The sequence below is a fragment of the Lagierella sp. genome (genome assembly GCF_029983815.1).
Taxonomy (GTDB): Bacteria; Bacillota; Clostridia; order Tissierellales; family Peptoniphilaceae; genus Mediannikoviicoccus.
This window is the reverse complement of sequence record NZ_JASBYU010000002.1, coordinates 1-57,671: the sequence shown is the minus strand read 5'-3', so window position 1 is coordinate 57,671 and position 57,671 is coordinate 1. Positions and strand designations below refer to the sequence as shown.

The following is a 57,671-nucleotide window of genomic DNA, read 5'->3' as shown; positions in this document are numbered from 1 at the left end:
ATAGTAGAATTTCCTTTCCAATACAATTCCCAAGATCGACGATATGCTCTTCCAAGGACTTTTCTTTTAATTGCCCATCAACCTCTTTAAGAGCAGAAGCAATTTTTTGTTCATATTTATCATTTGAAACACAATTGTAATTTCGTATCTTCATAACCACAACTCTTCTCATAATTATTTCTATCACTTCTATTTTATTAGCTAGGTTAATATTTGTCCAATTAAAGGGTACATTTGGTGTTTGAGCATGAATGAACAAAGTTTTTAGTTAAAAATACCCCTTCACCATTTTGGGCAAAGGGACATTGTCACTAGTCGACTATTATTTTAAAATTTTCTACCTTGTAAATATAATCCTCATTGAAATAGTCTCCATGTTTTACTACTTTATAAGTCAAAGTTGTATCAATTTCTCTCTTATTGTTATTAAATTTTTCATCTGTTTTAAATACAAGTTTATCCGTTTCAGGATTATATTGTGCAATTAGTCCTTCAATTTCCGTTTCAACTGTAATACTTTCACCCTTTGCCAATGTGTCTAGACCTTTAAAAGGACTGTCCACTATTGTTTCTAAACCATCAATTTTTACTTCGTAACCCGATATAACTTGATTGTTTCCTTCAATTGCATACATTTCTTTTCCTTTAAGTGGATTTAAATCTGATACCTGGTTAGCATTAAAATAAAATCTATCCAAATTCATTTTTTCAATTACGCTAATATCCTTAACTTTATTTTCTGAGATGTTCAGTGCATAAATTTTAGTTAAATCCTTTAGCATAGATATATCCTCTATCTTGTTGTTAGAGATATCCAAAAACTCTAACTTTGTCAATGGACTTATAAACGATATATCATCAAGTCCTGTATTTTTTAATTGTAACGAAGTTAAATTAATTAATTTTTCACCACCAGTAAGTTTTAATTCTGGATTGTCATTAATATTTAGATCCTGTAGGTTTACCAGCTTTGATACATCAAAATCTTTTCCATTGTTTTTTCTTAAATCCAAAGTTTCTAATTTCTCAAGTCCTTCTAAGTCTTTAAAAGACTGAATATCATTTTGATAAAGATTTAGATAAGTTAAGTCAGTTAAATTTCTCAAAGGAGATAAATCTACAATTTTATTTTCAGCCATTGCCAATCTCTCTAATTTAACAAGATCTTTTACTGGAGAGATATCTTTAATATTGTTTCTAATTCCATCTAGTTCCTCTAAGTTTTTCAATACTTTCACAGGGGAGATATCTTCAATCTTATTTACAGAAATATCCAAGACTTTCAGCTTAGGAAGTTTGGTAACTGTTGAGATATCCTCTATTTGATTGTGTGAAATATATAATTTTTCAAGATTATCAAGTTCTCCTAATGGACTCATGTCTACAATGGCGTTGTGGGCAAGTCTTAGATTTTTAAGCTTCTTCAAATTCTTCAAATCACTTATGTCTGAAACCGCATTTGAAGAATCAACTGCATTAGATGAAATAGTTAAGTTTTCTAAATTGGTGGCAGTTTCAATTCCCTTAATACTTTTAATATCCATCCAATTAAAATCCTCATCATAGATTATAAGTCGTAAATCAGTAATGAGTTTCATTTCACTTTCATATATTTCCTTGGAGTTTGAGTCTTTTCTAAAGGATTTGTCAGAAAGTTTAAACCCATATTCATTCATGTCATATTCAAAAACATCATTTCCGTCATAGGATTTAAAGTAGTCTAATAAAAACTCTTTAACATTTTCATCTCCAAATTCTACAGCCTTATCAAGTTTATTCAATGCATCTTTGAGTTTTTCTATGTTTTTAGATAAATTATTTAAAGAATTTTTATCTCTGTCAGCTTCTACTTCTTTAAGAACCATTTCTAAGTTTTCTAAAGATGAAGGCGAATATTTTTCTTTCAATGCATTCTTAGCTTTTGAAATAAGTTCATTTAATTCCTTTTTTAAGCTATCTTTTTCAGAATTTACAGGAATTTTGTTTGAAGAATCTTCTTCCATAAGCCTTTGAAGTTTTTCCTCAAGACTGCTAGAAACAGAATCCCTTCCACCAAATATTATTATTGTTTCAACTGAAGAATCAGAAATTAGATTTTCAAGATTACTATTGTCCCCGTCCCTAGTAAGTACAATGGGAGCATTTCTTTTAATGCTTACAGGGCCCGCTACTAGAGGATCGGCAAAATTATCTCCATTAGCAACTAAAATTTCCTTAAGGTTACTTCCATAGACTTCTTCTAAAACTTTTATTGACCCTTCATATCTATCCTTGCCAGCTATTCTTTTAACATTTCCAAGTTTCTTTAATGACTCTTCTATAGAATCAGGCAAATATCTACTTCCTCCAATTAAAGTAAAATTCTTAACCTTTAAATTTCCTATAAGTCCCTTTGCCTTTTCAATATCATCCTTGACAAGTAGTATAGGTGAAGAAACCTTATTAGCATAACTTATTCCATAGAGAGCGTCAGCATGAACCAGTCCAGTAGCAACAACCAACTCATCAAGACTAGTATACTTTTCTTCAATGGCCTTTAAGTTCGTTTCATACCTGTCTTTACCGGCAATTCTTCTTACCTTATTATTCTTTAGGCTCTTTTCCAATTCCACCGAAACCGAGTCTTTACCTCCAAGAATAATGACCTCATCAAAATCCTCAAGTCTATCTCTAGTTTTAGAATCTAATGATTTTGCACTAGAAAACAAGATGGGCATCTGTCCCTGACTTACGATACTAGCACTTAGAGCATCTGGAAAAGCTCTAGAGTTTACCAGTATAGCCGATTTTGCAGCGCTAAATTCTTCCTTGGATACCTTTACTGCAACTTCTTCTCTGTTCTTACCTGAATATCTAATCACATTTCCCTTAGCAAGAGAAACACTAGATAAACATATGGTAAAAACAAGAAACACAGTTAATTTTTTTAATATTTTCATAAATACTCCTCCGCCTTTCTATTTGTTTTTCCTATAAGTTTCTAGAAAACAGTATATCGCAAAAGCAAGAAAATTTCACTTGTTATTCACAACTTATTAGTAATTCCAAAGAAAAAGAGCCGATACAATGTACCGACTCCATTTAAAAATATTTACTTAAACATAGATACATCTTCTGGCGCTATTCTCACTGACTTATGAGGCTCATAATCAGCTTTACCTATAGCCACTATCAACACTGGAACATATCTTTCTGGATCCAGGTCAAGGGCTTCTCCTATTAAATCCTCTTCAAAGCCTCCAATGGCATTGGTTTCATAACCATGGGCCCTTGCCACTAACATAAATTGCATCGCCATAAGACTACAGTCAATTTTTACAATATCGTTCATCTTATCTCTAGATGCACCCATATAGGCAGGCATAAAGAAGTCCATAAGTTCCTTTTTAACATCTTCTGGCATAACGCCTTCTCTAACGGCAGAACCATAAATCTCCTCTGCTCTTTCATAGCATTTCATGTCTCCAAATATTACCACCATTGCGGAAGATGTATCATTTTGTCTAGTGTTAAATCTAATTAGAGGTCGCAACTTTTCTTTTCCTTCCTCTGATTCCACAATTACAAACCTCCATGGCTGCATATTTACAGAAGAAGGAGCCGTTGTCGCTTCCTTTATCATCTCTAACATTTCATCCCTTGGAATTTTAAAATCCTTGTCAAAAACCTTTACTGAATGTCTGTTAAATATTATGTCTTTGAAATCGTTATTCATGTACTTCATCCCCTTTCCTTTTCTCTTAATCCTTTACCTTAAATCTTATTAACCAATACTAAATTCTACTACTGATTTACTTTATAAAAGGCATCAGGTTTACTATTTTATACCCAACGCCCTTATAATTACCCTATTTTCTACAATCCAATCCCTTTTTCTAACCTTTCCCTTTCCTTTATGTACTCAGGATATATAAATTCATCAGCAATCTTTTCTTCCCCTATCTCTTTTAACATTAGATAGACCCGTTCAAGTTCAGTGCCATTCTCCTCGTCAACAACTATGGCGTCACTTTCCAAAGATGCAAACAAGTCCCTTACTTCATGTTCATTCTTTGGATTATCCAGATGTTCCAGAGCCTTTGCCAACTTACTTTCCCAATACATGTTAATCCTCCTGTGCTATTTTTCTCCGTATTGGTATGATACCCCAAAACAAAAATTATTATTGATAGCCTCACATCAGGTTAGAATTTATTGAGGATATGACTTCACAAGGAGACTTCACCAAGATGTCCGCAGATTTTGTTAGCATGTCCTTTGTTCCAACTCCCGACAAAACTCCAATGGCCAATCCTGCCTTTTTGCCAAGCAACATATCTATTTCAGAATCTCCCACAATTGCAACTTCCCTTCTATTTAGAGAAAACTTTTCACAAAAGGCATCTAAGGACTGAGTATTAGGTTTATTTAAATATCTATCCCCCGTAGCCAAAAAACCTATATGGTTTTCAATTCCTAAAATCTCCAGACAAAGCTTCGCTTGAACATAGTCATCTGCAGTTATTACTCCAATTTTAATTCCAAGTTCCTTTAACTTTTCAAAGAGAATTCTTAAATCACAAGTTTCCTTTATCATGTCTGGATGTCTTTTCATATAGCTTAAATAATGGTCACTAATTTTTTTATAAAGTTTTCCCTTGTCCAATGATACGTATTGACTAATTACAGAAACCAAATCATCCATGGTTCCTGAAGCTAGGATGCTATTTTCTTCAATTGTGCAATCACTTTTTATACCGACTTTTCTTCTTATCTCTCTCTTTAAATCATCCTGTATGAAATTTTTCTCAAAAAACTCCTCCAAACCACTGCGCCACAAGTCAGAAAATTCTATAAGAGTGCCATCTTTGTCAAATATTACGCCCCTAATCTTCATTTCCCAATTTCTCCATTAGCTGACCCCAGGTTTTAATAGAAGGATTTTCCATATATTTATTAAAATAGATGGGATTTGTAAATCCATAAAGATTATCTTCTTCATCTACAATGTCAAGCCGTACCCAGTGAAAGTTAGAGTCCATATCTATACTAAAGCTCGACTTTATACCTTCTTCTTTCTTTAAGGTCTCGCCATCTAAAACCCAGTTAAAATGTAAAGCTTTTTCTCTATATTCCCTTTCTTTCAATGTGGCAACTAGTTCTATTTCTCCAGTAAAGTTCTCATTGTGCCTTGAAATTCCATTTAATTGAAGGTCTATAAAATCCTTTCTTGACACAATTACATCTCCACTTTTTAAAGCGTTTCTCAAGTCGTAAAAATCATTTCTCTTAGAATATAAGAAGGTTTTTGGATCTCCTAAAATAGAAGGATACATAGAATTTTCATATCTCTCATCAAGCCCTAAGTGGGAGTCACTCCCTCCAACGCCAACCACTTGATAGCCCTCATTTAATAAGATATTCCATGCTTTTAATGCTCTTTCTGTTGCTTCTTTTGATGTCTTATAGGTTGGATCGTTAATTATTTCCATTATCCTAACTTTATCCAGCGGAAAATTTCTCGAATTAAAATCCCAAGGTGGCATAAATGGATGATTTATGGAAACTAGTGAATAGTCCAGGGCCTTGTCAATTATTTTAACTAGGGTGTTTTCATCTTCTATTTCCATTATTGAATGGGTTTCAAATGGATTTTTTTCACAAAACAGTAGATTTATATGTCCAAGACTGGAAGTTATTTCAGTTCCTGGATAGACTTTAAGATTCTTTGTCTTAGGCCAAGTATAGTGATAAATATTGTGGTCCGTAGGAACAAAGAAGTTTAGACCTTGTTCTTTTGCAATTTCATTATTCTCTTCCCTAGTCATCTTCCCATCAGAATAGATTGTATGGGTATGAAAATCCCCTGCAAACCAAGATTTCTCTGTATCTTCATTGTTATGGGAATTGTTGGTCAAACAAATAAAATTATCCTCTGAGAGACTCCCCTCTTCTTTAGGACAATATTCTTCAATATTTAATTGTATTATTAGATTCTTGTTTTCACCTATTGCCACATATTCTAATGTCCAGTCTCCTATAAAATCTTCGACCCTTTCCAAACTTTTGCAACATGGAGAAGTGTATTTTTCATAAATAGAAATAGTTCTATAGCCTTCTTTTGCAACAGTAACCAATTGTCCATATAGCTTTTTATCTGGTCCAAATAGATATGCAATAAAAAATTGGTGGTTATCATTCCAAGTTAACTTTAGAGAGTCAATGTCCTTATCAACTTTGAATTCAATTTTTCCATGGGTTTTCTTCAATTTAACTTGTAAAAAACTTTTTGTTTTATTTTCCTCTATCATATTTATCCTTTAATCCCTTCAATCAGTAAAGCACTCAATTATTTGAGTGCTTACTTTTATAAAACCTTCTTGAAATATTTGTAGTATAGTCTTATTTCTTCAAAGCTTCGTCTAGAGCCTTTTGTGCAACCTTTTGAGCTTCATCTAATGCTTCCTTTGCAGATACATTTTGTAATTCTACCTTATCCGCCGCAATGTTTAAAGCATCTGTAATCTGTCCTTCAGTAGGATCCACAAAAACTGGTGTCGCTGTTAGAGCCTGTTCATATGGAACAGATGCATATGGATTTTCCTTTATAAAAGCTTTGTATTCATCAATGTCCATAGCACTTTTCCTAACTGGAATATATCCTATTTTCATAGACCATTTTGCAGACACTTCAGGGCTTGTGAAATATGCAATCCACTCATATGCCGCTTCCTGTTGTTCCTTTGATGCCGCTGCTGGAACAAGTAGACTATGTCCTCCAGCCTGTGGCTTTCCAGGTTTACCATTTAGTCCAGGTTGAGGTGCAGAGTCAATTATTTTAAAATCCAAATCCCCCTTATCACCTGAAGAACCAGTATAACCCATGGCTTGTCCATTCATTACATTGTCAATAGTCCTGTACCAATATTCCCAACCTTGTCCACCTGATTCTATTTTAGCTGTCTTTTCCTCAAATATTTGTTTTCTAATAAAGTCCCAAGACTCTACCCATTCTGGAGAGTTAATAGTAACAGTCTTTCCATCTTCACTAAGAATTGTTCCGCCATTACTTAAAGCTATATCAATCAAGTTATCTGGTCCCCACATTGGAAGGTGTCCATATTCTGTTATACCTTGTTCTTTCATCTTCTTGGAAGCTTCCGCTACCTTTTCCCAAGAAGAGTAAGCTTCCTCTGGATTAATGCCAGCTTTTTCCATCAAATCCTTTCTATAGTACATAACTTGAGTGGTACCATAGGCAGGAAAAGCGTATACCTTTCCGTCTATTTGAGCAGGTTTCATAAATACTTCAAGATAGTCCTCTACTGGAGTTCTATCGTCCATATAGGGAGTTAAATCCGCTAAAATGCCAGCTTCTGCCATTTCTGAAATCTTACTTCCTATAAATACAGCCGGTGGTTGATTAGCCGCAATTGCAGCTTGAACCTTTTGATAGGTTTCGCTATAGTCCGCCTGTTGTACCCCAGTCACCTTTACCTTGTCTTGGGATTTGTTGAAATCAGAAATTATTCCTTCCATGGTTTCCCCTGCAACAGATCCTAGTCCATACCAAAACTGAATTTCCACAGGTTTGTTTCCACCTTCATCTCCTGAAGCCGATTGTGAGCTTTCACTACTTTCATTTTGTGCTTGTTTTGCCGATTCTGAGCAACCAGTTAGCATCAAAATCCCACATAGTATAATGATGATTGCTCTTTTTAATTTTTTCATCTTGTCCTCCTAGTTTTATTATTATTGCTCTTTATTAAAATTATCCTTTTACACCACTATCGCTTATACCTTCGATAAACCACCTTTGAAGTACTAAAAACAGAATTAAAAGAGGTAGTACCGAAATTGCATTAGCGGCCATCAGCATAGGCAAATTTTGTGCAAAATTTCCTCTTGAATTAAAGAAGATATTTAATCCTACGCTGATAAGGTAATTCTTTTTACTATTAGTTATAAGCGACGGCCACATATAGTTGTTGTACATTGCAACAAATTGTATCAACGCCGTTGTCAAAATTGTGGACTTGGATAATGGAACCATTACCTTCCACAGGATCTGCCAGTTGTTGGCCCCGTCCATCTCCGCCGCTTCAATCATCTCCTTTGGTACCGAAGAAAAAGTCTGATACACCATGTAGATTGTAAAAACGCTGGCGGCGTTGGATATGATTATCCCTGGCAAAGTGTCAATAAGATTCATCTTTGCAAGGATTACATAACTTGGTACATATGTTGCGGCAGATGGAAGCATGTATGTTAAAAGTATTGCTCCAAATAAGAACTTTTTACCTTTAAACTTGAATCTACTAAGGCCATAGCCCATCAATATTCCTATTAAAAGCTGTAAAACTACTATTGCCACTGCTGTTACAACGCTATTTATAATATATAGATCAAAGGGAGCTTGCTTTAATGCCCCTATGAAATTTCTAAAATCTGTAAATTCAGGAAGAAGGTTCAAAGGTTGTCTAATTATTTTTTTCGCAGTTTTAAAGGAGTTTGAAAACATCCATAATAAAGGAAAAAATGTCAATATACTTACAAATATTAGAATTACAATATTAAAAAACTTCCTTGTCTTAGCCATTTCTCCTCCTATCTACTAAGTCTCTTTTGTACATAGAACATTCCACTTGCCAAAATGCCCGTGATAATAACCATAATCATTGCAACAGTAGTCGCCTTACCCATGTTAAATTGTTCAAAGGCCATTTGGTAAAATAGATATAGCAATGTTCTTGTGGATCCAGCTGGACCCCCTCCAGTCAATACCGAGATTTGGTCATAGGCCTGAATGGAGTTGATTAAACTTATTATCCCGAGGAATAAAGTTGTCTTCATCGTCATAGGCAAGTAAATATATCTTATTCTTTGGAAAAATGTAGCACCTTCCAAATCCCCAACCTCAAACAAATCCTTAGGTATTTTACTTATTGCATCGGCATAGTAAAGCATTGCCCATCCAGCTGTTTTCCACACGGTGACTATCATCACAGCTATTAGAGCCGTTTTAGAGTCCATCAACCAGTTCGGTCCTTCAATCCCTAAAAAGCTTAAACAGTAGTTTATCAACCCAACCTCCGGCCTAAACATCCAGCTCCAAACAATACTCATTGCAACCATTGGAGTTATCCAAGGCGCAAATAATAATCCTTGAAATATTTCCTTTCCTCGTCTAATTTTTTCAATCAGCAAAGCCATTAAAAAGCCTATGATTAAAGTCGGAAGCACTGTCCCAAGTCCAAATAAAATCGTGTTTTTAAAGGCTTGCCAAAATGCACCACTTTGCAAAATATCCGTATAATTGCTTATCCCAACCACATTAAATTTTGGACTTATATAGTCCCAATCTGTAAAACTCAGTAGAAGTGAAACAATCATTGGAATAAACCAAAAGATTAATAGGGGCAGAAGTGGAAGTAAAATATATATCAAAAAACTTGGCAAATTAAGGTCTTTCGCCCCGTATAATCTTTTTGACTTATCTTTTTGCTTAAATTTTTTTAATTCCTCAGTTCTATCCATCTAAGCCTCCCAGAAAATTCTTTTCTCAGTTTCTGGCTCGAACAATAAAATACTTTCCTTTTCAAAAGTTATATAAAGCTCCGACATTTCCTTTATGGAAGGATCTGCTTTTGTTCTAACTGTAATCTTATCTTTATCCAAATTACCATGGATATGGTAGTCAGCTCCAAGTAGCTCTACCAACTTTACATCCATCTTTAAAGCATTCTCCTCATTGGATAACTTAATTCCCTCTGGTCTAATACCAAGCACAGCTCTTCTATTGCTAATCCTTGGAATGTCATGGATAAATTTACCAGAATTGTTATAGAACTTACCTTTGTCGATCTTTCCTTCAATAAAATTCATAGGTGGCGACCCTAAAAATCCACCAACAAACATATTGCTAGGGTTTGAATACAGCTCCTCCGGAGTTCCCACCTGTTGAATCACACCATCTTTCAGGCAGACAATCCTTGTTGCCATTGTCATTGCTTCAGTTTGATCATGGGTTACATAGATCACAGTTGACCCTAAGTCTCTTTGAAGCTGAACCAGTTCTTCTCTCATATGAATTCTAAGCTTGGCATCCAGATTAGAAAGGGGTTCATCCATTAAAAATATTTCCGCCTCCCTAACAATTGCCCTTCCTAAAGCAACCCTTTGACGTTGACCACCAGATAATTCCACAGGCTTTCTTTTAAGATAAGGCGTTAAACTTAGCATATCAGCTGTCTTTTTAATGCTTTTATCCCTCTTGTCCTTATCCACACCACGAATTTTTAACCCAAATCCAATATTGTCATAGACATTTAGATGTGGATATAAAGCGTAGTTTTGAAAAACCATAGCTGTGCCCCTGTCCTTTGGCGCAACATCGTTCATCTTCTTTCCGTCGATCAATAGTTCCCCTTCAGAGATGTCCTCCAGGCCAGCAATCATACGTAGAGTTGTCGATTTTCCACAACCACTCGGCCCTACAAATACGATAAATTCCTTATCCTCAATCTCTAAATTAAAGTCAGTTACAGCACTAACGGGGCTATTGTCATACCTTTTATAGATATTTCTTAAAGAAATCTTACTCATATAGCCTCCTGTCGATTTCAGTTGTTAATTTTTGTTTATGTTGTTTTATTTTTGTTTTTCTTTGCTTTCACCCTAATCATACTCAGCTACTGTTAAGTAGTAATTATATTGTCGTAAAAAATAAGTAAAGAATTTCAAAGCCAAACAAAGATAGTCCAACATTGTTTATCTGTGTTATAATTGAAAAAAGAGGTGAACCAATGGCTAAAACAATGTTAAAAGATGAGCGACTAAAAGAAATCATGCTTTCAATAAATAAAAACGGGAGCATAACAGTACAAAATCTATCTAGAAAACTGAACGTTACCCCTGAAACCATAAGAAGAGATCTTGAAACTCTGGAAAACCAAAACAAATTAAAAAGAGTCTATGGAGGAGCCATTTCCATCTTTGAAAATATACAAGAGTTTGATGCCCATACAAGGCAGACAATAAATATTAATGAAAAAATAAATCTGGCATCCATAGCAGCAGACTTTGTAAAAGAAGGAGCCCTAGTGGCACTAGACGACAGTACAACCAATATAGAAATTGCAAAGACCTTAGCAAAACAATTTACAGACCTAACTTGTATCACCAATTCCCTAGCTATTGCACAGATTTTTGCAACAAATCCTAAATTAAAAATTCTACTAGCATCTGGCAGGCTCGACAATAAGGACTTGTACACCTATGGGCAAGCCGCCATTGATTTTATAAAAATGTATCATCCTGACATCTTCTTTATGAGCGCCAGCGGAATAAGCATAGAAAACGGTATAATGGACTACGGTTTTGATCAATTTGACATAAAGATGGCCATGAAGGAGTCATCCTCAAGAGTTTTTTGTGTAGCAGACAACACCAAGTTTGGCAAAACCGCAACGATTAGAGTATGTAACTTTGATGAAGTCGATGGAATAATAACAGATAAGGACTTAGATAAATCCTGGATGGAGAATCTAACAGAACTGGGAGTAAATTTGTTTTTTCCCTAAAATGTAATTATATTTACAAAAACACAAAACCCCTTATAAAGCCCTGATTTTAGGCTTTTATAAGGGGTTGTTATATTTAAATTATTAGCACAATATTCAATATTTTATAAGGATATCTAGTCTTTTTACTAATTCTCATTTTCCTGAAATATTCCCTTTGTCCTAAATAGTACTATTAAAAGTCCTATAAGGCTCACAATTGCCGCTATTAAATATACGGAATTAGATCCTGCTAAAATGTTTCTTATATCATTTGGGTTTGTCCTGGTTTTTAAGTCATAGGCTATTCCAAAAATACTTGCAGAAACTAGACTTGCAGAAGTATTTATAAAGTTTACCAGGGATGTTCCTATTCCTAAATCCTTTGGTTCAAGACAAGTTTGAGCCACAGTTGTAATTGAAACGGCTCTAAAACTTTCTGCAATACCTGTAATTCCAAGCATTATCATGTATAAGATGATATTTGTATCTTTAGAAGTAAAAGACATTATAAACATAGGAACTGCAACTAAAGCCGTTGCAAGTATCATAGCAATTTTATGATTACTTTTCTTTTTAGCAACCCATGCCCCAGCCAACACTGGTAAAATTACGGTAATAATAGTCCTTGGTAGTTGTAACAGCCCTGCCACAGATTTCGGTTTGCCTAACACATTAATAGTTACTAGAGGAGCATATATGTTCATAGCATTCAGATAAAAATAACATATAAACCCTATACAAAGCAAGATGACATAGTTTCTGTTCTTCAAAAGCCTTAAAGGTACAAGAGGTTCTTCCACTTTCTTTTCAACTTTTACAAATAGGATGGCTATTATTATTCCAATAATCAAACCTCCTAGGATTTTTATATCTTTAAATCCATATTTAGGCGCATAATTTAAAGCAATTAAAATTAGACTTAAGGAGATTGTCATCAGTGCTATTCCTGCTATATCCAACTTTACTTTCTTATTTGCCTTATTATTAGGTAAATTAAAAGTTATTAAGATAACCCCTATAATAAGAGGAATCACAGGAAAAGTTACAGCAAGTCTCAAAAATCCAAAATCCATTAAAGCTCCTGCAATAACGCTGCCTAGAAGTCCACCTACAGCCATACCACTTGAAAGTAAACCCATCATTTTTGGCACATCATCAGGTTCATGTATTTCTCTCGCCAAAATATAGGGAGCAGAAACGAAGGCCCCAATGGCAGTTCCCAATAAAAATCTAAATAGTATGAATGGAACTAAAGTATTGGCAAATCCAATTCCTATACCACATACTATACTTGTAACTCCGGAAAAGAGCACAAGGTTTCTTCGTCCTATCAAATCCCCCAATTTCCCCCCTATAGGCGTCATAATGGTCAATCCTAAGAGGGATACAAGAGATACTAAGGAAAAGTAACTCATTGCATCGATTTGTTCTAACATAGGTCCTTGCAATGTATTAAGGCTTAGACCAAACATCGCAAGGGAAAAGATTAGAAAGATGCTTCCTATGGAAACACTAACTTTTTGTCTTTTGGTAAGTGCAATCACCGGTTGTGAATTCATAATTTCCTCCTATTTATTATTTTCAAGCCACTTAGTTGCCAATTGTGCAAAATAAGCTGATGAATATATAAGTGATTCTTCATTGAATTGTACCTTTGGGTTATGAGCTGAATATTGTCCTCTATCATCAGTAAATCCTGCTGAAACGTATATGAAAGTACTTGGTACAAGGTCGCAGATTACAGCAAAATCTTCAGATGCACTTGCTGATAGCCCCTCATACATAGTAACTTCTGGATTTAATTCTTTGATATACCCTACCATTTCTTCGGTTAACTCTTTGTTGTTAATCAACGGTGGTACATCTGCTAAAATTTCAACAGAAGCTTGCCCATTATAAACATCCGCCATTTTTTCTACAACTTCCTTCAATCTTTTTACCAATATTTCTCTGGACTCCTTGGTGTTACAACGAATAGTTCCTTCTAATGTTGCAGATTCTGGTATTACATTTAAAGCAGTTCCCGCCTGGAATTTACCAATCGTTAGAACGTTTTCATGAGAAGGGTCCACTTCTCTTGCAATTAGTTCTTGAAGTCCTTGATATATACTTACCCCTATGTTGATAGGATCTATAGCAAGATGAGGATATGCTCCATGGGAACCCTTGCCTTTAATGTTTATTCTAAAATTGTCACTGGAATACATCATAGTTCCAGTATTGTTATATGCTATTAAGTTAATTGGAAGTTGCCCAGGTGCCACATGAAACCCTAGAGCAGCATCAACTTTTGGATTTTCTAAAATCCCATTTTCCACCATATTCTTACTTCCCAAGAAAATTTCTTCTGCAGGCTGAAACATAAATTTAACTGTTCCCTGTAATTCATCTTCATTTTCCTTTAACATCTTTGCCGCCATTAAAAGTGATGCCGTATGCAGATCATGTCCACAAGCGTGAGCAACGCCTTTGTTGTTAGAAGCAAATTCTAAACCACTTTCTTCCTCCATGGGCAGTGCATCCATATCTGCTCTCAATAAAATTACTTTGCCACCACTTCCTACTGTCGTAGTAAGACCTTCTCCACATTCTTTAACATCATAACCGAAGCTTTCAAGTTTTGATCTTACAAACTCCTTCGTCTTAGGTAATTCTAACCCAGCTTCTGGATTTGAATGAAGTTGCCTTCTAATCTCAACAGTTTCGTCAAATAGTTCTTTTGACCTTTCTAAATAATTCATTCTTTCCTCCTTGATTTTTTATTTATGGTATATTAAAATACGATTTCCTTTATTTAAGGAACATTAATGGTATTCTATGTAAATGAGAATACTACTTTATTCTAACTTTGTCAATACTTTTTTCTTGATTTTTGAACTCTATTACATTAAAATTTGATTAGGTGGTTATTATGAAAACAAAGATTATGATAATATCAAGCGAATATTTAAAGAAGTATTTGGAAAATTTTTTCAAGGAATTTAATAGCTCCTTAGAATTCAACATCCAAGTCTACGAAAATTTCAGTCATATCTCTCAAATTTACAACGAAAACGCAAAATACTATGACGGATTTTTAGTTACTGGAAAAATAGCAAAGCAAGCAATTTTAAAAAATCAAATAAAAGTACTTAAACCTATTGAGACTTTCCAGCTGAGTCTTTCCGATGTCTACAGAACAATCATAGATTTATTAATGGAAAATAGAAATATAGATTTAAAGAGAGTCTTCTTCGACTTTCTAATTCCTATAAGCGAAGATATTTCTGTGGAAAGTTTCCTTAAAAAAGATAAATATCAAAAATTAAACGAAAAGATGAATAATTGGTTTGAAAACTTGGATTTGGATCACACCATTATAATCGAAGAAAACCTTAAGAGGGAAATTCTTCATCTATGGAAGCTTAAAACCGTGGATATGATTATCTGTCAATTTAGTAGCATCATTCCAACTTTAAAAGAGTACGGAATACCATTTGTCTATCCCTTACCTTCTAAAGAACATTTGATGGATACTTTGGACAACCTCATATATGAAATAAAATTAGATAAAATGAAGAACAACTACCCTGCTGTAATTAGAATTGAAACAAAGTCTGCTCTAGAAAATAAGAAGGTTGAAAATATTGTAAAAAAATATTTGGCTAATTTGGTAATTGATTTTAATTATGATAACGAAAAAGAATTTGTTGACTTTATTGTCACCCATAAAAACTTGGAAAAGATTACGGATCATTTTAAATCCTCAATCATATCCTCTGTACTTGAAAGAGAATTAGGCCATAGCATCCCTATAGCTTATGGTATAGGCACAGATTTTTCAAACGCTGTAATAAACTCGGAAATAGCAAGAAAGGAAGCAATTCATAGAAAAGAGAGTTTTATTGTAGATGAGAATAAAAATCTCATTGGACCTTTAGACTCCAAATATCGAATTGTCGTGGAAAATGCCATGGATGAAAATATAATAAAAATTGCAGACGAATCTAAACTTTCCACCAATACCATTCAGAAACTTATAGCACTTACGGAAGCTAACAATAGCAAGACACTGACATCCTCACTTATTGCTGTCCATTTTGATACAGGAAAGAGGAATGCCAATAGAATACTACAGAATTTAGTACAAAGCGGTTATGCAACCATAACATCAGAAAAGAGCAACAATACTAAAGGTCGTCCAATTAAATTATATAAAATTCATTTTTAACAGGAAAACCTAAATTACTATCGCTCTAGTTATTGAAAAAGTCAAACTTTGCCTTTTTATATAAGAGATTTTACTTTTAAATTAAAAAAAACCCTTATAAAGGCCTGATTTTAGGCTTTTATAAGGGGGTTTATTTAAGATTATAGAGTACCCTTTAGATTTCTCTTTTTCAAGCTTTTTTGAAATTTTCTTTAGCTTTTTTTACTTTGTCTTCATTACCTAGGCAAAATATTAATATCTTTTCTCATAAAAATCGGACGATACACGCACCTCCCGACTTTTTCTATCCCCAATACTTTGTATCCACCGTTCTAAACCTTATAGCTTCTAGAAGATGTTTTTCTAAAATCTCCTGGCTATTGTCCAAATCCGCAATTGTTCTACATAGTTTTAGTATCTTATTGATGCTTCTTGCAGAGAATTTATACTTTTCATAGGCGGATTCTAATAAATTGTCTAGATTTTCATCTAATTTTACATATTTTTTTATCAGTCTATTGTTCATCTGCCCGTTGGTCTTTATCTTTTCTTTGTCAAATCTCTCTTTTTGCATTTTCCTTGCGGCAACCACTCTTTTTCTTATTTCACTGGAGCTTTCTTCCTTTGTATTATCTCTTAAGTCCTTTAACTTTACAGGTTTTACATCTACATGTATGTCGATTCTATCAAGAATTGGCCTTGAGATCTTACCTAAGTATCTTTGAATTTGAAATGCGGAACAGTTACACTCATGGTCTTCCGATCCGTAATATCCGCAGGGACAGGGATTTGCCCCTGCCACGAAGAGAAAGTTTGCAGGGTAGGTAAGTGTTGCATTAGCCCTGGATATAGTAATTGTCTTTTCCTCCAGAGGTTGGCGTAGAACTTCTATTGTAGACTTTGGAAATTCTGGCAACTCATCTAAAAATAACGCTCCGTTATGGGCTAGGGAAATCTCCCCTGGCTTTGGTATTCTACCTCCTCCTATAATGGAAACGGAGGAACTGGTATGATGAGGCGCTCTAAAGGGCCTTTTGGTTATGAGTTTGTTTTCCTTCAACTCTCCACTTACAGAATAGATCTTGGTACATTCCATGGATTCATCGAAATCAAGGGGTGGTAAAATCGTAGGAAGCCTCATGGCCGCCATGGTCTTTCCTGCCCCTGGAGGTCCAATCATCAGCAGATTATGCTCTCCAGCTGCAGCGATTTCCATAGCCCTTTTTAAATTGCTCTGTCCCTTTATTTCAGAAAAATCTATTTCATAGTTATCCTCACGATGATAGTCTTTGAATACATCGTCATTGAAAGGTTCAATCTTTACTTTCTCATTTAAATAGTCCACCAATTGACTGAGGTTTTCAACAGGGATTATATCGATACCCTTTACTAAGGAACACTCTTCTTTGTTGTCTTCGGGAACGACCACCCTTTTAAAACCCATCTCCTTTAGGGAGATGACCATTGGCAGGGCGCCGTCAACCGCCATCAGCCTTCCATCTAGGGAAAGTTCTCCAATAAATGCTATGTCTTCCCCTGGTTCTTTTATGACTGTACCATGGGCCGTCAAGATTGCAACCCCTATAGAAATATCCAGTTGTGAACCCTCTTTTTTTAAATTTGCTGGGGCTAAATTTATGGTAATTCTGCCTAACGGGAATTTAAATCCAGAGTTTGTAATAGCTGATCTAACCCTCTCCTTGGCCTCCTTTATGGAAACATCTGCCAATCCAACTATATTAAAGGCCTGTAGGCCCCTTGCAATGTCCGCTTCAACTTCCACCTTATAACCCTGTAAACCTTCTAGAAAACAGGTGTATATCTTAGAATACATTTCTTCTCCTTTACTCTAAAACCTTGATTTCATCGCCCTTCTTTATAGGTCCGCCCTTAAGCACCTTGGCAAAAATCCCTTCTGTTGGCATTATACAGCTTCCAACCTTCTCTTTAATAGCACAACCTTTGTGACATTTTTTTCCTATTTGAGTCACTTCCAAAAGAGTATCTCCAATGGAAAACTTAGTTCCCACAGGAAGTTCGTGTAAAACCAACCCCCTTGTAGTGATATTTTCCGCAAAGTCTCCGTCCTTTAACTCTGGAAAACCCATCTTTCTCATTTTCTCAATGCTCTCTTCTGCAAGAAGACTTATCTGTCTATGCCAATTGCCACCATGGGCGTCATTTTCAAGTCCAAAGTCTTCAATTAGATTTCCCACTTCAACCGGAGTCTTTATGACCCCTTTTTTTAAGGAGATGTTCACATCTACCACTTCTCCTATTTTATTTTCCCTTATAAAGTGGCCGGACTTTCCACCTTTCTTTTCCATAAGTTTCACTTCCTCAATTACCATAGCTCTGTCTATGGCCTTACACATATCGTAAACTGTCAAAGCAGCGTTGCTACAACCTACTAGGGCCTCCATCTCTACCCCTGTTTTCCCCTTGGTCTTAACTGTACAGTAAATATCTATAGAGTCTTTTTTTGTCTCAAACTCGATATCCACTCCAGAAAGTAGTATATTGTGGCACATAGGTATAGTGGAGGAGGTGTTTTTTGCTCCCATTATACCCGCAACTTGAGCAACTGCTAAAACATCCCCCTTTTTAATGCCGCCAGATTTTATTCTATCTAAAGTTTCACTTTTCATCCTTATAGTTGCCTTGGCTGTAGCTATTCGTAGACTATCCTCTTTTTCAGATATATCCACCATCTTAGCTCTACCTTGGCTATTTATATGAGTTAAATCCATTTAGCCTCCAATTTCATTCATATCCGTTTTATTATACTCACCCTTTATCAGGGAATGATGCTCCGGTTTTTCTGCAATCGCCTTTAAAATTACCTCTTTAATATCCCTATTTTGTCTTAAGGGGGTTTTGATGTCGATGGTCTTGTTTGAATGAAGACATAGCACTATTTTACCCTTGACAGTCAATCTAAGCCTATTACAATTTTTGCAAAAATTACAGGATATTGGATTGATAAATCCAACCTTTCCCCTATAGCCCTCAATCCTATAGTACTTTGCAGGACCAGATGCCTTTTTGGTCTCAACAGGCACAAGATTGCCACAGAGTTTAATCAGTTCCTCATTGGATACGAAGTTGTCCCTATATTGAATGGCCTCGCCTATTGGCATAAGCTCTATAAATCTAACTATGATATCCTCGTTTTTAGTCAGGTCCACAAAATTTCTAAACTCGTCTAAATTAAAGGACCGAAGTACCACAGTATTTATTTTAATAGGTTTTATACCGACCTTTTTACAGATTTCTATACTTTCTAAAACCCTTTGCAAGTCTCCGCCCCTGGTAATCTCTCTATACCTGGTGGGGTTTAAACTATCCAAGGAGATGTTCACCCTGTCAAGACCAGCACCTTTTAATTCCTTTGCCATATCCCCAAGTAGTATTCCGTTTGTGGTCATGGCAATATCCTTGATGCCGATTTCTTTTATTCCCCTTATCAAGTCGACGACACCTCTTTTTACAAGAGGTTCCCCTCCGGTAATCCTAACCTTTTGAATTCCCAGTTCTTTAAAGGCTTTAACTATTTTTAAATATTCATCTATCGTCAAAACTTCCTTTGAATCCACCTTACAGAAACCATTTTCCGGCATACAATACTTACACCTTAAATTGCATCTATCTGTAATGGAGATTCTAAGATAGTTAATCTCTCTTCCAAATCTATCTTTCATCTTCTCACCTAAAATAATTATAGCATAGGTTACTTTATAAAAAATCCTAGGATTTTAGGACTATCATCTAATCCAGTATAATCCTTTAGTCTTTTTACACTTTCCAAGTTGAGCTTACAGTCTCCTTGAAATTTTGAAACTTCTACTACTTTGCCATTTACCTTAACATCCTTAAAGTTAGAATGATTTATAAGTACACCGTCAATATATAGAGGCCCTTTCTTTTCACCCTCCTCTTTCATAAGGCAGATACCCTTTAGTTTTGGAGTTTCAGAAGACAAAACCGTAAAATTGTCTAAGCTATAAAAACAGTCCCCATCAACTTTGTTAAAGGCCTCTAGATGATCCCCTATATCAAATTCTTCCACCGGTTTTTCTAATTGCTCATCCGGTTTTTCATTAGATGGTTCATCTGATGGTTCTTCAACTTTATCAGGCTCTTCCATAGCCCTATTATATTCTTCTATCAAAATATCATATCTATCCTCCTGTAGATAAAATAAATTATCGCCCTTTTGATAAAAGACCAAATTGCCCTCAATTTTGTCCAAAGTGTTATTATTCAAAGCCTCCATGTCCTTATCTTCTGCACTGACCTTAGAATTTTCATTGAATAAAGTAGAGCTATTTTCCTTGAAATTAACCGTTGAAGAAGTCACCGTTCCCCTATAGTCAGTCCTATAATAAAGATAAAAACCCCTAGTCCCCTTATCCAACTTTACAGAAACCTTCTTATCATAGCAGTCCAGCCCCAAATCCTCTATGGTAATTGACTTTTTCAAGTTTTTAGTAGGATTTTTCATCACTTCTATAAATCTATCGTCATTTTTAATTCTATAGTATACAGACCTTGCAATAAGCACGTTTTGATAATAGGATTCCTTGTTTATGGCTTTTTTCGACTCAAATCTAAGTCCAAGAATGAGTACGGTAATGATTCCCACAAGGAGCATAAATACAATCAAGGTGTACACAGAAACATATCCCTTAGTCTTCATCTTCCACCTCGACATAAATCCCGGAAACATATTCTTCCTTTGTACTTTCTTCTTCATATGTAAAATTTAGATTTATATATCGTTCTTTTCTATTAAAATATGTCTTTGATACATCCAGAATTCCATCACTAATATTATTGGTCCCCATAAGATTTAATCGTCCATTTTCTTCTATGGGTTTATGGGACCTTAAGAGCGCCCTCCTAAGTTTATTTTCCGAGAGGTAATAGTAGACGTAGTCATGATTTGTCAAATCTTCATAGGGCCATATCTCTAGGACAAACCCCAAATTATTATCCTTTAAGTCATAGGGAAACTCCTCTGGAGAATATATCTTTAAACTTCTTCCAATCTCCCTCTCTATGTAAGTAGATGCATAGGCGACGGAGCCCTCTTTTTTCCTATAGATAAAGTCATTTTTTAGTACTTTTAGGGAATAGCCAAGTAGTACTCCTATTACAGAAATTACAATTAAAGAAATTCCCAGTGCTAAAATAAGCTCCAATAAAGTAAATCCCTTTGTCTTTTTATTGTGGAAGAATCGTTTCATAGACCTGCTCCCTACCGGTATTTATTTCGATTATACTTACTTTCAATATCTTCATTCCTTGGTTTTCCCGAATATTATAGTCCACTTTATAATCCTTGGAATTTTCTATATTATAAGGTTCTCCCATTTGCCTAATTTGAGCGATCATCTTTTCTGTAACCGTCTTTGAATAGTTGGTCAAATCCAAATAATCCCTTTGATCTTTTCTCAAATTGAAGATATTTCCAAGGGAGGGAAGGGTAAAAGCGACTATTATACTTAGGATAAAAAGTGCCACTAGACATTCCATTAGGGTAAATCCATTAAATTTCTTCTTCACTTAAATTCACCTTCCCCGTTGCCACTTCCACCGTTACTATATACTTTTTTCTTGCGCCTTTGAAGGTATATGTTCCAGCTTCACTGGGAGCACCCGTTGAAGTAAAGCTAAAGGATGCTGTTTCGGGCAAATCTAGATTATTCAACTTAACTTCCTGAACATCATCTATGGAAAAGTATATTCTAATACAATTTTCTCTAGAATCAATAGAAACCCTAGTTCTCTTTCCAGTCCCAATGGCGCTATTTCTACCTTCGTTTAAACTAACTATTACCGTTCTAATCTCCAAACTCTCTTGATAGCTCTTTATGAAATCAAATTTAATTATTCCAATCGATAGAACTATTCCTAAGATAAATAGGGTCAACAAGAGTTCTATTAATGTAAATCCCTTTGACTTTTCCATTTTAATTAAAGTAGATATCCAGGTAAATGCCTGATTCTTCATTTAAAAACCCATATCTAGAATCTTCATTGGTTAAAATCTTGTACTTATTATCTCCAATTCCTTTAACCTTACCTGAATAAATCTGGCTCCCCTTTACTATTATGAAATTGATATTGCCAGATGAGTCCAAGGCAACTATATTGTCTGTATTATTGCTATAAAACTTGTATAGCACATCTGAAGATACAATCTTTTTCTTATAGGAATCTTCAGACTTGGGATTTGTGTCAATATACATAAACTTCAACTGTTCTCGGTCAAAGATATCCGTATAAGATGAGAAAATCCCCTTTCTTAAACCAATAAAGGAAAAGAACTGTTCAGAAGGCTCAATCGGTATCTTTTCAACATTAAAATCCTCATCCACAATGTAGAAGAAACTATCTTCCCCTTCTTTACCTTGAGCAATAAGATAATTTCCATTACTAAAGATACTGTCCTGTATTTCATCCACAAAATCAAAGGAAAAACTCTCCTCCCTATTGGTATCAAGTAGGCCTTTAACCATATAGACTCCCTCTGAAAGACTCAAATAGTATAATTCTCCAAAGACCTTGAGAAATTTCGGAGAAAACTTCTGCTCTTCCAAATCCATCACCAAAGAAAGACCATCTTCCTCGTCAAGTTTACCAATATAATAGTTTTTGTTCTCAAGTCCTCTACCAAAATAGGAGTTCTCGGTAGATACAATATTTTCCGAAGTTTCTATATTTTCCGAAGTTTCCGTAGGGTCAGTTCCTTGGTTATCATTTGTCTCGACGTCAAAATTAGAATTTTCCTTAATATCATAACTGATGTAGATATCTCCCGAATATACAACCAAATCATGTATCTTAGTATTTGGCTCCAGGTCATATCGCCTAACTTCCTCTTCACTTTGGAAGTTGTAAACCATCAAATAGTCCAAGGGCACTTGAGACTCTTCATCTACAACATCGTGAATTAAAATATAAAGCATATTTTTATATGCCTTTAAAATCTCATGTTCCTCCTCTATGTGGGGAAGTTTATATTCAATCATACTATATTCAACATTTAAATCCTGAATTTTATATTCCTCTTTTTTTACATCTCTAACTTTTTGTCTATTACAAGCAGAAAGAGCTAGAATCAAAAGAAAAATAATGATTATAGTTTTTTTCTTCATATCAGTATGGCTTTTAGAATTTCCAATAGGATAAAAGCTGAGGAAATTATGGGTACAAAAGCCAGTTTCACCTTCCTGTCTCTCTTCTTAAAGTATAACACGAAGCCCACAAAACCACCTATTAACGACATTAAAAAAAGAAAAATAGTGGTTTCAAAAAAGTTTAGAGAAATATTTAAAGAAATTATCAGTACAATATCTCCAAACCCAACATAGCCCCTTATACTTAATAGGTACCCAAGGAGTAAAAATACTAGGACAAATACAGCCTTGTACAGCAGTTCCTCAAAAAACCAAAACTGATATCTCGAAAGGATTACCGACAGGATAAGGACAATAAAAATATGAATATAGTAGATGTCCTTTGTCAAAAAATCTATGATGGACATAGAAATTAAAAAACTTATTAAAAAAGCTACTACAATTCCAACTACCAAGTCTTTTTCTAGGATATAGATGAATAAAAACAACAACCCTGTAGCAAACTCTGAAACCGGATATAGGATGGGTAGTTTCTTATTGCAACAGCTGGTCTTTCCCCTTTGTATAAAATAAGAAAGGAGTGGAATCATATTGTAAAAGGAAAGTCTTTTATTACAATAGTCACATTTTGAAAAAGGCCCTACTATAGACTCTTCCTTGATAGTTCTTTGGACCAGTACATTAAAGAAAGAGCCTAAAATAGTGCCTAGAACAAAAATAAACAATCCCATTACTTTTCGTTCTCTTCAATCATTGCAGGTGTAACTGTAACATCACCCTTGTCTGAGATGGTTACTTTGTAGGGTGTTCCGCTTTGGGCCTTCAACTCTTCAATTCCCTTTGGAACTTTAGGGTAGTTTTTAACATAGTCCTTGTAGCTTAAATCTTCTGGCCAAGTTACACTTAATCCACCGTTGGCAACGTAGTTAAGTGCTGCAGATTCCAAAACTTTAACATTGGAATTGTGGGCAGTTACAACGCTTTTTCTCTTGGAATTGTTGTACCTTGGCAAAGCTATGGCTGCAAGAACCGCTAGAATCGCTATTACTATAATCAGTTCGATTAAAGTAAATCCCTTTGATTTTTTACTATATAGCCTCTTCATTTTTCCTCCTTTAAATACTATAGTTGTTTATTAAATCAAACATAGGGGTGGCAATGGATATTACGATAAATCCTATTATTATTGCCATCACTATGATGATTACAGGTTCAAAAATCTTTATAATATTGTCTATGGCATAGTCGCTTTCTTCCTTATAGTGACGGGATATCTCCTTTAGAATCTCCGAGAGTTCCCCCGTCTTTTCCCCTACTTCTATCATTGATGAAAAGAGGTTTGGCAAAGTCTTTATACCCTTAAAGGTTTCAGAAATGCTATCACCATTTTCAATCGCAATTAACCCTTCTCCTATCTCATCTTCTAAGTATCTATTACCGATTCCCTGAGAAATTATTTCAAGGGAGTCTAGAAAATTAACCCCTGCCTTTGTCGAGATTGAAAGGGCCATGGCAATTCTACTGGTTAGGATTTTACCATAGTTTTTGCCAATTATCGGAAGTTTTAAAATCACTTTATCTATCCACTTCTTTAACCCCGTCTTCTTATAGGCTATGACAAAAATAATTATCAAAGACATAAGAGAAATAAAGAATATGTTTCCATAGTCGTTAAAAAAGTTAACTATAGCTATAAGTATTCTTGTAGACAAGGGTAGAACCTGATCATTTTCACGAAATAGTTCAAGAAAAGTCGGCATTACATAGGTAAATATAAAAAACAGAACAAAGATTGCCGTTACCATCAAAATGACTGGATACACCATGGCTCCTTGCACCTTTTTATCCACTTGGTAAATCCTCTTATAGTATTGGGACAAGTCCTTTGTAATCTCCTGTATTCTTCCAGTCTCCTCACCGGTTTTAATCATAGTGATAAGAAATTCTTCAAAATTACCATGGGTCAAAAAACTTTCCGAAAGGCTTTGTCCCCTTATTAAATCCTCATAAACCGAATTTAATATTTCATTTAGACTTCCTATCTCCTTTTGGTCCTTTAAAATATAGATTGCCTCTTCCGAATTTATTCCAGCCCTGAGAAGGGAGGAAAATTCATTTAGAAATATGGATATATGCTTATTGTTTTGTTTTAGATAGATGGGTTTATTAAGTATTTTCGAAACTTTTGTAATGTCCATATTTACCTCAAATTATAGAAAGGTTTGCCAACTCTTCAAAGGATGTGTTACCTGAAACAAAGTCCAATGCTCCCTTATATTCCAAACTCTCTATGGACTTCTTACGGCCTAAAGTCTTTAAATCATCTAAATTGACATCTTCCTTAATTAGTTTTCTAAAGTCCTTGTCAATTATTAAAATCTCAAGTAAGGCCTTCCTTCCAAGGTATCCCTCATGGCAATGGGAGCAGCCACAAGGTCCATAAACCACCTCTGGGAAATCTTCAATCCCGAGATTTTTCAAATAGTCGATTTGCTTTTGGGAAATAGGCATCTCAACCTTACAATGGGGACATAGATTTCTAATAAGCCTTTGGGATACGACACCTCTAAGGCTTGCCCTAATCAAATAGTCTTCCACCCCCATATCTAACAATCTGATAATTGCAGAATAGGAGTCGTTGGTGTGCAGTGTTGAAAACACCTTATGTCCAGTAATAGAAGCCCTGACGGAAATTTGTGCAGTTTCCCTATCCCTAGTTTCACCGACCAAAATGATCTCTGGATCCTGTCTAAGAATGGATCTAAGGGCTGAAGAAAAGGTGATTCCAGCCTTTTCATTTATTTGAATTTGATTAATTCCAGAAATTTTAAACTCCACCGGATCCTCAATGGTTATTATATTGACCCTTTTATCATTTAACTGCTGCAGAAGGGAATATAAAGTTGTAGTCTTGCCACAACCAGTAGGCCCAGTTAGGTAGATGAGTCCATTTTCAACTTTAGAAAGCTTTAGTAAAAGTTTTAAATCCCTTGACAAAATACCTAGATTTTCAAGTTTAATCTTTGCTAGGTCCTTTTCCAAAATCCTCAAAACAAGTTTTTCCCCATAAATTGTGGAAATTGTAGAAACCCTAATATCCACATTAAAGTCATCCTTTTTGAAATTAAAGGAACCGTCTTGAGGAAGCCTTTTCTCAGCAATATTAAGTCCAGACATAACCTTAATTCTACTTATATATCGTTGATATATAAAAGGTTCCAAAGTCTCCTCTTCATAAAGTCTTCCATCTATCCTAAATCTAACCCTCACAGAATTTTCGAAGGGTTCTATATGTATATCAGAACAACCTCTTTCCACCGCCTTTGAAATTAGACGGTTTACTTCAAGGATAATATTCGTTTTTTCCTCATTATTAACCTTTAAATTCTTAAACATACTATCAACTCTTTTATGTAAAATTCTTCCTATTTAAGACTCTAAGTATAAATTAGCATATCGAATAATTTTTTACAATGCAGTAACATAAATTTTTGTAAAAATTCAATAACATTTCTGTTAATTTTAGATAAACCCTTTTATCTTTACTCTCTGTTTTAAGAAATATAACATAATTTTAACAAAACTATTCAATCTATCTAACCTAGCTATGATTAAATATTGATGAATACAGCATTGGAGGTAAAAATGACAGAATTTATTAAGCCTTTTGGTTTAGACCACTTCATCTATATGACAATATTTCTATTATTCGCCATCATTTTATTTAAAAAGAAGGACGCTATAGCTAAAAATCAGTCCACCATCACAAAAGTGATCCTTGTAACAAGCATAATTCAACAGATTGTCCTATATGGTTCCTATTTATTCCTAGAGGATTTTAACCCAGCAGTGTCATTGCCACTACACATAAGTAGGATAAATACCATCATGGGAATTTTATACCTAATTACAAGGGATAGGGATATCTATAAAATAATTTCCTTTACAGGATTTTTTGCTTTACTTAGTTTTTTGTATCCTAGCCAAGTTCATAAAATATCCCATCCAATCGGTATAAGCTTTTTAGTCAATCATATAATAACCCTGTTGATGCCATTTTATATTAGGATTTGTTTTGAAGAGGAATTACCATGGGAAGGTAAAAACTTTGCCTTTGGCTTCTTTCTAACCTACCTTATGGCAGTTTACACCTTAAACCCATTAATAGACGGAAATTATTTTTATTTGGTAAATAGACCTATTACACTATTAAACGAAATCCCTGACTTAGGATATCTAATTCTATGTTCCATCTTTGCATATGTGATGTTCTCCCTTGTGGAACTTCTTTACAGGCACTTGGAAAATAAACCACTATTTGAAAAATTTAATATAAAAAAATTGACCAATTCAATTTCTCCAGAAATAGAAATGTAGTCAACTTTAGTTTTACAAGAAATTTTAAAAAGAACCTATAACTAAAGCCGGTTTCCTGCCGGCTTTTTGTATTGAAACCACCAAACCATCCTAACTTTCTTCCACAGGTTCCGTAAGTACCGTTACCACGACTCCATTTTTTACAACAATTTTAAACTCTCCTTCATTTATAGGAAAATGTCCACTTCCCAAAGTTTCCACAGACTCTTCCATTTCAGGAGGAAGAATTTTTTCTGACACCTCTTCCAAATCAACACCTAAAACCCTTTCGAAGTACCTTACAATTGCATGGTCTGAAACTGCAGCATTTTCATTCAGCCTATAAATCTTTTCTATCCTTTGATTCAAAGAGTTTATATTTAGCCTTTTTACACTTATATCATGCCTAATATTTCTTTCTTGTAATTTCAAAGCCTGAAGCTCTGCCTCTTCCTGAGCTTTCATTTCCTTTAGCTTCTTTAATTCTGCCCTGTCCCTTTTTCCCATTTTTATTTTATTCTCCTAATTTTTCAAAAGCTCATTATGTACCTTCTCTAATATCAAATATCTACCTTTCACTTACCATAGATATGTACAGCATTCCTTTTACAAACTTACATCTACTTTTCAAAAACCTAATTTCTTTCTTATCTATTAAATTGTTCTATATATTAATAGTACAGTTAATTATCCTTTATTTCAACAATAACACCAAAAATTGTAGTTACATTAAAGTAAAATTACCACACAACCCGATATTTAAGGTTCCCCTTAATTTTTAACCAATAAAATAACCTGTAATAACAAATTTGCTCTTACAGGTTTAATAATCTTTCATCTTATTTTAAAAGCTTTTCTATTAGCTCTTTTGTCTTTTCCTCGTCCATACCATGATAATATTTTCCATTTACCATGATATTTGGACCCATGCCACATTTTTTAAAACAATTTTTACCCCTAAGCCTAATTCTTCCATCCCTAGTCGTCTCATTAAATCCAATTCCAAGACCTTCTTTTAAAGTTTTTATAACCTTGGAAGAATTATTTTTTTCACAACGTGGTCCAGTGCAGCAAATTACTTCATATTCAATATCCGATTCTCTTATGGAAGGCATAAATTTTATTATAGTTGCAATGATTTTTTTATCCAAACCAAAAGCTTCAGCGATTTGATTTTGCACAGACTTTGAAACATATCCAAATCTACTTTGGCTTTCCCTGATTGCAACCTTTGCTCCCTCTTGGCTCTTTTCTCCAAAATCTTCCACCAAATCCGACAAATAACTATTAAATTCCAGTTCCAAATTTTCCATATTATACACCTCACTTAGTAGATAAAATCAAAAATTATCTTCTCATTTAAATAATATCATAAGGCTATGCCAATCTTGTTCTTTAAAAAAAATAGCTTTAAAACTTTCCCTTTAGTTCCAAACTTTGTAAATAATACATTACATGTTACAATATAGCAATGTTCGATTAAAAATACGAAAGGTGGTTATTATGAACACTAAAACTTTATCCAGCTGGAAAATAGTTCTTGGAATTATATTGGCAATCCTTAGTCTTATTATAGGTCAAACAATAGCCATACTCTTTGCTGAAATCTGTCTAAAGATGGGAATAGCTGATTGGATATCAAATTTACTTATGAGTTTTATTTATGTAGGTGTTGTAATGCTAGAGCTTTATTTCCTAAGTAAAATCCTATTTAAGTCAGACTTAAAGGACTTTAAAATTTTACCCATAAAGCCTTCACTAAGATATATGTTTTTTTCATTAGCATTAGTAGGATTTGTTACAGTGCTACTGATTTTTTCTAAAGGACAATTTATTTCTAATGAAGTTGGAAATAAGGCTACTGTTATAATAACTTCAGTATTTTACTATGGACTTGCAACAGGAATCGTTGAAGAAAGTATTTTTAGAGGAATGATCTTTGGTCTTCTTGGAAAAAAGTATGGAAAATTGCCTGCCATAATCTTTCCTTCCCTTGTCTTTGGATTATTACATATCCTTGGAAATAAACTAGGGTTTGTAGATATTGTCCAGCTCATCCTTGCAGGAACTTCTGTCGGAGTCTTATTTTCACTGATAAGAATAGAAAATAATAGCATTTGGGGAAGTGCCATAGTACATGGAATTTGGAATATAATCTTTGTTGGCGGAATTATAAACTTTGATATCAATAAAGATCCCCAGTCCATTTACAACTTCGTCTTGTCTTCAAAAAGTCAATTGATTACAGGAGGCAACTTCGGTGTGGAAGCTTCACTTCCAGCAATACTTGCCTATATTCTATTTTCATCCCTGGTGTTTTATTGGATTAAAAACAAGAATATAAAAAGAATTAAATAAGATCTTTTACAATAGTCCTAAAAAAGGCGATTTTAAGGAAGTCTTAAAGAGTATGATTTTATTCATACCAATAAAACTTCCTCCCCTTTTTGACCAATAAACTTTTATCTTTTTCCCAAATACTTCACATAGATCTGGCAAGGATTCCACTCATCCCACATATCGGGAAAACATTCAAGTTCACTATATCCCATTGCCCTATAAAATTCATTTGTAATGTCATACTCCCTATAATGCCCCGACTGTACCGTCTTAACTTGAGAGTAGATATATCCCATTTCTCTAGCAAGATTTTCATAGGCCCTATTTAGTGCTTTGCCAACACCTTTTTTGTGAAATTCTTTAAGTACCCCCATAACAAATATCTCTGAACATTCCTGCCCCGTCTCTTTTAATACTATGAATCCTGCAAGCCTTTCCTCAAAATAACAGGCAATAAAGGGCAAATTTTTAGATTCCTCAATATAGGTCCTAGTACTATCCGGTAATCCAAACCATTCTGGTAGATCATATAAAATTTCAGTCGCTATTTCTTCCTTTATCTTTTTATCTTGAATTTCTATAATTTTTGTCTTCATAAAAATAGTTTATCACAATAAAACACCTACATATCCTATGCAGGTGTCAAATTCATTATAGATTATTAATCTCTCCATCCCTTTGAAGGCCCCTTCAATATATTCCAACCAAAGGACATGAAAGTCTTTTGAAGTTCCTTCACTCCATAACTTACTTTAGCGCTGCTCTTTTCCGTTTTAACCGCAACATCTCGAGGATTTGTTCCAACTTCTGCCCAGGCATAGTTTGCTCCAGAGTCACAGGTATATCCCATATTTCCCAAAAGGGTAATGCTGTCACTTGCAGCAACTCTGTCGATAGCAGTAAGCTTTTGCCACTCCCCTATGGTTCTAAACCTTTCCTTGGAAAATTTACTATTTGGAACAGGAATTCTCCAGCCACATCCCGTTGACTTTAAATCTCGTTCAAGCAATTTGTCCATGCATTCTGCTATATATTCATCGGCATGTTCATAACCTATTGGTTCCACACAGGAAGATAATTTTAGTCCTGCCTTTAGTGCATTTTCCATAGTCTGAATTCTTGTTTTAGGATCAATCTCAGTAATCTCTCCCTCTCCCATATGTACCACATGGTAAACCCCATCAAATCCAACTTCCTTTAACTTTAGAGCCTGTTCATATGAAAAGTCATCCAAATTTGCCATTAACGGCATTTCAGAACTTATTACCTTCCTAACTTCCCTTCCAACCTCTATAAACTTATCAAAGTCATAGGAAGCAGTGATCATAAGGCAAATCAAGTTTGCGCCTGCCTTTTCATAGCCCTTAGCATATTGTAAAATCTCTTCTAAAGGCATTTCAAGCTTTTCACTTCTAAGTTTATTCACCGCAGCAAAAGAACAAAACTCACAGTTCTTATAACAAGCAGAAGCGTCTATCCCTATTTGGGCATGTACCTCTGCAGTATTATTCGACAATTCTCTTGCCAACTTATTTGCAGCCCAACGAATGTTATAGACCTCTTGAGAGTTGGTGTCAAACTTAAAGAGATAGGCTATTTCCTCTACTGTTGGTTTAGTCCCAGATAGAGACTTTTGGATTATTTCAGAAACTTTCTTGTCCATTATTTCCCTCCTAAGTGTTTTATTATATTTTGTTATATATTTATAATAACACATTTTAGTCTTGGGTTGGTGGGTTTAAATCAAAATTATTATAATTATGACAATACCAGATATGTCCATTTTCCTCTGTCTTTTCAGGAAATTCTCTTGCGCAAATTTTCGTTGCAAATTTACACCTTGTATAAAAAGGGCATCCATTATCAAGATATTCTATTTCTTCTTCAACTCCTTCATAGGTTTCTTCTTTAAAGTTTATTTTAGGTATCGAATCTAAAAGATATTTTGTATATGGGTGTTTACAACTAGTAAATATGCTATCTTTATTTCCTATCTCGCAAACTTTTCCCTTTAACATTACACAAATCCTATTTGCCAAGTAATTAACCACCGACAAATCGTGGGATATAAATATCATAGTTATATTTAATTCCCTTTGAAGCTTTTTCAAGAGATTTAAGATACTTGCTTGAACAGATACATCCAATGCTGAAACTGGTTCATCACAAATAATAATCTGAGGACTAATAGCTAAAGCTCTTCCTATTCCAACCCTTTGTCTTTGCCCTCCTGACAACTCTTTGGATTTTCTATGAATTAGTTTTATATCCATTTCTATTAAAGACATAACCTCTTTTACCCTTATACTCTTCTGTTTGTTTGTCATATTCTCTCTAAGATATAACAGAGGTTCTTTAATAGTTTTTTCGACATTCATCGTAGGATCCAGAGAAAGATATGGATCTTGAAAAATCATTTGTATATTCCTACGAATATCTCTAAGATTTTTCCCGGATTTATAATCAACTTCTTTTCCCTCAAATATAATTTTTCCATAATCTATCTTCTCAAGTCCTATAATGGATCTCCCCAATGTAGTTTTCCCACATCCTGACTCACCTACCAACCCCAAAATTTCACCACTATATACATCCAATGAAAAATCATCTAAAACTTTAATATCCTTGTTGCTATCATATGTCAAATCTATGTTTTCTATTTTCAATAAGGGATTATTATTCAAATTTAAGGCATCGGACTTTTCCATCTTTCACCTCCACTAGTTTAGGTTTTATAGATTCACAAGAACAAAATTTTTCCTCACAACGATCCTTATATTTACAGAGCACAGGATATTCTTCAGGAATTGGCACAGATCCTCTTATCGGTCTTAAATATTCTTTACCTATTTCTGGAATAGAACTTAGTAAATCTTTTGTATATGGATGTTTGGGATTGGTAAATATTTCTTTTGTTGAATTTTCTTCCACTATCTCCCCACAATACATAATATTGATTCTCTCACCAATTTGAGATAAAACTGCCAAGTCATGTGAGACAAATATTATTGAAGTTTTCTTTTCTCGATTCAAATCCTTAAGAAGTTTTAAAATTTTTGCTTGTACGGTAACATCTAATGAAGTTGTGGGCTCATCAGCAATTATAAGCTTTGGATTGTTGATAATGGCCATTGCTATCACGACCCTTTGACAAAGCCCTCCAGACAACTGGTGAGGATATTGATTGTATCTTTTTTGAGGGTTGTTTATCCCTACCGATTTCATAACCTGCAGCACTTTATTCTTTATATCTTGATCATTAAATTTAGAATGTATTTTAAGTCCTTCTCCAATTTGTCTTCCAATCTTTTTTAAAGGATGTAATGCACTTACAGGTTCTTGAAATATCATATTAACATCTTTGCCCCTAATTTCCTTTAGATCTTTTTCAGTTTTTATCTCTTTCCCGTTGTATATTATGCTTCCTGAAAGAATCTCAATACCATCTGGTAAGATTCCAAGAAGTCCCTTACACACCATACTTTTGCCACATCCTGATTCTCCTGCCATGGCAACAACTTGTCCTCTTCTTACTTCAATAGAAAAATTTTCAACTAAAATTAAATCTTTTTTTCTTCCTTTAATTCCGATGGTCAAATTCTTTACATCTAAAAGTATTCCATTGTCATTGATATCTAAATCTTTTTCCATCATTTAATTTCCTTTCTATCAATTCCAAAATAAACACTTAATTCGTCACCTAAAAAGTTAAAGCTTAATGACAATAATAATATAAAAACTCCAGGAGCTATAGAAATCCAAGGCGCATCAAATAAGAAACTTCTTCCCTTGGACACCATGAGTCCTAAACTAGTTAAAGGAGCTTGTGCACCAAAACCCAAAAAGCTAATTCCTGCTTCCGCTAAAATTGCAGACGGAATACCCATTGTATAAAGAACCAGTACAGTATGTTTTACATTGGGAAGAATATGAGTAAAAATCATTCCAAATTTCGAAATTCCAGAGGCTTTAGCCGCATCTATATATGGCAAATTTACAATCTGTTTTGTTTGGGATCTAATAATCCTTGCAGAAGGAGTCCACCCAAAGATTACAAGAGCTAACATCATTGAGCCTAGCCCTGAACCCATATTGTACACAATCGCCATTGCCAAAATCATAAATGGATAGGACAGTCCTATATCTACAATCCTCATCAAAATGGAATCAAGATACTTATTTGAAGAGCCAGCCAACATTCCTACAAAGGATCCAATGACGATATTAATAGTCGTAGGTACAAACCCTATAAACAATGACATCCTAAGTCCATAAACTATTCTAGAAAAAATATCACGACTTAATTCATCAGTTCCTAGTAAATATTTTTTTGATGGAGGTGCCAACGGTGCTGAAAAACTGGTTTCATCTACTTCATAAGGAGCTACTAGAGGAGCAAAAACCGCCATTATAATAAGTATAGTGATTATTGTCACAGAAATTATCATTATAGGACGTCTTTTTGTAAATTTTAAAAATCTTTTCATTCTATTCCACCCTTATCCTTGGATCTATAATTGAATATAGAATATCAGAAAGGAAGTTGCCCAGTATAATAATTGAAGTTGCAAGCAAAATAGTCCCTTGGAGTAATGGCAAGTCCCTGTTGGTGAGCGCAGAAATTGATAATGTTCCAAGACCAGGAATCCCAAAGATTGTCTCTGTAATCATTGCCCCTCCAAGTAGGGATGTAAATTGTAGAATCATAATGGTTACGATAGGTAACATGCTAGATTTCAAAGCGTGTCTTATTATAATTTGAAATTTCGAAAGTCCCTTTATCCTAGCAGTATCCACATACCCTTCTTTCATTGTATATTTGATATTTTCCTTTAAAACCCTTGTAATTTCTCCCGAAAAACTCCATCCTAATACAATAGCTGGTAAAATTAATTCCTTTATGCTCCCAAATCCTGAAATAGGTACAAGCTTCAACTTATAAGCAAAAATATATTGCAAAAGTATGGCTATCCAAAAAGTTGGCATAGAGATTCCTAAAATGGAGTTAAACATTAACAGTCTATCTACAAAAGTACCCTGATACATTGCCGCAAGTACTCCAAATAATATTCCAAACCCCCATGATATCATCATGGCTGCAAGGGAGAGTTTAAGCGTATTGGGGAATGCTTTCTTAATAATTTCTGCCACAGATTGGTTCATTATGATAGACTTACCTAAATCCCCTTCCAAAAGTTTTGATATGTAGCTAAAAAATCTCTCTGCAACAGGTTTATCCAATTCCAGTTCTTTTAGTACTCTTTCATATACTTTGGCATTGGTCTTTTCTCCAATTAATGCAGTTGCTGCATTGCCAGGTATTATATTCATAAGCAAAAAAGTTATAAATACTACCCCAAAAAATATTACTATAGATTGGATAAATCGTTTTAATAAAAATTTATTCATATTTTCCTCTTTCTTAAATATTACAAATCCTTTCAAGCATATAGCTTACAAAAACCCCTCAATCCTAGTATGTGGATTTTGGGGCATTTGTATTAGCTTAATTAAATTGAACTATTCTTCAATTTCAACACCATAAGTAGCTCCAGCTACCCATCCTTGCCAAGAAAGATTAAGATTTTTCACTCTTGAACTGGTGATGTATCTTCGAACCTTAGAAGCGATAGGAAAATAAAGAGCCTTTTCATGAACTATCTCCTTATCAAGCTCATTTAATGCTTTAATTCTTTCATCAGTATCTGTTATATCCCTTGCTTCATTGATCTTTTTGGATAATTCTTCATCAGTTACATTGTACCCATTAGCACCACTGTCTTCCACTGTAAATGAAGCGTAGAAATCATCAGGATCAGCTACGTCTGCAGTAACAGGTCCTATAGTCATAGAAAAACCTTCACCACTAAATACCGTATCCCAATAACTAGTCATATCCATATTTTTGATTTCTGCTTCAATTCCTACTTCCTTAAGCATCTTTTGAAGCATTTCATTCATAGGATGAGTATACTCAGAATCACCATTTTGAAGTATGATAAAAGGTGAGCTCTTATCTATATTTGCCTTTTCAATTAATTCTTTCGCCTCATTGGGATTGTATTCAATCTCAGGAAGATTTTTTTGATAACCTGGCATTCCCGGAGGAACTACACCATTTATCAAAATCCCTTCTCCATCATAGAAAGTCTTGTTAAATGTCTCCCTATCAATTGCTTTACTTATGGCCTGTCTCACTTCAAGTTTTGCCATATTTGGATCCTTTTGATTAAATACCATATAGTCCATGCTAGGTCCAGAATATTCTGTTATATACTCTTTATATTTATCATCGCTATTGTACTTTTCATAACTTGCCTTATCAAGAGATAAATAGTCAATTTCACCATTTTCAAACATCATTCTTTCGGTAGCTTTGTCAATATTCATTAGGTATTTAACTCCATCTACCTTGGCAGGTTCTTTAAAATAGTCGTCATTTCTAATAAGGTTGATCTCTTTATCTTGAGTCCAATCCTTAAATTTCATATATCCAGTACCTACTGTATATTCAGGATCAAACCCAAACTTATCCTTACCTTCTTCAACAGCTTTTCTGTTAAAAATGGATGCAGGAGCTCCAGAAAGTCCAGCTAAAAATGGACCCGATGGTTTTTCTAAAGTTAGTTCGACAGTGTAGTCATCTACCACCTTAACCCCTTCAACCTTTTCAGCTTTGCCTTCAAGTTTTTCCTTTGATCCTTTAATCGCTTCAAATACAGAACTATTTACAGTTGCTTCTTTAGGATCCATCATCTTTTCAATAGTAAAAAGAACGTCATCAGCCTTTAATTCTTCACCATTATGGAACTTAACGCCCTTATTTAGATGAAAAGTATAAACCAATCCATCCTCTGAAACTTCCCAACTTTTAGCAAGACTAGGCACAATCTCTGGTTCACCACTTTCTCCAACTTCAGTCTCAACCAATCTGTTGTATATTTGAATTGGAATAAAATAATCTGCGTTAGTCTTTTGGATGTCCAAAGTCTTAGGATTTTGAAAAAGAGTTAAAGTAAATATCTTTTCTTCACCACTAGACTTTCCCTCTGTTACTTCAGAACCATTTGTTTTACCGCCTTTTGCTTTGCAACCAGTGATTAAAAATGCCATTATCAATATGATTGCCAATATCTTCTTCTTCATCATTACCCCCTATTTGTTTTTTTACAAAATCAAAACAATATTGCAATTTATATGCTTTAATGCTCCTTTGATTTGTGTGTTCATACACTATAATAATATAAGATTTAAATTAAATAAAGAGTTAGTTTACAAACTTATTTAACATTTTTGTCCCAATGTTAAATAACATTAATATATTAATAAATAGTGGAATTAAAATTCCGATACTTAACATTCCACCTACATTCAGATACGACTGGTCGAAATCATGTTATACTGTAGGTAGGAGGTAGGTATGACAAGAAAAGCAATTTTTGATATGGACGGAACTATGATTGACTCCATGGCAAAGTGGAGTACAGTTCTTGAAGATTATTTTTCAAAGCTGGGAATCATTTTTGATATAGATTATAAAAAGACTTTAATTGGTCTGTCAATGAACGATATTCTAACAAATGTAAATAGAGATTTTGGTGTTAAAGAGGCTCCCGAAAAGAGTTTTAAAAATATTTTGGAGATTATGAGACAGGGATATTTACATGAATTTTCTCTAAAACCAGGAATTTTAGAATGTCTAGATATGCTTAAATCCAAGAATGTAAAGATGGCTGTAGCCACCGCTACCCCTGAACACATAGCACTGGAAGCCTTAAAGTCTAAAGGTCTGCTTGATTACTTTGAATTTGTTCAAACCTGTGACAATATCGGCCATCTCAAAAGCGACCCACTTTATTGGAAAAAGGCCTCCTTGCGTTTAGAAAGCGACATCTCCAGTACTGTAGTATTTGAAGATGCTCTATATTGCATAGAGACTGTAAAGGGTTTAAACGGCAATATTGTAGCCATTTCTGATGAAACTTCTAAACATGATGAAGATAGGATTAAAACCCTAGCAAATCAATTTATCTTAAATTATAATGAATTAAATTATGGAATTTTTGAAAAATAGCCCTAGAGCTATTTTTCTTTGTAAGAGGGGAGATTATGAATTTACCAAGTGACGTTTTATATATTCTCAACAAATTTAAAGATGAAAACTTCTACGCCTATCCCGTTGGAGGTTGCGTCAGAGATAGTCTTTTAGGAAAAACTCCTGGAGATTGGGACATTACCACAGACGCTACTCCCGTTGAAATTCTAGAAGTCTTTAATGGGCATAAGGTAATTACCTTGGGAGAAAAATTTGGAACAATAGGAGTTTTGATAAATGGAAAAACCTATGAAATTACCACCATGAGATATGACCATTCCTATGATGACAACAGACACCCTAGTCAAGTCAGCTTTACAAAAAACCTGATAGAAGATCTAAAAAGACGAGACTTTACAATTAATTCCATGGCCTATGATCACATAAACAAAAAAGTCATTGACCCATTTGATGGACAAGAGGACTTGAAAAGACGAGTAATCAAAGCGGTGGGGAACCCCGATGAAAGGTTTAAAGAAGATGCGCTGAGGATAATGAGGGCAATTCGATTTTCTGCAAAACTGAAATTTTCAATAGAGACGAATACTCTTTTCAGCATTTGTAAAAACGTTAACCTACTTAAAAATATAGCCATGGAGAGAATTAAGATAGAGCTGGATAAGACTTTAATCTGTGGAGATTTTGAAACTTTGCGAAACCTCTATAACTGTAATATCTTTTATGTTCTCTTTCCAGAAATTCATAAGATGTTTGAGACTACACAAAATAACAATTATCATATCTATAATGTTGGAGACCACAGCCTAATGGCCGTTACTAAGATTAAGAATGATGTGCTTTTAAAATATGTGGCACTTCTCCATGATGTAGGAAAAGTTCCTGCAAAAACCGTCGATAATGGAAAAGATCATTTCTATTATCATAGTGAATATTCTGTAGAAATTGCACGGGATATTTTAAATAGGCTAAAATTTTCAAACGAGGACAAACATAAGGTTTTAAAACTAATCGAGTTTCACGATACTGTTCTAAATACAAAATTAAAATCCATAATGAAATTTGTAGTCGATAGAAACTTCTCCTATGAAGATTTCTTAGACCTGCTGGAAATGACCAAAGCAGATACCCTAGCACAAAGCCCACTATATATAAACCGACTTTTCAAACTTGACGAAATCAAAGAGGCATATAAAAAAGTTTATGAAGGTCCACATAAACTCTCCCACCTAGCAGTAGATGGAAGAGATATGATTGAATTAGGGTACAGAAATGAAAATATCAAAAAGATTCTAGTATATCTTCTAAAACAGGTAATTGCCGATCCAAATATCAATAGAAAAGAAAAATTGATGGATATTGCGGGAAAGGTGCAAGAAGAGATTTGCAAAAACTGATAACACCTACAAAGGACTTCCCTAATGGTTGGAAGTCCTTTTAACTACAAATATTCTTCAAACCCACCAACTCCTTCAAGGATATCCCTCAAAGACTCCACTTTAAACCCTCTAAATCCAACCACTTCTTCTGCATGTAACATGGAACTTAGGATGGATTCATGGATGGCATCTATGGTTGCTGTAAAGACATCGTCTAATTTATCGTCCATTATGCACTTTATATCTGCAAAGTTTTTCTTTTCATGGGGAATCTTATTGTAGGTTGAAAAAGCCAATGCAACTTCTCCGCTTCCATTTCCAGAGTTTGCTCCTGTTCTGGATATTCCTGCCATGGACCTTTTGCATAATCTTTTCAACTGTCTTGAAGAAAGTGGTAAGTCTGTTGCAATTATAATAATTATGGACCCTTGTTCTCTCTCCTTACTGTCCTGTATTTTTTCTTTAAGTTCCTCTTCCCTTAATGTCCTTATATTTTTACCATCTATCATAAGTTCTTCAAACTTAGCATGATTAGTCATTACTAGCACTCCAAGTGTGTAATCTTTTTCAAGATGAACGATTCTAGAAGAAGTTCCTATTCCACCCTTTAGTTCATGACATCTCATTCCTCTTCCCGATCCGACAGCACCTTCTTCAAAGTCTTCCTTAGCATTTTTTAGCGCATTGAATACATCTTCCTCTTTTACAAAAAGACTTCTAATGTCGTTTAACTTCATATCATTACATTCTAAGATTGGGCAGTTTATGGTTCCAGTTTCGACTCCTATTCCTGGATTTTCCTTAAGCATATGCTTTATTAATGCAGTCAATGCAGTTCCAACGGATAAAGTATTTGTCAAAACTATTGGAGACTCTAGAGTTCCAAGTTCATCTATCTGAATTAGGCCTTGTGGTTTTGCAAAACCGTTTATTACATGGCTTGCTGCTAAGAGCTTTTCTTCAAACATATTTTCCTTTGGAATTATCGCAGTAACACCAGTCTCCTTCCCATCTCCCGTCAAAGTAGTATGACCAACTTTAACTCCCTTTACGTCGGTAATACTGTTTTTGCTTCCCTTTTTAAATTTCCCGATTTGTTTTTTTAGACCCATATTTGCTCCCTTCGTTATAATTTTAAATGTCTTCTACTATACTATTATATCCAAATATAGCAATATATTGCCCAACTACAGTGCTATAAGTGGTAAAATGGTATTAATATCAAAGACAATTTAAATTTGAAAAACATGAATCTAGGTGAGGTGTAATATGGAAAAACTAGCTACTACTACCAGAGGACAAATCGAGGATCTATATACCTTTGGTAATGTCATCCTAGTTGATGAAAATAAAACTACTGTTTATGAAAAGGGAAATGGCGATGAAATCTCCTTCCCTCGTTCTTCTGCAAAGCTTATGCAGGCCTTGACTCCTTTAAGTCTTGGAGCTAAGGAAAAGTTTAATCTCTCAAAGGAAGAAATCGCAATTATATGCGCTTCTCATTCGGGAGAGGACTTTCATATAAAGACTATTAGAAAACTTCTTAAAAAGACAAATCTCGAGGAAAGTTCCTTAAAATGTGGTCCCCACTATCCTTTTAAGGAAGATGTGGCTGAAAGAATGAAAAAGGAAGGAATTTCTCCACTGGATATTCACAATAATTGTAGTGGAAAACATACAGGAATGCTTCTTGCCTGTAGAATTATGGGTTGGAGTTTGGAGGACTATTATAAGATTGACCATCCGGTACAAAAACTCATCATCAAAAATATCGAAAGGGTTTGTCAATGTGAAATCCCATTAAGTCATATATCCGTTGATGGCTGTGGGGTTCCTGTCCACGCTATGAGTATGAGAGATTTTGCATATGGCATGGCAAGGATGGCAGATTATGAAAATTTGGAAGGTTTTGAAGGTGCTTCTAAGGATATAATTGAAGCTATAACTTTAAATTCTAAATACACTTCTGGTTCTGACAGGATAGACCATTACTTAATCTCCAGATATCCTGGTAAAATTATCGTAAAATCTGGAGCAAATGGCTATTTTGGTGGGCTTCTTCCCGATAGAAAGTATGGTTTTGCAATTAAGACCTATGATGGTAAAGGGGTAATGAGAAATCTAATTTTAATTGAGCTTCTTAAAAAGCTTGAGGTCATTCCAAAGAAGGATTACGATTATTTTGATAATCTCTTTACTAAGGAAATCAAAAACCATAGGAATGAAATTGTCGGCGAGGTTAAGCTACATCTGTAAATTTTACCAATTATAATGATAGGATTAAAAAAGGACATCCATTAATATCCCTGGATGTCCTAAATTTTTTAGCCATTTAACGCCCTGTCAACATTTCTGATAAAGTCCTGTACATTGGTTACCATGGAGACTGCTGTTACAGTTCCCCTGTCGGAAAGCTTGTTTACTGCAAACTCCTGAATGTCGATGGTGTACATATAGACTGGTCTAACTTCTCCATCGAATACATTGTAGGAAGGGGTCATGTTTCCTGTTGCTATGGTAAATAATATTGCTGACATCATGATTATTGTAGATGTCTTTCTGGCATGGGACCTCATTTCGTTTTGGGCTTGATATACATTGTTTATGGTTTCAGGAAGTGCAAATCTGTCTCTAATCGTCCCTGCAATTACAAAGGGCACGTCCTTTTCAACACAGGCTTTAATAAATCCGTCCTTTACTAAACCCGTCTCAATCAAACTCTTGATAGAGCCATGTTTTCTAACCATGTTTATAGTTTCATATAGATTTCTGTTGGTGTTTTGTTCCCTTTTAAAGTGTTCCTGTCCCCAAGTGGTGTTAAACATTCCCCTTTCCAAGTCGAATGCAGCTGTTGTAGTTCCGCAGAATATAGCTTGAACATAGCCGTTTAGGATAAGTCTTTCAAGAGCTTTTCTCGACTGACCGTCCAAAACAACCGCCGCCCCAACAATCAAGGTAACATATCCATGATTTTCCTTCTCATACTTTAACACTTCGTACAATGTGTCATAGTCTATGGAAAAGGCAGTTTCTCTAGAACGTCCTGACCTAAAGGCAAAGGTGTCTCTAACCTCGTCCTCTTGTAAAAAGCCTCTGGTCCATACATAGATTCCCTCGGAAGCATCCTCCGTTCTACCAATAACTACCTTATTGCCCCTCTTAAGGTTTCTAAATTCTACTATGTCTACAGACTCTTCTCCTGGAGTGTCATTGGCTACACAAACCGTGTCCATCCTAGATTGTTCAGCTAAAACCCACTTGCCATTTATTTTAAAATATTCAGGATAAACAGAAAGAGCATGATAATTTCTTGGACTTATTCCATCTTCAGTTACCTCTTCAAGAGTTGCATTAGGTGCATTTTTAAGAAAATCTTGATTAAAGTCTGGATGGTGGTACTTTGGCATTTCAAATTTCATATTATATCTCTCCTTCTAGTTCATCAATATTTTCAACTTTTATAAACTCTTCTTCCGGCATTGCAAGTTCCTCGGCAAACTCCTTTTGTGCTGGTGTGATAAGGGCCTTTTGACAGTTTACAACAAAGTCTTGTACATTTGTAACCATAGGCACAAAGGCCATTAATTCCCTTGCAGCGCCTACCTTGTTAACCACATTTTCAGTTACATCCACAGAGTACATATATACCGGACTTATCTTTCCGTCTTTTCTAACCCTGTAACTTGAAGCCATCCTTGCTGCGGAAAGACTGTGAAGCATTGTTGCAATACAGATTATTAGAGTCGCCTTATCCAAAGCCTTCTTCGTTTCAGTTAAAGCCACATCCGTATCTCCAATGACTTCTGGTAGGGGGCCATCATCCCTTATGGACCCAGAAAGCACAAAGGGTATGTCCATTGAGGACAAAGTCTTAATAATACCGTCTTTAACATTTCCCGCTGCAATAAAATCCTTGATGGATCCTATGGTTCTAACTTCATTTAACAAATCCAAATGATTGTAATGTCCCATAGGAACATTTTCTTGAGTGTATATGTTTTGACCAAGGGCAGTTTGCAAAAATCCACCTTCCAAATCGTGGGTGCACATTGCATTTCCACCTAGTAAACAGTCAATGTATCCATTTTCTGCCAATTGATTTAAAGCATTTCTAGTGTCGTAGTCGAAGACAACAGAAGGTCCCAACACCCATACGATGTAACCGTCGTCACTATCCCTTTCGTGTTCCATCAGTTTAAATAGATATTCATAGTCTTCGGAAAAGGAAGTCTCAACAGCTTTACCAGGAGTTGAGTAGATGGACTCATCAAACCCATCCCTATAGACTAAAATTCCATGTTCCAAATCCCCTGTTCTCGAAAGGACTACTTCTTCTCCCCTCTTTATTTCCCTGATTTCCTTTATCTTGATTTCTTCCTCTTCCAAAACCGCTACACAGTTTAAAGAATTATGTTCTGGAAAAAGCCATTCCCCATTATGCTTATAGAAAGTCGGCATATGGGAAGTCAAATAAAAATCATCTGGTGCAACCCCATCTCTTTCCACAGTTCCCAAGGTTATATCGGGAGCCTTTTGGTATTTTTCCTCTTCAAAATTTGGTAAAGTAAATTCCGGTAATTGAAAAGCCATTTAATTCCTCCTACTCATTATTTCTCTAAAATTATCTTATCCTACTCTTTCACAAATTCAAACAAAGTCTTGGGCATTCAAATCGACTACCCTATTACTTTAAATTTGTCATCTTCCATCTCCAATTTTATCTTCTTGTTTTTCTCTGTACCATCTTCCAGTTGTTTCTCACAGATCAAAAAGTAGACTTCCTGTTCGATAATCTTTTTAACATCCCTTGGTTCCATCTTCTCCTTCAAGGCATAGTTTAAAAACTTCTCAACAAAATTATCATCCCAGAAAACCTCGATAAAATGTTCCTTCGATTCTTCCCTAAGCTCTTCTAAATTTAAAAGTATCAACTTTTTCATATCTTTTTTATCTAAGTCTTCTAGATAAAAAACGTAGTCCACATATTTGTCGAACCGTATCTTAAGTTTATCATTAATCTCATTTTTTTGGGAGGAATTTGTCAAAGTAATTGTAAGAAAGATGATTGCATTTTCCATGTTAATCGTCTTTCCCTGATTGTCCTTCAACTTCCCCTCTTGAATGATTTGAAGAATAAGGTTTTGCACTTCCCTGTGGGCGTTGTCAATGTCATTAAATATAATTACACTATAGGGTTTTGTTCTCAAAGCCCTTGTCAAAACCCCTCCAATATCGTAACCAACATAACCTGGAGGTGCCCCAATGAGTTTTGTAATCGAGGAGCGGTCGTTAAACTCACTCATATCAAAGGTCAAAAGGCTGTTTTCCCCCTCGTATAGATATTTTGCAACAAGTTCACCAATATAGCCTTTACCAGTTCCCGACTTGCCACATAGAAGGAAGCTTCCCACAGGTCTATTGCCCTTGGCAAATCCACCCTGGGAAATCATATAGGTGTTGATGATCTTGTCAATCATCTTTTCACCACCAACAAAATCCCTTTTCATATTTTCTCTAATTTCATTCAGTCTAGAGATCTTGCTAAGTTCCAATTTTACCTTAGGCATCCCAGAAAGCTTCGAAACTATCTCCTTGACCTCATTTTCAGTAACCTTTGTCTTTATAGGGTAATATTCCTCTATAGCTTCTAAGCGTTTAAGCTTTTCATCAATCTTTTTTTCAGTCTTTAAGAGATTGTCAAGTTTTTGAATGTCCCTTTTCTCCTTGGCCTGTTCCAGCTGAATCCTTATATGATTAAGTTCTCGTTCATTGGATAGGATGTTCTCCTGTCTTTCCTTTTCTAAATTATAGAGCCTAGTCTTTTCTTCAAGCTCGCTATTAAGTGCCTCTATCTGTCTATCCTTGTCTTCAAGAATTGTCTTAGAACGAACCTCTTTTTCATCCCTTAAAGCTATTTTTTCCATTTCCAGTTGAAGTATCTTTCTGTGAAGATTGTCGATTTCTTCAGGTCTTTGATCCCTTACCATACGAACCAAGGCACAGGCCTCATCAATTACATCAATCGCCACGTCGGGAAGCTTTCTCTCTGGTAAAAACCTCTTAGATAGCTTTACCGCTTCCACCAATGCACTGTCGGAAATCTTTACACGGTGATGTGCTTCGTACTTAAACTTTACCCCTCTCAAGATTGCAATGGTAGTTTCTTCAGAAGGCTCCTCTATTAGAATCTTTTGAAACCTTCGGTCCAAAGCCGCGTCCTTTTCAATGTATTTTCTATATTCATCAATGGTAGTTGCCCCAATTGTTAAAATTTCTCCCCGGGCAAGCATAGGCTTTAAAATATTGGCGGTGTCCATTGTGCCCCCAGAACTTCCACTGCCCATAATATTGTGGATTTCGTCTATAAAGAGGATGATTTTACCCTGAGACTGCTTTATAATCTCAAGGACTTTCTTAAGCCTTTCCTCAAAGTCACCCCTGTACTTTGCTCCTGCAATAAGAGAAGTCATGTCCAAGGAAAAGACTATCTTGTCCTTTAAGTCATCGGGCACGTCCTCTTTTACAATCCTCTCCACAATTCCTTCTACGATAGCCGTCTTTCCAACCCCCGCCTCACCAATTAGAACAGGGTTGTTCTTGATCCTTCTCGATAGAATTCGAATTGCACTTCTCGTCTCTTCCTCTCTTCCTATAACAGGATCTAGCTTTTTTTCCATGGCCTCTTTAGTTAAATTTCTCCCATATCTCTCCAATACTGTAAGGGTGTCCTTAGCAACTCCTCCAAGAAAAGCCTCGTTAAACTTTTGAGACATGGCCTTTCGTAACTTTTCGTACTCCAGTCCGTGAAGCTTCGAAAGTTTTGCAGAAGACATATCATCTTCCCTAATAAGGGCCAATAGTATATGCTCTGGTGTGACTTTTTCGTCATATAGATTTCTACAGATCTCCTCAGAAATTAGCAAAGTTCTATTATAGGACCTGCTTGTATACAAACTGGTAATGCCTTTGATTGGCTTTAACTTAATAACGGCATTTTCCACATCCACCTTAAGATTTTCATAGATGATTCCCAGCTCATTAATATAACCCTCTACCAAATTTTTAGCATTGGTCAAAATCGATAGAAAAAGGTGTAAATCCGTCACTTCCCTATGACTGTATTTAATTGCCACTTGATTTGCATCTCTTATAATATCGATAGCTGACTGAGAATACTTAGAAAAATCCATTTAAAATAACAACCCCCAAATTATATGTGCAGCAATTCCGCCACAAAGTCCACCAATGGTATGGGACAAAATTGCATTTCCAGTCATCTCCTTAGTGTCCAAGGCATCCATCATAGCTATATGAGTTGAAAGATATCCACTCCAACACATACAGATAGAAGTGAAAACTGCAATGTCATTTCCATTGATAATCCCCTTTGTAGCCATGTCGGAGACCATCCCAATGGCAGCTCCAGAACTTCCCAATGCGGTTATTGGGATGGAAATTGCCTTAGGAGTGCTAAATCCAAAGAGAGGAGTTAATATAAAACTGAGTTTCTCCCCTATCACAGGTAATAAACCCACACCTTGATTGGCTGTTCCGTTGTAGACACCAGCATCCCCCGTTCCATTTGTAAGGAGAATCACCATGGTACAGATCAAGACAACACCTGGGATGATTGCAACACCCATATCTACACCAACCTTGCCACCATCTAACAAAGCTTGGATAAACCTTGAACCTATGGAGCCTTCCCTTACCTTACGTTTTCTTTCGGGAATGGCTTCAATATTGCTACACTCTACATAGTCCTCTGTGCCATAGTACTTCTTGGTCTTATGAATCATTATCCTAACAGATACAATCGATCCAACAACAGCACCTAAAAAACCTATTAAAGCCCCCGGAACAGCCCCCTTTACTGGTAAAGCCATCATAGATGTAACTATGATAAGGCCCATACCAAAGGCAGTTCCCAAATTGGTCAAAGCAGGCATCTGATATTTCTTAAAGTACTTCCTAAAATTGTCATCATGGGCCAAAGTTAAAATCGCCGGATTATCAGACATAAAGCAGTTTAACATCCCAAGGGAGCTTGCTCCTGGCAAGTCGTAAACCGGCTTCATAATAGCAGACAATCCCTTGTTTATCAGAGCTATTACTCCAAACTCAGAAAATATTGAAGAGACTCCTCCAGCTAAAACAGATACTGCCATTAAAAAAAAGCAGACGTTAATCAACAAATCAAAGGCAGTATTCATCATGGTCTTAATCATATTTGTTCCACCCATGACCCTACCTATGTAGATAAATAAGCCAAAGAAGACCAATAGAAAAATTGGTGCTTCCCACCCGATTTCATTTTTATAAACCTTATTGTTATCTTTCATCTCTTTCCACCTTATATAAAATTTCTTCCATTTATATAGAAGTTTGAAAACCTATTTCATAAAACCCTATTCCTCTATTTTTTTCTTAACTTCATCTAAAGTTAAGCCCTTTTCTAAAGCAATTTCACGTAAATCCTCATATTCATATTTTTTTCTTACTACATTGTATCCAGAGGATTTCTTTACACTTACCTTTCCAAAACAACTGTCAACCTTTGAAATCTTTCTGTCTAAAATATATCTATTAAAAGTATTTTCCCTAATACCAATTGTACTAGTGTACTTAAAGATGAGTTCAACAAACCTCTGTTTGTCTTCCTCACTGCAAATTACAGAAAGCAAGGTTCCTGGACGAGATTTCTTCATGTTGATAGGCGTGGTGTAAACCTCCAAAGCTCCTTGATCCATTAGCCTTTCCACCGCAAAGCCTATCTCTTCTCCAGTCATATCATCTAGATTACAAGACAGCTCATAGACCAAATCCCTTTCATCTTCAAAACCTAAAAAGGCTCTCACACAATTACACATTTCAAAATCTTTCTTACCCATACCATAGCCTATTTTTTCTACCTTTATAGTAGGCATCTTCACAAAATCAGTTGCAAAGTACTTAAGTATTGCAGCTCCAGTAGGTGTACAAAGTTCAGATTCAACCCTGGAATTATATACTGGAACATTTCGTAAAATATATGCGGTAGCAGGGGCTGGAACCGGTAAAACCCCATGGGCACAGTGCACATGGCCACTACCTAAATTTATTGGCGACGCTATTATCCTATCCACAGATAGACCGGAGAGAAGATAGCAAAATCCAGTTATATCGGCAATTGCATCCATATTTCCAACTTCGTGAAAATGTATCTCTTTCACATCCACATTGTGGCTTATAGACTCAGCCTTTGCAATAAGACTATACACCCCAAGAACATCCTCTTTAATTTTTTTATCTATCGCAAGATTATTAACTATCTCTTCTATCTCCACCATTCCCCTATGACTGTGATGATGTTTTTGATCATGGCTATGGCTATGATTTTCATCATGATTATGGTAATGATTATGATCATGTTCATGGTGACTATGGTGGTGGACGTGGCGACTATGCCCATCTACACCTTCCTCTACACCATCTACTTTAACAACCAAACCCGTTCCCTTAATCCCACATTTAAAACTGTCTCTTTTTTCAAATTTAACATGCGGAATATGGAGATCATTTAACTTATCAATCATCATTAATGGATTATCGTATAATTCCAAAAGAGAAGCTGTCAGCATGTCACCAGCAGCCCCCATGTTACATTCAAAATATAGCGTTTTCATCATTTTACCTCCATATGATTAATCATACTCGCCAAGTAGCCTGCCCCAAAACCATTGTCGATATTTACCACACTTACACCACTGGCACAGGAGTTGAGCATTGAAAGTAGTGCTGCAACACCATTAAAAGAGGCTCCATAACCTACAGAAGTGGGAACGGCAATTACAGGACAATCAGCCAAACCTCCAATAACTGAGGCCAAGGCCCCTTCCATACCAGCAACTGCCACAATAACAGAAGCCTTCATTATCACTTCTCTCTTTGCAAGTAACCTATGAACCCCTGAAACTCCAACATCATATAACCTATTAACCCTATTCCCAAGCATCCTAGCAGTTAAATAGGCCTCTTCAGCCACGGGAATATCAGAGGTGCCTCCAGTTGCTATAACAATTTCCCCAATGCCATCAGGCTCTTTAAAATCTCCCAAGATTCCAATTTTGGCACTTTCATAATATTTTAAATCTTGAAACTTACAAACCTCTTTATAACCCTCTTTAGACAACCTGGTTATTAAAATTCTCCTTTGGCCATTATTGACCATTGTAGAAAGGATCTTAACGATCTGTTCAGCAGTCTTTCCACCACCATAAATCACTTCAGTAGCACCTTGTCGAACCTGTCTATGTAAGTCGACTTTGGCAAAATCGATGTCTTCAAAGGGTTTAGACTTCAAACTCAACATGGCTTCATCCACCGAAACCGTGCCATTTTGTACCCCTTGAAGCAGCTTTTTTATTTCCGTATTCACTTTCTAACCTCCAAATCCAACAAGATATTAGGATAATATTTCAAAAGTTCCTGTAAAATATCAGCTCTATGTTCAATAACCTTTTCCAAGTCGGTCTCAGTAACAGAAATCTTAGCACTGTCACAAAAAAGCCTCACCCTAAAATCCACAAAACCTAAACTTTTTAAAAAGTCCTCCGCTCTTTCAGTTCTATCCAAATCCTCCAAAGTTATAGTTTTATCCACTGGAATCCTAGTAGCAAGACAGGAATAAGAAGGCTTGTTCCAAGTAAAAAGTCCCTTTTCCTTAGAGAGCTTTCTTATATCTTTTTTTGTCAACTTGCACATCCTTAAGGGAGAAAGAACCTTAAGTTCGTCCTTTGCCCTCATTCCCGGCCTATCATCATAGTCATCAGAATAGTTTGTCCCATCCAATAACACTTCATATCCATCTTTTTTAGCCTGCTTTAATATAGATCCAAAGATGACCTTTTTACAGTAATAACATCTCTTACTTGAATTTTTGATTATATTATCATCCTTGAAAACATCCACCTGCATAATCTTTAACTTTGCATTAAGCTCTTTGGAAAGCCTTTTTGCATCCTCCAACTCAAAATCTGGCTGAAAAGCTGACTTAACATAATATGCAGTGATATCTACACCATTCTCAATAGCCTGTTGCAATAAGAATGCAGAGTCAACACCTCCAGAAAAAGCTAGAGCAACCTTTTTATATTCATTAAAAAATTCATTTAAATTCATTCTTTCACCTTCAAAATGCTGAGAAAATAAGAAAATCTTAATATCGACTTTATCAAACTATCCAGATAAACCCCACAGAATTCCCATTTGTATTATTATACCACGTATCGAAAGTAATATTAAAGAACCAATATATTAAGAAGAAAATACTAAATTTTCACACATACAGGTGGATTATAGAGATTGAATAAGAAGATTAAAAAATAAAGCACATTCTAATATTAAAAAATAGAACCAACTTATAATCAGCTGATTCTACCTTAACATTACTATTTGATTATCCCAAAATATTTTTCATATGCTTTATCGTCCAATATTTCTAGCTTTTTGTCTTCTAGTAAATATATAATATCGCAAAGTTCTTCTAGATGTTCATGATTATGAGATGTAATCATAATTATTTTATTCTTTGATTTAAGATCCACTATGGCTTCTTTGATGTCTCTCTGTGTCTTAAAATCGAGCCCATTAAAAATTTCATCAAGTAAAATAATATCTTGATTTTCCATTATAGCTTGAACTATTCCCAGTTTTTGTTTCATTCCAAAGGAATAATTTTTTACCTTTGTTTTTAAATCTGGGTCCAAATTTAAAAACCTCATCCAATTTTTGATTTCTTCTTCACTTATATCTCCTTTAATACCTGCCAGGAGTTTTAAATTTTCCAACCCAGTATAGTATGATATAAATCCAGGAGAATCAATAAATATTCCCGTATTTGGTAAATATTCAAAGTCCTTGGATAAAACTTTATTTCCAAGCATTACCGTTCCAGTATCAGGTTTCATCAATCCGCAGATTATCTTAAATAAAACTGACTTTCCCGAACCATTGCCGCCTACTATGCCCGTTATAGTTCCTGGTTCAAGTTGTAGTTTTATACCATCAAATAAAATATTGTCCTTAAAGGATTTACTAATATTGTCTAAGATTAATCTCTCCACAAAAATTCACTCCCTTTTACAAATAAAAATATAATCATTCCAATAGTAACAAGCGATATACCTATAGGTATCACGTTATTAAATCCGTCGGCATTTCTGATATATGATGAAAAACCAAAAATACTGGATATTTTCATATCAAAGGCATTTGTCAAATATAGTAAAGATAAGATTAGAAATGATAAAGTGGTGTTCTTGGTAGTTACAAATATAGTCAAGAATAAAAAGGTGATAAAAATCTCTTCCAATACAAATAGACCTATATTTAAAAAGCCAATTTTACTTCCTCTAATTACAAAAAAAGTTGTAGATAATAAAAGTAAAATCCCTATATAAACTACGATAATAAGCAAGGAAATTAAAACAAAGTCTCTAAATATTTTCTTTTTACTTCCTATCCTAATATTTAAAAAATTTAAATTAATAGAGGAGATTTCCGTCATCACATATCCTATAATGAAAATAGGAGTAATATATTGTAATAAATATCTAGCGTAATCCGCTAATATAAGATATCCCTTGCCATATCCTCTTAAAAAGTAATTCATATCAAATTGTTCCCAGTCCAAATACCCTACTTTTTTATATATTGACATATCAAACAAAATAAATATTGTTGTAACAATAAGGGCAATAACCGTAGTTTTAAAAATAACTTTCCATTTTATTAAACCAAGTAGACTTTTCTTTCTCATAGCTCTATGATTTAGAAAATAGTAGTAAAACACACCTTGTATTACTAATGATAGAACTATTTTTATTGGAGTTTGTAATGGCAGAATTAAAAAGTCAAATATTGTTATAAAATAATAAAAAACAGGTTGGAATATCCTAAGTCCTATAACAACATAGCTATACAGAATAGCAAGAGTTATAATTATATTTGCTCTTATCTTGGAAACTTGTACTAATAATATTTTTATAACATTTAATAAGAAAATAAGTCCAACTGTAAAATAAAATATTGCAACGGGTGTAAAGATTTGAAATTCAACAGGATTTAGCAAACCAAAATTTAATTGCTTTCCTATAGTAGAGTATAATAAAAATCCAATAGAAAAACCTATTAAGGCAACAATCACAATTCTTAAAGCTTTCAAAATATTATTCCTACAAAATCTCTTATACATCCGCTTATCATCCCTATATCTAATCCTTATCAATCCAATATCCATTTCTGATTCTTTAAATATTTTAATGATATTTGGGATAAGAAAAACAAGAACTATTATATTTACATCAAAGAATAAAAAGGAAAGCCCGGAAACAAAATCTACAACTTCTGGATTTTGCGGGATGATCATACTAATTATGAATGTAATTATATCTATTAATTCTATCATCAAACTTCCTCAATTTTTTTCTTGTTGAAAAAATAAATCAAAACTGTAACTATGAGCAAAGGAATAAGTCCAAACTCTAGTTGAAAAATATTTTCAGGAAAGGGCTGCATTTTTATTCCTGGTAAATATGTTGGTGCCAATGATAAATCTAATAAATTGATATCTATTATTAAGTAAGTCGCCTCGGTTATTAACAGATATATTGTACTGGCAAAAAATCCTAAAAATAAATTGCTAGTAGCCAAATTGACCACAAAGCTAAACCCTAAAATAATTAAAGATACGAACCATTGTTGTAGTATATAAAATATCAGAGTCAAAACAGAAGAAGTTCTAATATACCTTAACATCGTTACTTTATCAGTAACATGAAGCTGAACTAAATCAGGTCTTGCCGCAAAAATGATATAAGAAATTATAAAAGCTATTATATTTCCAACTATTATTATCCCTAAATTTAATAGACTGACACTTAGAAATAAATCTTTAAAATAGGTTTTTTTACCGCATCTAAAGTATTCGTATACCATAGAATTATTTCTCTTCTTTGTTTGTAGAATAATGGATATTGTAACACTGCATACCAAGGGGAATAGATATAAGCTCAATGGATTGCCTGCTACTATTTCAAAAGTTTGAGACTTAGATTCAAGAATAGTCTGTCTTACTAAATTAATATGACCTAATTGAGAGATAATTATTAAAATTAATGGCAACGTGGATAGTTTTATTACTTCTTTGAACTGAATTTTAAAATTGTTGTTTTTCATTTTTTCCCTCGCATAAAGAATATAGGTTACTCAACGATTTTTCTTAGTTACTTAATTACAACCCCATGAACCTCTTACTGTAGTTCTATGAACATTGCCATTAGCAGCATAAGCTTCTAAATACGCCTTAGAACCACTTAAGATATCGCCATGAGGCAAATTATAAGTTGTTGAAACTTTATCTATCCTCTTATACGCTCCAATCAATGAGGCTCCTGATGATTTGTTTTTCATTCTTGCAAATATTATTCTATTATCAGTTACACTTGATAATCTTATATATCCATCCTTATAGCTCTCACTTTTCGTTAGTGCAGTAGGATGTGTCGCGGAAAATGAACCCCTTGGTAAAATCCAATCGCCTAGACTGGCCCCAAGTACTGTAGAACCGGATAGGATTATCATCATTCCAGCTAATAAAATTGATTTAAAAAACTTATTTTTCATTTGTCCTCCTAAAAATTGTGACCGCTGAGTAACCTATTCCAGTTACTAGAATATATAATTATTTTGATTTTGTCAAACTTATTGTTTTTTTAATTTTCGCAAAAAAAGACACCTGTAACCAAGTGTCTCTGTCTTACTACTGTACATATTTTGGTCCAATATACCCTGTTTGACCATTGTATTCTACTTTTAACCACCCTTTTTCCAAATAACCAGAAACCTCAGCTCCTGCAGGGATTGTTCCAATCACATCATAATCGTATCCCGGTCCTGAACGGAAATTTAAATCTTGGGTGAGCTTACCACTTTTTTGTTCCCCATTTTCCGTTTCTTTTGTTTCTTCAGTAGCTTCTGTCTCCTGTGTTTCTTCGGTCTCCTTAGACTCTTTAGTAGTCTTGGTCTCTTGTGTTTCGGTTTCTTCGACTAGTTCCGTCTGTTTTAAATTGTCCAAGCTATCTAATTTTTTATTTATTCGATTGTTATTAGCCAAGGTCCAAGCTACGAGAATTATTGTGGTTATCACTAAAAGAGAGGTTAAAAAGACCAAAAAAGGTGTATAATTGCGTTTCTTTTTATTTTTAGAAACTTGGGGTCTGCTCTCCCTTTGCCTATTTTCTTCAGCATAGGGATCTTGCCCATTTAAAAAGTATTGTTCCTCTCTAAAGCGTCTATTTATCTCGGCATAGTCCAGCTTGTCGGTATTTTCTATATTAATATCTTTGTTATCGTCGTTTTTCATACTATCCCCATCCCATTACTTCTATTATACTCTAAATTTGACAATAAGGAAATATCAATATCCTTTACCACTTTTATCCATGACTTTACCCTTTGATTATGGAAATTAATAGCTCCTCGTGTTTGATATTATTGAAAGAATAATCATCTAAACATAAAAAAAGCCCTACTAATGTAGAGCCTTCATCTATTTTTCTTTAACAAGTCTTTTATCTTGTATTTTATAACTCTTATTACAATATTTCAAAATATCTAGATTATGAGTGATTATAAAGATGATTTTCTCGCTTGAATCTTTCACTATATTTTCAATGATTAGGTTTTCCGTAACATTATCAAGAGAACTCGTTGGTTCATCCAAAACTATTAAATCTGCTTCTTCTGTAAAATATCTTGCTAAAGCTATTCTCTGTTTATCTCCTCCAGAAAGATTTGCTCCATTTTCAATTATATCTTCATCTAAGTTTTCAAACTTATCCAAAAAGCTTAACTCTCGATACTTTTGCTTTTCTGCAGGCTTTCTTCCAAAGTTTAAATTATTATATATTGAATCTGAAATAATCGGAATACTTTGAGAATAGTAGGATACTTTCCTTAAATACTCCACCCTCTTAAAGTTTCTAATGTCTATCCCATTAATCTTAATGGTATCAATTTCACGAAATCTTGGAATGAGTTTTAGTAGAGTACTTTTACCTTTACCACTTTCTCCAATTATACCAATGATATCTCCTTGTTTAAAGGTTAAGTCAATGTCTTTTAACAGCAACTTATTACCAATAGATAATGCAGGAATATCCAAGGAAATAGTCTCAATCTTATTAGGCATATCCTCTATTCCCTCTGAAACCTCTTTTGAAATTAAATTTTCTAAGATTTTATCTGTGGCATCCTTTGATGCAAATCCAAGATTTGTAGCACTTAACTCTCTTATGGCGTTGGAAAAATAAGGTAATATCAATATCACGTATACCACAGTACCAAACATTCTCTTATCCTCTAAAGCTAGAGATGAAAGAAAAATTATTGTTATTGCCTGTATAATTTGTGTTATTCCAGATAATAGTCCTGAAGCCCCATTTGCCACATAATTAACTTTTTTCCTTGTTCCTTCAAATTTAAAAATATTTTCTTTTATAATCGGAAGTATATATTTGTTTTCAGGATTTTGTTTAATAAAATCCACTTGGGAAATTACGGAATTGATATTTCTAAAGGCAATAGAACTGGCATTTCTTAACTTTACGGAAAGCTCTGAAAGTTTATTATTTAAGATCTTAAAACCGAAATAATAAATCGGAAGCGTTATAAACATTAAAAAAGAAGCTAAAGTGTTTAAAGTAAACGCTATCCCAATAGTAGTTAATATTATGATGATATTGGTGATTAAATTTGGCATAACCGACAAATAAAAATCCACATATGAGGAGGATGCATTGTAAACTAGATCCTGTAAAGCTGTTGCACCTAGCTCTATGTACTCATCATAACTAAGTCGAAAAACCTGTTGATAAATTGCAGGTATAGCCTTAGAATTAAAATCTTGCACAATATAATTCTTTAAAAAAACTGCCAAAAATTGGACTACATACCCTGCTGCCAACAACAATATTACATATAGAATATCCTTCATGTCTATTTTCCCAACATTTTGTACAACATTATTGATGAACAAAGGAGCAATAATAAATAATAGCGCTGAAACTATAAATAGCAAAATTAAAAATAAGAATTTAATCTTATCAAGACAGAGCCAAAGTTGTTTTTTTAATATACTAACATTTTTCATGTAAACATCTCCATGTATATTTATAAAAGTCACACATGAAATCGTTTCTGTTACTAAAGTTTCCATATATTTTATAGCTATTTGCAGGGCAACCACCACTACAATAATGAATTAATTCACAATGTTTACATTCTTCATCTTGATAAACATCAAAAGAATGAATTTTATTATATATTTCTCCTTTCAGATATAATTCCTTAAACTTATCATCTAAAATATTACCAATTCTTAATTCCTCATTCATCAAAAGTTGGCAAGGATATACATCTCCTAATGGATCTATCGCTATAACTGAGTCCGCTGCCCCACATCCAGCATTCAAAGATTCATAATCCTCTAATTTAAATTTTCTATAATCAGGCATTAAATTTATTTCTTTAATATTATTTGGCATTCTTAAAGTTTCAATTTGTTCAATACCTATGCTTTGTAGGTAATTCCCTAATCTTTTACTTGCTACTTCATGTCCAGATGATACTACTGATCGAACTTTAAAAATACCAGTATATCTTTCTTTTACAAGCTTGATGTTTTCCATAATTGTTGAAATAGATAATCCCTTTCTAAGACCACTTTCTATTCCATCTAAACTCATTACAATTGCATCTGCATAATTTAAAATATCACATTTTTCTCTTATTAAAGATCCGTTCGTCAGAAGATCAATTTCATATCCTAATGACTTTGCAAACTTAAGTATTTGGTCAATTTGCGGGTGGAGTAACGGCTCACCTCCCGTGATAACGATTTTTTTAACATCGTAAAACTTTAATTTTCTTAATATTTTCTTCCAATCTTTTGTACTATCTATCATATTATGATCTTTTGCATAGATATTTTGATAACAATATTCGCATTTTAGATTACATTTGTATGTAACATGAAAATACACCGTGTTAATTTTATTATCTTTAGTTAGCTCTTGACTAACAAACTTTTTCTTTTTATAAGCTTTAATGTCTTCAATTAAAATACCATTTTTAACTAAAAGTTCAATTTGCTTATTACTAAGTTCTGAATATATGTTTTTGAAATCTTTTGATTCTTGGCATTTAAATAAATAATCCATAAGGACATTATCCAACTCTATCATTTGATTGGTGAATTTATTATAAACTCTGGAATAGTCTTTATTTTTATATATAATGATATCTTCACTTAATTTCATAGCAACCTTTCCTTTATTTTAATAATAAGAGAATGTTGATTAACATTCTCTTATTATTAGTATCTTAAGCCCCTTGTCCTGCCCTTAGTCCACAACCACAACTCCTACATCTCCTTGCAACTTCTGGAAGTTTTACTTCTTTAATTTTTGATTTTTTTAGTTTCATAATATTTCTCCTCTCATTTTTTTCTATCCTATCATAAATATTGAGCTCTGTCAAATAAAAAAAGCCCTACTAATGTAGAGCTTATCTGACGGGCGAATACCTACTCTCCCATGGCGTCGCCACCATAGTACCATCGGCGCT

55 protein-coding genes and 1 pseudogene (1 of these 56 running past the window's edge) are annotated in these 57,671 nt (G+C 34.5%); 7 read left to right on the top strand and 49 right to left on the bottom strand.

The window, feature by feature from the left end:
* From Q1K37_RS01505 to ugpC, 10 genes are all read right to left on the bottom strand, one after another.
* A protein-coding gene (locus tag Q1K37_RS01505; protein WP_300408680.1) for a hypothetical protein crosses the window boundary here: on the bottom strand, positions 1-154 show its start. The gene continues 707 nt to the left of window position 1, outside the view; the window shows 154 of its 861 coding nt (coding positions 1-154); it begins with the start codon at positions 152-154; its stop codon lies beyond the left edge, outside the window.
* Positions 155-311: 157 nt separating this feature from the next.
* On the bottom strand, positions 312-2,939 hold the full coding sequence (locus tag Q1K37_RS01500) for a cell wall-binding repeat-containing protein (protein ID WP_300408678.1): 2,628 nt from the start codon (positions 2,937-2,939) through the stop codon (positions 312-314).
* Between the two features lie 152 nt (positions 2,940-3,091).
* Positions 3,092-3,724: a nitroreductase family protein gene (locus Q1K37_RS01495; protein WP_300408676.1), complete on the bottom strand. Its 633-nt coding sequence runs from the start codon at positions 3,722-3,724 to the stop codon at positions 3,092-3,094.
* Between the two features lie 131 nt (positions 3,725-3,855).
* Entirely contained in the window at positions 3,856-4,104 is a 249-nt protein-coding gene (locus tag Q1K37_RS01490; RefSeq protein ID WP_300408674.1) for a hypothetical protein, read from the bottom strand.
* A gap of 70 nt (positions 4,105-4,174) precedes the next feature.
* Positions 4,175-4,876, bottom strand: coding sequence for an HAD family hydrolase (locus Q1K37_RS01485; protein ID WP_300408672.1), 702 nt, complete (start codon positions 4,874-4,876; stop codon positions 4,175-4,177).
* Positions 4,866-6,290 carry a CehA/McbA family metallohydrolase gene (locus Q1K37_RS01480; RefSeq protein WP_300408670.1) on the bottom strand — a complete coding sequence of 475 codons (1,425 nt, stop codon included), beginning with the start codon at positions 6,288-6,290 and terminating at the stop codon, positions 4,866-4,868. Before Q1K37_RS01480 ends, Q1K37_RS01485 begins: the two co-directional genes overlap by 11 nt.
* Before the next feature lie 91 nt (positions 6,291-6,381).
* Positions 6,382-7,710, bottom strand: a complete 1,329-nt coding sequence (locus tag Q1K37_RS01475) for an ABC transporter substrate-binding protein (RefSeq protein WP_300408668.1) — start codon at positions 7,708-7,710, stop codon at positions 6,382-6,384.
* A gap of 40 nt (positions 7,711-7,750) precedes the next feature.
* Entirely contained in the window at positions 7,751-8,578 is an 828-nt protein-coding gene (locus Q1K37_RS01470) for a carbohydrate ABC transporter permease (protein WP_300408666.1), read from the bottom strand.
* A gap of 8 nt (positions 8,579-8,586) precedes the next feature.
* Positions 8,587-9,516 (bottom strand): sugar ABC transporter permease, encoded by a 930-nt coding sequence (locus Q1K37_RS01465; RefSeq protein WP_300408664.1) that lies wholly within the window; start codon positions 9,514-9,516, stop codon positions 8,587-8,589.
* Positions 9,517-10,584 (bottom strand): sn-glycerol-3-phosphate ABC transporter ATP-binding protein UgpC, encoded by a 1,068-nt coding sequence (gene ugpC, locus Q1K37_RS01460; RefSeq protein WP_300408662.1) that lies wholly within the window; start codon positions 10,582-10,584, stop codon positions 9,517-9,519.
* Between the two features lie 200 nt (positions 10,585-10,784).
* On the opposite strand from ugpC, the gene Q1K37_RS01455 reads away from it, so the two are divergent.
* Positions 10,785-11,561, top strand: coding sequence for a DeoR/GlpR family DNA-binding transcription regulator (locus Q1K37_RS01455; RefSeq protein ID WP_300408660.1), 777 nt, complete (start codon positions 10,785-10,787; stop codon positions 11,559-11,561).
* A gap of 128 nt (positions 11,562-11,689) precedes the next feature.
* Here Q1K37_RS01455 and Q1K37_RS01450 read toward each other — a convergent pair whose 3' ends face one another.
* Together Q1K37_RS01450 and Q1K37_RS01445 are read right to left on the bottom strand one after the other, a co-directional pair.
* Positions 11,690-13,102: an MFS transporter gene (locus Q1K37_RS01450; RefSeq protein ID WP_300408658.1), complete on the bottom strand. Its 1,413-nt coding sequence runs from the start codon at positions 13,100-13,102 to the stop codon at positions 11,690-11,692.
* A 9-nt stretch (positions 13,103-13,111) separates the two neighbouring features.
* Positions 13,112-14,284 carry a M20 family metallopeptidase gene (locus Q1K37_RS01445; protein ID WP_300408656.1) on the bottom strand — a complete coding sequence of 391 codons (1,173 nt, stop codon included), beginning with the start codon at positions 14,282-14,284 and terminating at the stop codon, positions 13,112-13,114.
* 170 nt (positions 14,285-14,454) lie between these two features.
* Here Q1K37_RS01445 and Q1K37_RS01440 point away from each other — a divergent pair, with 170 nt between their 5' ends.
* On the top strand, positions 14,455-15,753 hold the full coding sequence (locus Q1K37_RS01440; RefSeq protein WP_300408654.1) for a hypothetical protein: 1,299 nt from the start codon (positions 14,455-14,457) through the stop codon (positions 15,751-15,753).
* Positions 15,754-16,036: 283 nt separating this feature from the next.
* On the opposite strand, the gene Q1K37_RS01435 is transcribed toward Q1K37_RS01440, so the two are convergent.
* The 13 genes and pseudogenes from Q1K37_RS01435 to Q1K37_RS01375 all read right to left on the bottom strand — a co-directional run bounded on the left by Q1K37_RS01435 (position 16,037) and on the right by Q1K37_RS01375 (position 26,273).
* The gene (locus Q1K37_RS01435; protein WP_300408652.1) at positions 16,037-17,566 is read right to left on the bottom strand and encodes a YifB family Mg chelatase-like AAA ATPase; all 1,530 of its coding nucleotides are present in this window, start codon (positions 17,564-17,566) and stop codon (positions 16,037-16,039) included.
* Between the two features lie 10 nt (positions 17,567-17,576).
* Entirely contained in the window at positions 17,577-18,011 is a 435-nt protein-coding gene (locus Q1K37_RS01430; RefSeq protein WP_300408922.1) for an MOSC domain-containing protein, read from the bottom strand.
* A gap of 18 nt (positions 18,012-18,029) precedes the next feature.
* A pseudogene (moaC, locus tag Q1K37_RS01425) lies at positions 18,030-18,482 on the bottom strand (cyclic pyranopterin monophosphate synthase MoaC); the annotation flags it as partial.
* Positions 18,483-19,433, bottom strand: a complete 951-nt coding sequence (moaA, locus tag Q1K37_RS01420; RefSeq protein ID WP_300408650.1) for a GTP 3',8-cyclase MoaA — start codon at positions 19,431-19,433, stop codon at positions 18,483-18,485.
* A 29-nt stretch (positions 19,434-19,462) separates the two neighbouring features.
* Positions 19,463-20,431 carry a hypothetical protein gene (locus Q1K37_RS01415; RefSeq protein ID WP_300408648.1) on the bottom strand — a complete coding sequence of 323 codons (969 nt, stop codon included), beginning with the start codon at positions 20,429-20,431 and terminating at the stop codon, positions 19,463-19,465.
* Positions 20,421-20,981: a prepilin-type N-terminal cleavage/methylation domain-containing protein gene (locus tag Q1K37_RS01410; RefSeq protein WP_300408646.1), complete on the bottom strand. Its 561-nt coding sequence runs from the start codon at positions 20,979-20,981 to the stop codon at positions 20,421-20,423. The genes Q1K37_RS01415 and Q1K37_RS01410 overlap by 11 nt, the downstream gene beginning before the upstream one ends.
* On the bottom strand, positions 20,959-21,300 hold the full coding sequence (locus Q1K37_RS01405; RefSeq protein WP_300408644.1) for a prepilin-type N-terminal cleavage/methylation domain-containing protein: 342 nt from the start codon (positions 21,298-21,300) through the stop codon (positions 20,959-20,961). Before Q1K37_RS01405 ends, Q1K37_RS01410 begins: the two co-directional genes overlap by 23 nt.
* The gene (locus tag Q1K37_RS01400; RefSeq protein WP_300408642.1) at positions 21,284-21,748 is read right to left on the bottom strand and encodes a prepilin-type N-terminal cleavage/methylation domain-containing protein; all 465 of its coding nucleotides are present in this window, start codon (positions 21,746-21,748) and stop codon (positions 21,284-21,286) included. Before Q1K37_RS01400 ends, Q1K37_RS01405 begins: the two co-directional genes overlap by 17 nt.
* On the bottom strand, positions 21,708-22,895 hold the full coding sequence (locus tag Q1K37_RS01395) for a hypothetical protein (protein ID WP_300408640.1): 1,188 nt from the start codon (positions 22,893-22,895) through the stop codon (positions 21,708-21,710). The genes Q1K37_RS01400 and Q1K37_RS01395 overlap by 41 nt, the downstream gene beginning before the upstream one ends.
* Positions 22,892-23,608, bottom strand: coding sequence for a prepilin peptidase (locus Q1K37_RS01390; protein WP_300408638.1), 717 nt, complete (start codon positions 23,606-23,608; stop codon positions 22,892-22,894). Before Q1K37_RS01390 ends, Q1K37_RS01395 begins: the two co-directional genes overlap by 4 nt.
* Positions 23,608-23,982, bottom strand: a complete 375-nt coding sequence (locus tag Q1K37_RS01385; RefSeq protein WP_300408636.1) for a prepilin-type N-terminal cleavage/methylation domain-containing protein — start codon at positions 23,980-23,982, stop codon at positions 23,608-23,610. Before Q1K37_RS01385 ends, Q1K37_RS01390 begins: the two co-directional genes overlap by 1 nt.
* Before the next feature lie 10 nt (positions 23,983-23,992).
* Entirely contained in the window at positions 23,993-25,075 is a 1,083-nt protein-coding gene (locus tag Q1K37_RS01380; RefSeq protein ID WP_300408635.1) for a type II secretion system F family protein, read from the bottom strand.
* Between the two features lie 7 nt (positions 25,076-25,082).
* Positions 25,083-26,273: a GspE/PulE family protein gene (locus Q1K37_RS01375; protein WP_300408633.1), complete on the bottom strand. Its 1,191-nt coding sequence runs from the start codon at positions 26,271-26,273 to the stop codon at positions 25,083-25,085.
* Between the two features lie 249 nt (positions 26,274-26,522).
* On the opposite strand from Q1K37_RS01375, the gene Q1K37_RS01370 reads away from it, so the two are divergent.
* On the top strand, positions 26,523-27,254 hold the full coding sequence (locus Q1K37_RS01370; protein ID WP_300408631.1) for a TIGR02206 family membrane protein: 732 nt from the start codon (positions 26,523-26,525) through the stop codon (positions 27,252-27,254).
* 90 nt (positions 27,255-27,344) lie between these two features.
* Here Q1K37_RS01370 and Q1K37_RS01365 read toward each other — a convergent pair whose 3' ends face one another.
* Positions 27,345-27,740 (bottom strand): hypothetical protein, encoded by a 396-nt coding sequence (locus Q1K37_RS01365; protein ID WP_300408629.1) that lies wholly within the window; start codon positions 27,738-27,740, stop codon positions 27,345-27,347.
* A 332-nt stretch (positions 27,741-28,072) separates the two neighbouring features.
* Positions 28,073-28,546 carry an NAD(P)H-dependent oxidoreductase subunit E gene (locus Q1K37_RS01360; protein WP_300408627.1) on the bottom strand — a complete coding sequence of 158 codons (474 nt, stop codon included), beginning with the start codon at positions 28,544-28,546 and terminating at the stop codon, positions 28,073-28,075.
* A gap of 190 nt (positions 28,547-28,736) precedes the next feature.
* Here Q1K37_RS01360 and Q1K37_RS01355 point away from each other — a divergent pair, with 190 nt between their 5' ends.
* Positions 28,737-29,591: a CPBP family intramembrane metalloprotease gene (locus tag Q1K37_RS01355; RefSeq protein ID WP_300408625.1), complete on the top strand. Its 855-nt coding sequence runs from the start codon at positions 28,737-28,739 to the stop codon at positions 29,589-29,591.
* 104 nt (positions 29,592-29,695) lie between these two features.
* Here the strand turns inward: Q1K37_RS01355 and Q1K37_RS01350 are convergent, their stop codons facing one another.
* The 7 genes from Q1K37_RS01350 to Q1K37_RS01320 all read right to left on the bottom strand — a co-directional run bounded on the left by Q1K37_RS01350 (position 29,696) and on the right by Q1K37_RS01320 (position 36,719).
* Positions 29,696-30,169, bottom strand: a complete 474-nt coding sequence (locus Q1K37_RS01350; RefSeq protein WP_300408623.1) for a GNAT family N-acetyltransferase — start codon at positions 30,167-30,169, stop codon at positions 29,696-29,698.
* A 65-nt stretch (positions 30,170-30,234) separates the two neighbouring features.
* Positions 30,235-31,236 (bottom strand): radical SAM protein, encoded by a 1,002-nt coding sequence (locus tag Q1K37_RS01345; RefSeq protein WP_300408621.1) that lies wholly within the window; start codon positions 31,234-31,236, stop codon positions 30,235-30,237.
* A gap of 55 nt (positions 31,237-31,291) precedes the next feature.
* Positions 31,292-32,281: an oligopeptide/dipeptide ABC transporter ATP-binding protein gene (locus Q1K37_RS01340; RefSeq protein WP_300408619.1), complete on the bottom strand. Its 990-nt coding sequence runs from the start codon at positions 32,279-32,281 to the stop codon at positions 31,292-31,294.
* Positions 32,250-33,227 (bottom strand): ABC transporter ATP-binding protein, encoded by a 978-nt coding sequence (locus tag Q1K37_RS01335; RefSeq protein WP_300408617.1) that lies wholly within the window; start codon positions 33,225-33,227, stop codon positions 32,250-32,252. The genes Q1K37_RS01340 and Q1K37_RS01335 overlap by 32 nt, the downstream gene beginning before the upstream one ends.
* Positions 33,224-34,060: an ABC transporter permease gene (locus Q1K37_RS01330; RefSeq protein WP_300408615.1), complete on the bottom strand. Its 837-nt coding sequence runs from the start codon at positions 34,058-34,060 to the stop codon at positions 33,224-33,226. The genes Q1K37_RS01335 and Q1K37_RS01330 overlap by 4 nt, the downstream gene beginning before the upstream one ends.
* Position 34,061: 1 nt before the next feature.
* Positions 34,062-34,982: an ABC transporter permease gene (locus Q1K37_RS01325; RefSeq protein ID WP_300408613.1), complete on the bottom strand. Its 921-nt coding sequence runs from the start codon at positions 34,980-34,982 to the stop codon at positions 34,062-34,064.
* Positions 34,983-35,093: 111 nt separating this feature from the next.
* Entirely contained in the window at positions 35,094-36,719 is a 1,626-nt protein-coding gene (locus Q1K37_RS01320; protein ID WP_300408611.1) for an ABC transporter substrate-binding protein, read from the bottom strand.
* 274 nt (positions 36,720-36,993) lie between these two features.
* Between Q1K37_RS01320 and Q1K37_RS01315 the strand changes: the two genes are divergently transcribed.
* Together Q1K37_RS01315 and Q1K37_RS01310 are read left to right on the top strand one after the other, a co-directional pair.
* On the top strand, positions 36,994-37,647 hold the full coding sequence (locus Q1K37_RS01315; RefSeq protein WP_300408609.1) for an HAD family phosphatase: 654 nt from the start codon (positions 36,994-36,996) through the stop codon (positions 37,645-37,647).
* A 35-nt stretch (positions 37,648-37,682) separates the two neighbouring features.
* Positions 37,683-39,023 (top strand): HD domain-containing protein, encoded by a 1,341-nt coding sequence (locus Q1K37_RS01310; RefSeq protein ID WP_300408606.1) that lies wholly within the window; start codon positions 37,683-37,685, stop codon positions 39,021-39,023.
* A 44-nt stretch (positions 39,024-39,067) separates the two neighbouring features.
* Here the strand turns inward: Q1K37_RS01310 and Q1K37_RS01305 are convergent, their stop codons facing one another.
* Positions 39,068-40,117, bottom strand: a complete 1,050-nt coding sequence (locus Q1K37_RS01305; protein WP_300408604.1) for a P1 family peptidase — start codon at positions 40,115-40,117, stop codon at positions 39,068-39,070.
* 157 nt (positions 40,118-40,274) lie between these two features.
* Between Q1K37_RS01305 and Q1K37_RS01300 the strand changes: the two genes are divergently transcribed.
* Entirely contained in the window at positions 40,275-41,261 is a 987-nt protein-coding gene (locus tag Q1K37_RS01300; protein ID WP_300408602.1) for an asparaginase, read from the top strand.
* A 68-nt stretch (positions 41,262-41,329) separates the two neighbouring features.
* Here Q1K37_RS01300 and Q1K37_RS01295 read toward each other — a convergent pair whose 3' ends face one another.
* From Q1K37_RS01295 to Q1K37_RS01230, 14 genes are all read right to left on the bottom strand, one after another.
* The gene (locus tag Q1K37_RS01295) at positions 41,330-42,424 is read right to left on the bottom strand and encodes a hypothetical protein (protein ID WP_300408600.1); all 1,095 of its coding nucleotides are present in this window, start codon (positions 42,422-42,424) and stop codon (positions 41,330-41,332) included.
* Between the two features lies 1 nt (position 42,425).
* Positions 42,426-43,595, bottom strand: a complete 1,170-nt coding sequence (locus tag Q1K37_RS01290; protein WP_300408598.1) for a hypothetical protein — start codon at positions 43,593-43,595, stop codon at positions 42,426-42,428.
* Positions 43,596-43,681: 86 nt separating this feature from the next.
* Positions 43,682-46,195: an AAA family ATPase gene (locus Q1K37_RS01285; RefSeq protein ID WP_300408595.1), complete on the bottom strand. Its 2,514-nt coding sequence runs from the start codon at positions 46,193-46,195 to the stop codon at positions 43,682-43,684.
* A complete protein-coding gene (locus Q1K37_RS01280; RefSeq protein ID WP_300408593.1) occupies positions 46,196-47,347 on the bottom strand; it encodes a hypothetical protein in 1,152 nt (383 codons plus the stop codon). It lies immediately after the preceding gene.
* A 66-nt stretch (positions 47,348-47,413) separates the two neighbouring features.
* On the bottom strand, positions 47,414-48,673 hold the full coding sequence (gene larC / locus Q1K37_RS01275; RefSeq protein ID WP_300408591.1) for a nickel pincer cofactor biosynthesis protein LarC: 1,260 nt from the start codon (positions 48,671-48,673) through the stop codon (positions 47,414-47,416).
* Positions 48,670-49,422, bottom strand: a complete 753-nt coding sequence (larB, locus tag Q1K37_RS01270; RefSeq protein ID WP_300408589.1) for a nickel pincer cofactor biosynthesis protein LarB — start codon at positions 49,420-49,422, stop codon at positions 48,670-48,672. The genes larC and larB overlap by 4 nt, the downstream gene beginning before the upstream one ends.
* Positions 49,419-50,165, bottom strand: a complete 747-nt coding sequence (gene larE / locus Q1K37_RS01265) for an ATP-dependent sacrificial sulfur transferase LarE (RefSeq protein WP_300408587.1) — start codon at positions 50,163-50,165, stop codon at positions 49,419-49,421. The genes larB and larE overlap by 4 nt, the downstream gene beginning before the upstream one ends.
* Positions 50,166-50,434: 269 nt before the next feature.
* Positions 50,435-51,109 carry an ABC transporter ATP-binding protein gene (locus Q1K37_RS01260; protein ID WP_300408585.1) on the bottom strand — a complete coding sequence of 225 codons (675 nt, stop codon included), beginning with the start codon at positions 51,107-51,109 and terminating at the stop codon, positions 50,435-50,437.
* Positions 51,097-52,452, bottom strand: coding sequence for a hypothetical protein (locus tag Q1K37_RS01255; RefSeq protein WP_300408583.1), 1,356 nt, complete (start codon positions 52,450-52,452; stop codon positions 51,097-51,099). Before Q1K37_RS01255 ends, Q1K37_RS01260 begins: the two co-directional genes overlap by 13 nt.
* Positions 52,452-53,222: a hypothetical protein gene (locus tag Q1K37_RS01250; protein ID WP_300408581.1), complete on the bottom strand. Its 771-nt coding sequence runs from the start codon at positions 53,220-53,222 to the stop codon at positions 52,452-52,454. Before Q1K37_RS01250 ends, Q1K37_RS01255 begins: the two co-directional genes overlap by 1 nt.
* 51 nt (positions 53,223-53,273) lie before the next feature.
* Positions 53,274-53,669 carry a hypothetical protein gene (locus Q1K37_RS01245; RefSeq protein ID WP_300408579.1) on the bottom strand — a complete coding sequence of 132 codons (396 nt, stop codon included), beginning with the start codon at positions 53,667-53,669 and terminating at the stop codon, positions 53,274-53,276.
* Positions 53,670-53,805: 136 nt separating this feature from the next.
* Positions 53,806-54,408, bottom strand: a complete 603-nt coding sequence (locus Q1K37_RS01240) for an SH3 domain-containing protein (RefSeq protein ID WP_300408577.1) — start codon at positions 54,406-54,408, stop codon at positions 53,806-53,808.
* A gap of 186 nt (positions 54,409-54,594) precedes the next feature.
* Positions 54,595-56,196: an ABC transporter ATP-binding protein gene (locus tag Q1K37_RS01235; protein WP_300408575.1), complete on the bottom strand. Its 1,602-nt coding sequence runs from the start codon at positions 56,194-56,196 to the stop codon at positions 54,595-54,597.
* Positions 56,183-57,364 (bottom strand): radical SAM protein, encoded by a 1,182-nt coding sequence (locus Q1K37_RS01230; RefSeq protein WP_300408573.1) that lies wholly within the window; start codon positions 57,362-57,364, stop codon positions 56,183-56,185. The genes Q1K37_RS01235 and Q1K37_RS01230 overlap by 14 nt, the downstream gene beginning before the upstream one ends.
* Between the last annotated feature and the right edge of the window lie 307 nt (positions 57,365-57,671).

Excerpts from the sequence above, each read along its gene's own strand:
- Q1K37_RS01410 (WP_300408646.1), bottom strand. The coding sequence starts at position 20,981 with ATGAAACGATTCTTCCACAATAAAAAGACAAAGGGATTTACTTTATTG.
- Q1K37_RS01355 (WP_300408625.1), top strand. The coding sequence starts at position 28,737 with ATGAACACTAAAACTTTATCCAGCTGGAAAATAGTTCTTGGAATTATA.
- Q1K37_RS01380 (WP_300408635.1), bottom strand. The coding sequence starts at position 25,075 with ATGGACATTACAAAAGTTTCGAAAATACTTAATAAACCCATCTATCTA.
- Q1K37_RS01295 (WP_300408600.1), bottom strand. The coding sequence starts at position 42,424 with ATGAAATTTGAAATGCCAAAGTACCACCATCCAGACTTTAATCAAGAT.
- Q1K37_RS01330 (WP_300408615.1), bottom strand. The coding sequence starts at position 34,060 with ATGAAAAGATTTTTAAAATTTACAAAAAGACGTCCTATAATGATAATT.
- Q1K37_RS01345 (WP_300408621.1), bottom strand. The coding sequence starts at position 31,236 with ATGGACAAGAAAGTTTCTGAAATAATCCAAAAGTCTCTATCTGGGACT.
- larE (WP_300408587.1), bottom strand. The coding sequence starts at position 50,165 with ATGAATTTAAATGAATTTTTTAATGAATATAAAAAGGTTGCTCTAGCT.
- Q1K37_RS01245 (WP_300408579.1), bottom strand. The coding sequence starts at position 53,669 with ATGAAAAATAAGTTTTTTAAATCAATTTTATTAGCTGGAATGATGATA.
- Q1K37_RS01300 (WP_300408602.1), top strand. The coding sequence starts at position 40,275 with ATGGAAAAACTAGCTACTACTACCAGAGGACAAATCGAGGATCTATAT.
- Q1K37_RS01490 (WP_300408674.1), bottom strand. The coding sequence starts at position 4,104 with ATGTATTGGGAAAGTAAGTTGGCAAAGGCTCTGGAACATCTGGATAAT.
- Q1K37_RS01480 (WP_300408670.1), bottom strand. The coding sequence starts at position 6,290 with ATGATAGAGGAAAATAAAACAAAAAGTTTTTTACAAGTTAAATTGAAG.
- ugpC (WP_300408662.1), bottom strand. The coding sequence starts at position 10,584 with ATGAGTAAGATTTCTTTAAGAAATATCTATAAAAGGTATGACAATAGC.
- Q1K37_RS01250 (WP_300408581.1), bottom strand. The coding sequence starts at position 53,222 with ATGAAAAACAACAATTTTAAAATTCAGTTCAAAGAAGTAATAAAACTA.
- Q1K37_RS01305 (WP_300408604.1), bottom strand. The coding sequence starts at position 40,117 with ATGGGTCTAAAAAAACAAATCGGGAAATTTAAAAAGGGAAGCAAAAAC.
- Q1K37_RS01230 (WP_300408573.1), bottom strand. The coding sequence starts at position 57,364 with ATGAAATTAAGTGAAGATATCATTATATATAAAAATAAAGACTATTCC.
- Q1K37_RS01240 (WP_300408577.1), bottom strand. The coding sequence starts at position 54,408 with ATGAAAAACGACGATAACAAAGATATTAATATAGAAAATACCGACAAG.
- Q1K37_RS01310 (WP_300408606.1), top strand. The coding sequence starts at position 37,683 with ATGAATTTACCAAGTGACGTTTTATATATTCTCAACAAATTTAAAGAT.
- Q1K37_RS01285 (WP_300408595.1), bottom strand. The coding sequence starts at position 46,195 with ATGGATTTTTCTAAGTATTCTCAGTCAGCTATCGATATTATAAGAGAT.
- Q1K37_RS01390 (WP_300408638.1), bottom strand. The coding sequence starts at position 23,608 with ATGGGATTGTTTATTTTTGTTCTAGGCACTATTTTAGGCTCTTTCTTT.
- Q1K37_RS01235 (WP_300408575.1), bottom strand. The coding sequence starts at position 56,196 with ATGAAAAATGTTAGTATATTAAAAAAACAACTTTGGCTCTGTCTTGAT.
- Q1K37_RS01315 (WP_300408609.1), top strand. The coding sequence starts at position 36,994 with ATGACAAGAAAAGCAATTTTTGATATGGACGGAACTATGATTGACTCC.
- Q1K37_RS01340 (WP_300408619.1), bottom strand. The coding sequence starts at position 32,281 with ATGGAAAAGTCCGATGCCTTAAATTTGAATAATAATCCCTTATTGAAA.
- Q1K37_RS01485 (WP_300408672.1), bottom strand. The coding sequence starts at position 4,876 with ATGAAGATTAGGGGCGTAATATTTGACAAAGATGGCACTCTTATAGAA.
- Q1K37_RS01465 (WP_300408664.1), bottom strand. The coding sequence starts at position 9,516 with ATGGATAGAACTGAGGAATTAAAAAAATTTAAGCAAAAAGATAAGTCA.
- moaA (WP_300408650.1), bottom strand. The coding sequence starts at position 19,433 with ATGAAAGATAGATTTGGAAGAGAGATTAACTATCTTAGAATCTCCATT.
- Q1K37_RS01395 (WP_300408640.1), bottom strand. The coding sequence starts at position 22,895 with ATGAAGAAAAAAACTATAATCATTATTTTTCTTTTGATTCTAGCTCTT.
- Q1K37_RS01495 (WP_300408676.1), bottom strand. The coding sequence starts at position 3,724 with ATGAAGTACATGAATAACGATTTCAAAGACATAATATTTAACAGACAT.
- Q1K37_RS01325 (WP_300408613.1), bottom strand. The coding sequence starts at position 34,982 with ATGAATAAATTTTTATTAAAACGATTTATCCAATCTATAGTAATATTT.
- Q1K37_RS01335 (WP_300408617.1), bottom strand. The coding sequence starts at position 33,227 with ATGATGGAAAAAGATTTAGATATCAATGACAATGGAATACTTTTAGAT.
- Q1K37_RS01290 (WP_300408598.1), bottom strand. The coding sequence starts at position 43,595 with ATGGCTTTTCAATTACCGGAATTTACTTTACCAAATTTTGAAGAGGAA.
- Q1K37_RS01280 (WP_300408593.1), bottom strand. The coding sequence starts at position 47,347 with ATGAAAGATAACAATAAGGTTTATAAAAATGAAATCGGGTGGGAAGCA.
- larC (WP_300408591.1), bottom strand. The coding sequence starts at position 48,673 with ATGATGAAAACGCTATATTTTGAATGTAACATGGGGGCTGCTGGTGAC.
- Q1K37_RS01385 (WP_300408636.1), bottom strand. The coding sequence starts at position 23,982 with ATGAAGAGGCTATATAGTAAAAAATCAAAGGGATTTACTTTAATCGAA.
- Q1K37_RS01500 (WP_300408678.1), bottom strand. The coding sequence starts at position 2,939 with ATGAAAATATTAAAAAAATTAACTGTGTTTCTTGTTTTTACCATATGT.
- Q1K37_RS01455 (WP_300408660.1), top strand. The coding sequence starts at position 10,785 with ATGGCTAAAACAATGTTAAAAGATGAGCGACTAAAAGAAATCATGCTT.
- Q1K37_RS01415 (WP_300408648.1), bottom strand. The coding sequence starts at position 20,431 with ATGAAGACTAAGGGATATGTTTCTGTGTACACCTTGATTGTATTTATG.
- Q1K37_RS01475 (WP_300408668.1), bottom strand. The coding sequence starts at position 7,710 with ATGAAAAAATTAAAAAGAGCAATCATCATTATACTATGTGGGATTTTG.
- Q1K37_RS01350 (WP_300408623.1), bottom strand. The coding sequence starts at position 30,169 with ATGAAGACAAAAATTATAGAAATTCAAGATAAAAAGATAAAGGAAGAA.
- Q1K37_RS01320 (WP_300408611.1), bottom strand. The coding sequence starts at position 36,719 with ATGAAGAAGAAGATATTGGCAATCATATTGATAATGGCATTTTTAATC.
- Q1K37_RS01375 (WP_300408633.1), bottom strand. The coding sequence starts at position 26,273 with ATGTTTAAGAATTTAAAGGTTAATAATGAGGAAAAAACGAATATTATC.
- Q1K37_RS01255 (WP_300408583.1), bottom strand. The coding sequence starts at position 52,452 with ATGATAGAATTAATAGATATAATTACATTCATAATTAGTATGATCATC.
- Q1K37_RS01470 (WP_300408666.1), bottom strand. The coding sequence starts at position 8,578 with ATGGCTAAGACAAGGAAGTTTTTTAATATTGTAATTCTAATATTTGTA.
- Q1K37_RS01450 (WP_300408658.1), bottom strand. The coding sequence starts at position 13,102 with ATGAATTCACAACCGGTGATTGCACTTACCAAAAGACAAAAAGTTAGT.
- Q1K37_RS01360 (WP_300408627.1), bottom strand. The coding sequence starts at position 28,546 with ATGGAAAATTTGGAACTGGAATTTAATAGTTATTTGTCGGATTTGGTG.
- Q1K37_RS01435 (WP_300408652.1), bottom strand. The coding sequence starts at position 17,566 with ATGTATTCTAAGATATACACCTGTTTTCTAGAAGGTTTACAGGGTTAT.
- Q1K37_RS01440 (WP_300408654.1), top strand. The coding sequence starts at position 14,455 with ATGAAAACAAAGATTATGATAATATCAAGCGAATATTTAAAGAAGTAT.
- Q1K37_RS01445 (WP_300408656.1), bottom strand. The coding sequence starts at position 14,284 with ATGAATTATTTAGAAAGGTCAAAAGAACTATTTGACGAAACTGTTGAG.
- Q1K37_RS01370 (WP_300408631.1), top strand. The coding sequence starts at position 26,523 with ATGACAGAATTTATTAAGCCTTTTGGTTTAGACCACTTCATCTATATG.
- Q1K37_RS01400 (WP_300408642.1), bottom strand. The coding sequence starts at position 21,748 with ATGAAGAATCAGGCATTTACCTGGATATCTACTTTAATTAAAATGGAA.
- Q1K37_RS01365 (WP_300408629.1), bottom strand. The coding sequence starts at position 27,740 with ATGGGAAAAAGGGACAGGGCAGAATTAAAGAAGCTAAAGGAAATGAAA.